General features: G+C 65.1%; 56 protein-coding genes and 1 pseudogene (1 of these 57 cut by a window edge). 24 read left to right on the top strand and 33 right to left on the bottom strand.

Annotation, left to right across the window (positions count from 1 at the left end; all coding sequences use genetic code 11):
• Nucleotides 1-38: 38 nt before the first annotated feature.
• A pseudogene (locus tag BSY239_RS16345) lies at nucleotides 39-959 on the top strand (IS3 family transposase); the annotation flags it as partial.
• A gap of 103 nt (nucleotides 960-1062) precedes the next feature.
• Nucleotides 1063-1320, top strand: a complete 258-nt coding sequence (locus BSY239_RS16340) for a hypothetical protein (protein ID WP_069047723.1) — start codon at nucleotides 1063-1065, stop codon at nucleotides 1318-1320.
• 151 nt (nucleotides 1321-1471) lie between these two features.
• Here the strand turns inward: BSY239_RS16340 and BSY239_RS22515 are convergent, their stop codons facing one another.
• The 8 genes from BSY239_RS22515 to BSY239_RS16305 form a co-directional block, all read right to left on the bottom strand.
• On the bottom strand, nucleotides 1472-1621 hold the full coding sequence (locus tag BSY239_RS22515; protein ID WP_156775514.1) for a hypothetical protein: 150 nt from the start codon (nucleotides 1619-1621) through the stop codon (nucleotides 1472-1474).
• Nucleotides 1622-1633: 12 nt separating this feature from the next.
• Nucleotides 1634-2266: a CDP-alcohol phosphatidyltransferase family protein gene (locus tag BSY239_RS16335; RefSeq protein WP_069047722.1), complete on the bottom strand. Its 633-nt coding sequence runs from the start codon at nucleotides 2264-2266 to the stop codon at nucleotides 1634-1636.
• A gap of 156 nt (nucleotides 2267-2422) precedes the next feature.
• Nucleotides 2423-3244, bottom strand: coding sequence for an alpha/beta fold hydrolase (locus tag BSY239_RS16330; RefSeq protein WP_069047721.1), 822 nt, complete (start codon nucleotides 3242-3244; stop codon nucleotides 2423-2425).
• Nucleotides 3245-3796: 552 nt separating this feature from the next.
• Entirely contained in the window at nucleotides 3797-4243 is a 447-nt protein-coding gene (locus BSY239_RS16325) for a DUF302 domain-containing protein (RefSeq protein ID WP_083240208.1), read from the bottom strand.
• Between the two features lie 11 nt (nucleotides 4244-4254).
• Entirely contained in the window at nucleotides 4255-4692 is a 438-nt protein-coding gene (locus BSY239_RS16320; protein WP_069047720.1) for a hypothetical protein, read from the bottom strand.
• Nucleotides 4693-4814: 122 nt separating this feature from the next.
• Entirely contained in the window at nucleotides 4815-5006 is a 192-nt protein-coding gene (locus tag BSY239_RS16315; RefSeq protein WP_069047719.1) for a hypothetical protein, read from the bottom strand.
• An 821-nt stretch (nucleotides 5007-5827) separates the two neighbouring features.
• On the bottom strand, nucleotides 5828-6187 hold the full coding sequence (locus BSY239_RS16310) for a 3'-5' exoribonuclease (RefSeq protein WP_236944089.1): 360 nt from the start codon (nucleotides 6185-6187) through the stop codon (nucleotides 5828-5830).
• 122 nt (nucleotides 6188-6309) lie between these two features.
• On the bottom strand, nucleotides 6310-8061 hold the full coding sequence (locus BSY239_RS16305; protein WP_156775512.1) for an AAA family ATPase: 1752 nt from the start codon (nucleotides 8059-8061) through the stop codon (nucleotides 6310-6312).
• A 1250-nt stretch (nucleotides 8062-9311) separates the two neighbouring features.
• On the opposite strand from BSY239_RS16305, the gene BSY239_RS16300 reads away from it, so the two are divergent.
• The 5 genes from BSY239_RS16300 to BSY239_RS16280 all read left to right on the top strand — a co-directional run bounded on the left by BSY239_RS16300 (nucleotide 9312) and on the right by BSY239_RS16280 (nucleotide 17363).
• Nucleotides 9312-10055 carry a Crp/Fnr family transcriptional regulator gene (locus BSY239_RS16300; RefSeq protein WP_069047717.1) on the top strand — a complete coding sequence of 248 codons (744 nt, stop codon included), beginning with the start codon at nucleotides 9312-9314 and terminating at the stop codon, nucleotides 10053-10055.
• Between the two features lie 235 nt (nucleotides 10056-10290).
• Nucleotides 10291-11163, top strand: a complete 873-nt coding sequence (locus tag BSY239_RS16295) for a Crp/Fnr family transcriptional regulator (RefSeq protein ID WP_236944088.1) — start codon at nucleotides 10291-10293, stop codon at nucleotides 11161-11163.
• Nucleotides 11164-11382: 219 nt separating this feature from the next.
• Complete coding sequence (locus tag BSY239_RS16290) at nucleotides 11383-15753, top strand: ATP-binding protein (RefSeq protein ID WP_156775511.1); 4371 nt, start codon at nucleotides 11383-11385, stop codon at nucleotides 15751-15753.
• A gap of 14 nt (nucleotides 15754-15767) precedes the next feature.
• Nucleotides 15768-16592 carry a response regulator gene (locus BSY239_RS16285; protein ID WP_069047715.1) on the top strand — a complete coding sequence of 275 codons (825 nt, stop codon included), beginning with the start codon at nucleotides 15768-15770 and terminating at the stop codon, nucleotides 16590-16592.
• Nucleotides 16593-17363, top strand: a complete 771-nt coding sequence (locus BSY239_RS16280) for a Crp/Fnr family transcriptional regulator (protein ID WP_083240020.1) — start codon at nucleotides 16593-16595, stop codon at nucleotides 17361-17363.
• Nucleotides 17364-18145: 782 nt separating this feature from the next.
• Here the strand turns inward: BSY239_RS16280 and BSY239_RS16275 are convergent.
• Entirely contained in the window at nucleotides 18146-18403 is a 258-nt protein-coding gene (locus BSY239_RS16275) for a hypothetical protein (RefSeq protein ID WP_069047714.1), read from the bottom strand.
• Entirely contained in the window at nucleotides 18403-19665 is a 1263-nt protein-coding gene (gene serA, locus BSY239_RS16270; protein WP_069047713.1) for a phosphoglycerate dehydrogenase, read from the bottom strand. Before serA ends, BSY239_RS16275 begins: the two co-directional genes overlap by 1 nt.
• A gap of 139 nt (nucleotides 19666-19804) precedes the next feature.
• On the opposite strand from serA, the gene BSY239_RS16265 reads away from it, so the two are divergent.
• Nucleotides 19805-20233 carry an FKBP-type peptidyl-prolyl cis-trans isomerase gene (locus BSY239_RS16265; RefSeq protein ID WP_069047712.1) on the top strand — a complete coding sequence of 143 codons (429 nt, stop codon included), beginning with the start codon at nucleotides 19805-19807 and terminating at the stop codon, nucleotides 20231-20233.
• A gap of 24 nt (nucleotides 20234-20257) precedes the next feature.
• Here the strand turns inward: BSY239_RS16265 and BSY239_RS16260 are convergent, their stop codons facing one another.
• The 4 genes from BSY239_RS16260 to BSY239_RS22510 form a co-directional block, all read right to left on the bottom strand.
• Nucleotides 20258-21082: a DUF4198 domain-containing protein gene (locus BSY239_RS16260; RefSeq protein WP_069047711.1), complete on the bottom strand. Its 825-nt coding sequence runs from the start codon at nucleotides 21080-21082 to the stop codon at nucleotides 20258-20260.
• 64 nt (nucleotides 21083-21146) lie between these two features.
• Nucleotides 21147-21389, bottom strand: coding sequence for a hypothetical protein (locus tag BSY239_RS16255; protein WP_069047710.1), 243 nt, complete (start codon nucleotides 21387-21389; stop codon nucleotides 21147-21149).
• A 28-nt stretch (nucleotides 21390-21417) separates the two neighbouring features.
• On the bottom strand, nucleotides 21418-23013 hold the full coding sequence (locus tag BSY239_RS16250) for a DUF4331 domain-containing protein (RefSeq protein WP_069047709.1): 1596 nt from the start codon (nucleotides 23011-23013) through the stop codon (nucleotides 21418-21420).
• 158 nt (nucleotides 23014-23171) lie between these two features.
• Nucleotides 23172-23324 carry a hypothetical protein gene (locus BSY239_RS22510; RefSeq protein WP_156775510.1) on the bottom strand — a complete coding sequence of 51 codons (153 nt, stop codon included), beginning with the start codon at nucleotides 23322-23324 and terminating at the stop codon, nucleotides 23172-23174.
• Nucleotides 23325-23547: 223 nt separating this feature from the next.
• On the opposite strand from BSY239_RS22510, the gene BSY239_RS16245 reads away from it, so the two are divergent.
• The 5 genes from BSY239_RS16245 (at nucleotide 23548) to BSY239_RS16225 (ending at nucleotide 28689) form a co-directional block, all read left to right on the top strand.
• A complete protein-coding gene (locus BSY239_RS16245) occupies nucleotides 23548-24663 on the top strand; it encodes a tetratricopeptide repeat protein (RefSeq protein ID WP_069047708.1) in 1116 nt (371 codons plus the stop codon).
• Nucleotides 24663-25814, top strand: coding sequence for a HupE/UreJ family protein (locus BSY239_RS16240; protein ID WP_069047707.1), 1152 nt, complete (start codon nucleotides 24663-24665; stop codon nucleotides 25812-25814). Before BSY239_RS16245 ends, BSY239_RS16240 begins: the two co-directional genes overlap by 1 nt.
• Before the next feature lie 95 nt (nucleotides 25815-25909).
• The gene (locus BSY239_RS16235) at nucleotides 25910-27283 is read left to right on the top strand and encodes an acyclic terpene utilization AtuA family protein (protein WP_069047706.1); all 1374 of its coding nucleotides are present in this window, start codon (nucleotides 25910-25912) and stop codon (nucleotides 27281-27283) included.
• Nucleotides 27280-27645 carry an AtuA-related protein gene (locus BSY239_RS16230; RefSeq protein WP_069047705.1) on the top strand — a complete coding sequence of 122 codons (366 nt, stop codon included), beginning with the start codon at nucleotides 27280-27282 and terminating at the stop codon, nucleotides 27643-27645. The genes BSY239_RS16235 and BSY239_RS16230 overlap by 4 nt, the downstream gene beginning before the upstream one ends.
• A gap of 54 nt (nucleotides 27646-27699) precedes the next feature.
• A complete protein-coding gene (locus tag BSY239_RS16225; RefSeq protein ID WP_069047704.1) occupies nucleotides 27700-28689 on the top strand; it encodes a Bug family tripartite tricarboxylate transporter substrate binding protein in 990 nt (329 codons plus the stop codon).
• Here BSY239_RS16225 and BSY239_RS16220 read toward each other — a convergent pair.
• On the bottom strand, nucleotides 28661-30400 hold the full coding sequence (locus tag BSY239_RS16220; RefSeq protein WP_083240207.1) for an FAD-dependent monooxygenase: 1740 nt from the start codon (nucleotides 30398-30400) through the stop codon (nucleotides 28661-28663). The genes BSY239_RS16225 and BSY239_RS16220 overlap by 29 nt on opposite strands.
• Before the next feature lie 47 nt (nucleotides 30401-30447).
• Between BSY239_RS16220 and BSY239_RS16215 the strand changes: the two genes are divergently transcribed.
• The gene (locus BSY239_RS16215) at nucleotides 30448-30978 is read left to right on the top strand and encodes a MarR family winged helix-turn-helix transcriptional regulator (protein ID WP_069047703.1); all 531 of its coding nucleotides are present in this window, start codon (nucleotides 30448-30450) and stop codon (nucleotides 30976-30978) included.
• Here BSY239_RS16215 and BSY239_RS16210 read toward each other — a convergent pair.
• The 3 genes from BSY239_RS16210 to BSY239_RS16200 form a co-directional block, all read right to left on the bottom strand.
• Complete coding sequence (locus BSY239_RS16210) at nucleotides 30956-31405, bottom strand: OsmC family protein (protein ID WP_069047702.1); 450 nt, start codon at nucleotides 31403-31405, stop codon at nucleotides 30956-30958. The two genes, BSY239_RS16215 and BSY239_RS16210, sit on opposite strands and share 23 nt — an antisense overlap.
• Nucleotides 31406-31436: 31 nt before the next feature.
• On the bottom strand, nucleotides 31437-32312 hold the full coding sequence (locus tag BSY239_RS16205; RefSeq protein ID WP_069047701.1) for an MBL fold metallo-hydrolase: 876 nt from the start codon (nucleotides 32310-32312) through the stop codon (nucleotides 31437-31439).
• 100 nt (nucleotides 32313-32412) lie between these two features.
• Nucleotides 32413-32826 carry a DsrE family protein gene (locus BSY239_RS16200; RefSeq protein ID WP_069047700.1) on the bottom strand — a complete coding sequence of 138 codons (414 nt, stop codon included), beginning with the start codon at nucleotides 32824-32826 and terminating at the stop codon, nucleotides 32413-32415.
• Nucleotides 32827-33050: 224 nt separating this feature from the next.
• Between BSY239_RS16200 and BSY239_RS16195 the strand changes: the two genes are divergently transcribed.
• Nucleotides 33051-33914: a hypothetical protein gene (locus tag BSY239_RS16195; protein ID WP_069047699.1), complete on the top strand. Its 864-nt coding sequence runs from the start codon at nucleotides 33051-33053 to the stop codon at nucleotides 33912-33914.
• 7 nt (nucleotides 33915-33921) lie between these two features.
• Here BSY239_RS16195 and BSY239_RS16190 read toward each other — a convergent pair whose 3' ends face one another.
• Nucleotides 33922-34908, bottom strand: a complete 987-nt coding sequence (locus BSY239_RS16190; RefSeq protein ID WP_069047698.1) for a Bug family tripartite tricarboxylate transporter substrate binding protein — start codon at nucleotides 34906-34908, stop codon at nucleotides 33922-33924.
• A gap of 399 nt (nucleotides 34909-35307) precedes the next feature.
• Between BSY239_RS16190 and BSY239_RS16185 the strand changes: the two genes are divergently transcribed.
• The 7 genes from BSY239_RS16185 to BSY239_RS16155 are packed head-to-tail and all read left to right on the top strand — an operon-like array spanning nucleotide 35308 to nucleotide 42464.
• Entirely contained in the window at nucleotides 35308-36414 is a 1107-nt protein-coding gene (locus BSY239_RS16185) for a BMP family ABC transporter substrate-binding protein (protein WP_069049041.1), read from the top strand.
• A gap of 25 nt (nucleotides 36415-36439) precedes the next feature.
• Complete coding sequence (locus BSY239_RS16180) at nucleotides 36440-37522, top strand: ABC transporter permease (protein WP_069047697.1); 1083 nt, start codon at nucleotides 36440-36442, stop codon at nucleotides 37520-37522.
• Nucleotides 37522-38442: an ABC transporter permease gene (locus BSY239_RS16175; RefSeq protein ID WP_069047696.1), complete on the top strand. Its 921-nt coding sequence runs from the start codon at nucleotides 37522-37524 to the stop codon at nucleotides 38440-38442. Before BSY239_RS16180 ends, BSY239_RS16175 begins: the two co-directional genes overlap by 1 nt.
• Nucleotides 38443-38469: 27 nt before the next feature.
• A complete protein-coding gene (locus BSY239_RS16170; protein ID WP_069049040.1) occupies nucleotides 38470-39489 on the top strand; it encodes a formamidase in 1020 nt (339 codons plus the stop codon).
• On the top strand, nucleotides 39486-40238 hold the full coding sequence (biuH, locus tag BSY239_RS16165; RefSeq protein WP_083240018.1) for a biuret amidohydrolase: 753 nt from the start codon (nucleotides 39486-39488) through the stop codon (nucleotides 40236-40238). The genes BSY239_RS16170 and biuH overlap by 4 nt, the downstream gene beginning before the upstream one ends.
• A gap of 10 nt (nucleotides 40239-40248) precedes the next feature.
• Nucleotides 40249-41808, top strand: a complete 1560-nt coding sequence (locus BSY239_RS16160) for an ABC transporter ATP-binding protein (protein WP_069047695.1) — start codon at nucleotides 40249-40251, stop codon at nucleotides 41806-41808.
• Nucleotides 41805-42464 carry a cysteine hydrolase family protein gene (locus BSY239_RS16155; RefSeq protein ID WP_069047694.1) on the top strand — a complete coding sequence of 220 codons (660 nt, stop codon included), beginning with the start codon at nucleotides 41805-41807 and terminating at the stop codon, nucleotides 42462-42464. The genes BSY239_RS16160 and BSY239_RS16155 overlap by 4 nt, the downstream gene beginning before the upstream one ends.
• A 25-nt stretch (nucleotides 42465-42489) precedes the next feature.
• Here the strand turns inward: BSY239_RS16155 and BSY239_RS16150 are convergent, their stop codons facing one another.
• The 11 genes from BSY239_RS16150 to BSY239_RS16105 form a co-directional block, all read right to left on the bottom strand.
• Nucleotides 42490-43251: a GntR family transcriptional regulator gene (locus BSY239_RS16150; protein WP_083240017.1), complete on the bottom strand. Its 762-nt coding sequence runs from the start codon at nucleotides 43249-43251 to the stop codon at nucleotides 42490-42492.
• Entirely contained in the window at nucleotides 43251-43625 is a 375-nt protein-coding gene (hpxZ, locus tag BSY239_RS16145; RefSeq protein ID WP_069047693.1) for an oxalurate catabolism protein HpxZ, read from the bottom strand. Before hpxZ ends, BSY239_RS16150 begins: the two co-directional genes overlap by 1 nt.
• Nucleotides 43626-45020: an AtzE family amidohydrolase gene (locus BSY239_RS16140; protein ID WP_069047692.1), complete on the bottom strand. Its 1395-nt coding sequence runs from the start codon at nucleotides 45018-45020 to the stop codon at nucleotides 43626-43628.
• A 9-nt stretch (nucleotides 45021-45029) separates the two neighbouring features.
• Nucleotides 45030-45236, bottom strand: a complete 207-nt coding sequence (locus BSY239_RS16135) for a DUF4089 domain-containing protein (protein WP_069047691.1) — start codon at nucleotides 45234-45236, stop codon at nucleotides 45030-45032.
• Complete coding sequence (locus BSY239_RS16130; RefSeq protein WP_069047690.1) at nucleotides 45233-46054, bottom strand: ABC transporter ATP-binding protein; 822 nt, start codon at nucleotides 46052-46054, stop codon at nucleotides 45233-45235. The genes BSY239_RS16135 and BSY239_RS16130 overlap by 4 nt, the downstream gene beginning before the upstream one ends.
• Nucleotides 46051-46866: an ABC transporter permease gene (locus BSY239_RS16125; RefSeq protein WP_069047689.1), complete on the bottom strand. Its 816-nt coding sequence runs from the start codon at nucleotides 46864-46866 to the stop codon at nucleotides 46051-46053. The genes BSY239_RS16130 and BSY239_RS16125 overlap by 4 nt, the downstream gene beginning before the upstream one ends.
• 5 nt (nucleotides 46867-46871) lie before the next feature.
• Nucleotides 46872-47888: an ABC transporter substrate-binding protein gene (locus BSY239_RS16120; protein ID WP_069047688.1), complete on the bottom strand. Its 1017-nt coding sequence runs from the start codon at nucleotides 47886-47888 to the stop codon at nucleotides 46872-46874.
• A gap of 191 nt (nucleotides 47889-48079) precedes the next feature.
• Nucleotides 48080-48229: a DUF3096 domain-containing protein gene (locus BSY239_RS22170; protein WP_083240016.1), complete on the bottom strand. Its 150-nt coding sequence runs from the start codon at nucleotides 48227-48229 to the stop codon at nucleotides 48080-48082.
• A gap of 131 nt (nucleotides 48230-48360) precedes the next feature.
• Nucleotides 48361-48996 (bottom strand): histidine phosphatase family protein, encoded by a 636-nt coding sequence (locus tag BSY239_RS16115; protein WP_069047687.1) that lies wholly within the window; start codon nucleotides 48994-48996, stop codon nucleotides 48361-48363.
• A 110-nt stretch (nucleotides 48997-49106) separates the two neighbouring features.
• Complete coding sequence (locus BSY239_RS16110) at nucleotides 49107-50078, bottom strand: PDR/VanB family oxidoreductase (RefSeq protein ID WP_069047686.1); 972 nt, start codon at nucleotides 50076-50078, stop codon at nucleotides 49107-49109.
• Nucleotides 50079-50081: 3 nt separating this feature from the next.
• A complete protein-coding gene (locus BSY239_RS16105; RefSeq protein WP_069047685.1) occupies nucleotides 50082-51641 on the bottom strand; it encodes a Rieske 2Fe-2S domain-containing protein in 1560 nt (519 codons plus the stop codon).
• A gap of 159 nt (nucleotides 51642-51800) precedes the next feature.
• On the opposite strand from BSY239_RS16105, the gene BSY239_RS16100 reads away from it, so the two are divergent.
• Complete coding sequence (locus tag BSY239_RS16100; protein WP_069047684.1) at nucleotides 51801-52466, top strand: GntR family transcriptional regulator; 666 nt, start codon at nucleotides 51801-51803, stop codon at nucleotides 52464-52466.
• A 21-nt stretch (nucleotides 52467-52487) separates the two neighbouring features.
• Here BSY239_RS16100 and BSY239_RS16095 read toward each other — a convergent pair whose 3' ends face one another.
• On the bottom strand, nucleotides 52488-52802 hold the full coding sequence (locus BSY239_RS16095; protein ID WP_156775508.1) for a hypothetical protein: 315 nt from the start codon (nucleotides 52800-52802) through the stop codon (nucleotides 52488-52490).
• A gap of 165 nt (nucleotides 52803-52967) precedes the next feature.
• Between BSY239_RS16095 and BSY239_RS16090 the strand changes: the two genes are divergently transcribed.
• Nucleotides 52968-53420 carry a hypothetical protein gene (locus BSY239_RS16090; protein WP_156775507.1) on the top strand — a complete coding sequence of 151 codons (453 nt, stop codon included), beginning with the start codon at nucleotides 52968-52970 and terminating at the stop codon, nucleotides 53418-53420.
• Between the two features lie 56 nt (nucleotides 53421-53476).
• Here the strand turns inward: BSY239_RS16090 and BSY239_RS16085 are convergent, their stop codons facing one another.
• Both BSY239_RS16085 and BSY239_RS16080 read right to left on the bottom strand, forming a co-directional pair.
• Nucleotides 53477-54322, bottom strand: coding sequence for a S1 family peptidase (locus BSY239_RS16085; protein ID WP_083240015.1), 846 nt, complete (start codon nucleotides 54320-54322; stop codon nucleotides 53477-53479).
• Nucleotides 54319-55078 carry the 3' portion of an extracellular catalytic domain type 1 short-chain-length polyhydroxyalkanoate depolymerase gene (locus BSY239_RS16080; RefSeq protein WP_069047681.1) on the bottom strand. 365 nt of this gene lie beyond the right edge of the window, so the window shows 760 of its 1125 coding nt (coding positions 366-1125); its start codon lies beyond the right edge, outside the window; its stop codon occupies nucleotides 54319-54321. Before BSY239_RS16080 ends, BSY239_RS16085 begins: the two co-directional genes overlap by 4 nt.

Below are 55078 nucleotides of genomic sequence, written 5' to 3'. Positions count from 1 at the left end.
TCCAACTTCTGGGGGTCAGTTCAAACCCGGGGCGGTTCAATGAACTGTTAAAAAAAGGCCTGGGCGTCAACCCTCAGATCCTGAGCAATCGGGAGAAGACCCTGCTGGTTGACGCCCTGAAGCCCATCTACTCGCTCACAGAGCTACTCGGCGAACTTGGCCTGGCTCGCAGTTCCTACTTCTACCACTGCGCCCGCCAGCAAAGGCCTGACAAGTACGCTGACGCCCGCGTTGCCGCTGCCGATGTGTTTCAGAGCAACCACCGCAGCTATGGTTACCGGCGCATGCGTGCGGCGCTGGGCAGACGCCAGTTGCACTTGTCGGAGAAAGTTGTGCAGCGCCTGATGAAGCAGGAGGGCTTGAGTGTTCCCGCGCGCAAAAAGCGTCGATACGGGTCCTACCTCGGAGAGATCAGCCCTGCGCCAGACAACCTCCTCAATCGTGACTTCCAGGCGACGACACCGAATGAGAAGTGGCTCACCGACATTACGGAGTTCCAGATCCCGGCGGGAAAGGTTTACCTCTCGCCTGTGATCGACTGCTTCGACGGCATGGTGGTGAGCTGGACGCTTGGGACCCGACCGGACTCCGAGTTGGTGAACACGATGCTCGATGCGGCCATTGACACGGTGCAATCGTGTGACAGCAAGCCGATCATTCACTCCGACCGTGGCGCCCATTACCGCTGGCCAGGCTGGCTTGATCGGATGCACAGTGCGAACCTGACGCGGTCGATGTCGCGTAAGGGGTGCTCACCGGACAACGCGGCCTGCGAAGGTTTCTTTGGGCGCCTGAAGAATGAGATGTTCTACCCGCGGGATTGGAAGTCGACCACCATCGAGGTGTTCATCCAAGCGGTGCACGAGTACATCCTCTGGTACAACGAAAAACGGATCAAGATCTCGTTGGGTTCCCTCAGCCCCATCGAGTACCGCGAAAGTCTGGGCCTAATCAACTGAAACCAGTCCAAGAATTACGCTGCACCCCCAATGGCCCAGCTTTGGAAATGAATCAACAGCAAATCTGCTCAACAGTGTCGGTGATCGCACGCTTGAGGGGTGGTTGAACGATCCCGATCGACACTACCTTCGGCTGGCCGAGGGCTGTCTCAAGCTGATCGGCCAAGCACGCCTTTCGGCCGCGGGGGCCGATCTCGACAAGATCAACTTTTTCTATTCTTCTGCAATCGGCTTGAAGGACAACGAACTTATGCCGGCTGATCACGAAGTCGATACAAAGAAGCTGGCCAAGGCCATCATCGACGCCTACAACGACAAGAACGGAACCACGGTAAGCGCGCTCGCACAGGTGGTGCGATAGCAAGATTTCGTCGAAGATGAGCTGACGCTGTCTGGCCATTGTTGATCGACTATGCCAACTTGATGGCTTAATACTCAAGGACTCAAAAGCTAAACTTCGGGAATCGGCCAGTTGCTGCCGGTGGCAACCGGCAGCTTTCCGGCATCGCGTCTCATCGACGTCGTGCTGGATGCAACCTCAAACTGGTCACCAGAACGGTTCCTCTCAGGAGCGCCACCACTTCGGTCTTGCCGTGGTGGTCGATGGCATGCCGTATCGCCGTCGAGATCATCGGTGCCATGTCCATGATCGAACGTTGCATGGCCTGCCTCCTTCAGAACTTGGGGATTCGCAGGGTCTTGCTGATCATGGCCGTGCCCGACAGCGCGAACAGCAGGCTCATGGGATGCAGCTGCCAGGGCCCGAGTTGCCAAACTCCGCCCCACAGTTGCGCACCCAGCGCACCCTGCCAGGCGGCCCATGACAGCACGGCAGTGAGGATCACACTGGTGGGGATCGGCGTGCCTTCAAAGTAGGCCACTTTGCCCGAGTCGGTGGTCAGTTGTTCGGCCGTGACGTTGAAGCGCGCCAAGCGGCTGACGCCGCAGCAGACGAAGTAGCACAGGATGACGATGTCCCAACCGCTCTGCAGCCCCGCGGCAAAGCCCAGCGCTGCCGGGCCGACGCCGAAGGAAATGACGTCGGCCAGCGAATCGAGTTCGCGGCCCAGCGACGAGTGCTGGTGGCGCCAGCGCGCCACCTTGCCGTCGAAGACATCGAAGACGAAGGCCAGCGGTGTCATTGCGGCCGACAGCAGAAAGTGCATGAGCGAGCCGCTGGCCATGTACATCATCGCCAGGAACACCGACAACACGCCGCAGGCGGCATTGCCCAGTGTGATGAAGTCGGCCAGATGAAAGCCGCGGATCATCGCGAAGCGGCGTGGCGGGGGGGTAGAGGGCGTCATGTCAAAGTCTCTGTCGTTGGCTGTGATTAAACAGGGAACGCGACGTCGAGCAGCGCTGCGGCGGCAGCAACGCTCATGGTGTGACGACCGCCAGGCGCGCAACGGATGCGCTGCTCGTTCGTACCTGCCTTTGTCGGCGACGGCAATGCGGAGGGCCTAACCCGACGTCACAGCCGTTGACGAAGGCACGCGCCGTGAGAACGTGTTGAGAATGAGCTGCGTGGTTTCATGCGGAGCATCCCAATGCGGGAAGTGGCCGCATCGTTCGAACCAGTGCATTTGCGCGTCTGGAAACAGGGACAGTGCCCGCTTCGCCTGGCGTGGGAGACAGACCTTGTCCTGGCGGCCCCAGCCGATCACGAGTGGTGCATCGATGCTGCCGCGGGGAGCGCCTTCTTGTTCTTCGCCATAAGCCAGTCGATGCAGCAACTCGTCAAAGGAGAGTGCGAGTGCATAGCTGCGCATTTCGTCAAGGACGACGGCGGGATCGAGCGCCCAAGGCCTTCTGGAAAACTGCGCCAGCAGCATGGTGCGTGCAACCTTGTTGCCGGCGATGGCCGGCATGAGCGGCTGCAACATGCGCACGGCGCGAATCGAGAGCCAGATTGAGGAGAAGAAAGCGTGGCGCTCCCAGCCGCGCCAGAAGCCTCCGGGATCAAGGGAAACGACAGACCCCAATACGCCGCCGCGGCGCGCCAACTCGAGCACGAGCCGGGCACCCATCGAGCTGCCAACCGCGTCCACGCCGCGCAGGCCCTGCGTGTCGATGAACGAAGTGACTGCATCGCACAGCGAGCGAATTGAAGTTTCACCGCGCAGGGGCGGCGTGGCGCCGAAGCCAGGCAAGTCGACGGCAATGACGTCGTGGCGTGCAGCCAGTGGTTTCCAGATGGTGGACCAGGATCGGGCGCTGCCGCCCAGCCCGTGGATGAGCAACAGCGGCTTGCCTGTGCCCGATCGCAGATGATTCATATTCATGGGGTTGACCTCTTGTTGGAACGAAATCGCGGACTTGTCCGGATGCACGGTGTTGACCTGTCACGCGCCTGGCTCCTCTTGATCACCATCAAGAGCCATGGCACGGCTCCAGCATCGAGGCGTTGTCCCGAAGTGCAGAAGAGTGGCAAGCGGCGTGCCTGGCCGTCACCAGCAAGGCCGCGGCTGGCGCGCCACCCGCCTCAATCGCCCTCAGTGCCGGCTGCCAATGTGTGCCCTGCGGTGCGGGGCCCCCCGGGGGCTACCTGCGAGCCGGTCCGAACGGCCGCTTCAGGGCGACGTAACAAGGGCAGCAAATGTCTCTTCAGGGCCCAAAGGAACCCATCGTGGTTTTCTCAGCGTGCGACCGATCTACTTTTAAACTTGACCTCCGCTCACGTCGCCGAGAGAGCTAGCGAAAGTAACAGCAGTCGTTCGCATGTGGTCAACATAGACGCTGACCTCACCATGCACCTCGTCGATACCCAGGCGCTGCCCGACGGCCCGCGCCGTCGCCAGGCCTTCGGATCCCATCACGACATCGTGGGCCGCCGCTTAGGCCGGACCCGCAATCATCAGCGTCGATCGCACACGTTCGAGTCGGGCGCGAACCTCTTTCGCCACGGCAGCGACTTCCGGGTTGCTGGTCATCTGCAACACCGCAACCGGGTCCATGAAGGCGACAACGAGTTGGCCGTCCACCTCCTCGCGAACGACCACGTTGCAGGGCAGCAGCAAACCGATGTCCGGCTCCGCCGTGAGCGCGCGGTGCGCCAGGGGCGGATTGCAGGCGCCCAGGATGCGGTACGGGCGGCCATCGATGCCGAGTTTGACCTTCATCGTCGCCTGGACGTCGATCTCGGTGAGGATGCCGAAGCCTTCGGTCTTGAGCGCCTCGGTCACCTGAGTCACTGCCTGGGTGAAGTCCTGCCGGGGCAAGACACACTGAAAGCCGTAGCTCGAAGTCGCGGCAACGTCGGGGGTGACGGACATGCTGCTCATGGCGCCGGCCCTCACTGGGTGGCCGGCGAAGCCGGCATGCGCTGAACCATCATGTCCATCATCATCTGCATCATGGCCATGTGCTCCGTCATCATCTGATGGCGCTGGGCCATGGCAGCGGGCATGCCTTTGCTGTGATCCATTCCGCCCATGCCCTGCATGCCACCGTGCTTCTCCTTCATCATCGCCATGCCGTCCTGCATGGACTTCATGTGGTCAGCCATCAAGGCCTGACGTTCTGCCGGGCTCTTGGCGGCCATCATCTTCTGGTGCATGTCCTTCATTGCCTTCATCCGCGGCTCCATGGCGGCCATGGGCTTGGGTGCGCCCCCATGGGACATGCCGGGCGCCATGCCTGTCGCGGGCGCGGCATCAGTGGCACCCAGGCTGGCACAGGCGGTGGCAAGGGCAGCGAGGGACAGCGCAGCAAAGGTACGGATTGCATTCATGGTGAACTCCTGGTGGGGTGAAGGTCCGGGGCGGACCAATGAAAATCTGGAAGTGGAGGGGGTTGCGCGCCAGCCATCGGATGGCGGTGCCGGCGGAGCATCGGCATCTAAAAAGGCCCTTGTCACTTGCGTCCCCGCATGACGATCCAGGCCACGAGGCCGACCACGACGATCAGCAAAACAGGTCCCCAGTAGCCACCCATCCAGCCAGCGCCGCCCATGCCGCCGTTCATCATGTGACCGCTCTGCGCAGAGGCCAGGCCGCTCGGTCCCAGGAGCAGGGTCCCAGCAACCCTGGTCAGCAAGTTCTTCATGACAACTCCTCGTGAAAGCGTTTGACACTGCACGCCCGCCGGCGCGAACACCGTCGTTGCGCCCTGCACCCGCTGGACGCCACGCCTCCGGGGCAACAGTGGAGCGCTTGAATTTCAGCCATAGGCGAACGGTGGTCTGTGCGCCAACGAACATGAGCGCGCTGTGGGGCCGCGTTGCCTATCGGCGACGTCGGCCAGGGCGGATGCTTCGGCGGGGTCGACACCGCCAACGTAACGGCAGAGGGGATGCGCATCGAGTTCGCCAACCTTCCGATCTGGATGGTTGACCCGAATATGTCTCGGTGCCGGCCAGCAGCTAGGTCGCACTACGCGCGACCTGATCATGCTCCGTACGCAGCCGGACCCGCCCCGGTATCCGATGGCCCCGACCTCATCTCAGGTGGTCGACCCGCCGTGGGGGACGCGCCAGGCGGTGGACGGCCGGGTGCTGAGCCAAGAAATCGGCACCACGCGCTTGTCGGTCGTCGACAAGTTGCGGACCCAAGCACCGCAAAGCTGCGAGCGACCGATTTTGAGACTGACAGCTTCAAAGGGCCGTCGGCCGATGACCGCTGCTCTTAAGGATCTGTCCTGAGCGTAGCGATTCAAAGGACGATCGGACGACTGGAAGTGGCCGGTTGGGGAAGTCTAGCCATCGTCATCGTAGGTCGCTACCCATCTAGGGGGTACCCACCCCATGCGTTGACTGCCAACCATCCGTCGCGAAGAGCATGTGCATCGTGAAGTGCGTGATGGCGCGGGCGACCGGGTTGTCCGTGATATCGGCATACGGCCTCGCTGAAGGCGCGCTCCTCAGATTGTCAGGCCATTTTGAGCACTTTGGGATCCAGGTTGGTTGGGAGCCCATTTTCAAGCGCATCCCACAGCAAGTCTCGATCATGTGTCGAGTCACAAGCGATTTGCACCGTACCCGGGAACCCATGTAGCCACTCGTATAGACGGCGTGTCAGCTCCTCGCGTGAGCAGGAGTTTTCTGGCTGCTGCCCCAGATGAGGCAGCACGGCTTCTCGAACAAAATCACTTGCTGCCTCTCGCCGATAGTCGTTTCTCTCAGCGTAGAAGGTTGCTCCGCCGTCCTCACTCACCAGCCCGATCGAGATCAAGTCGATGTCGATGAAGTCGGTGAATTCGGTATCTAGAAAGATCAGCATGTCAGCCATCGGTGCAGGAGCTGTTTTGAATCCTGCCGGAAAAGCGATGGCGCCGTTGGAGTTTCTTCCTGCTGCTTTTCTCAGCGAACCGTGATTCCCTGTGGCAGTCTGAACGCATGGTCTGCATCGCATCAGTGTTGCCGCCCAGCGCGCAAGTGCTCTTCTGCCCACTGCGCTAGGTACCACGTCAGCCACACCTTGAGGTCGCGCATGTTGGGCACATCGATGTCCGCGGGTGGAACCACTGCATCGAACACGTCCTTCGGCAGCTCCCAATCCTTAGCGATGTCCTGCAACGCGAACGGAACGACGCCACGGATGTCCTCAGGTGTCGGTCGCCCGAAATCCAGCACCGTGACCCGGGAAAGCAGCGGCGCAGACAGACCAGCTAGCGAGTTGGCCGTGGCAATGAACACCAGACGCGAAAGGTCGCATTCCGTCTGCAGGAACGAATCGAACCAGCTGCGCGCGTTCTCTGGCTCGAGCAAGCCCAACAGGAAGTCGGCGGCGGATGGGGTCTTGCTTCCACCGTCGACTGCCTTTTCGATCTCATCAAGCAGCACCAAGCTCGATGCCGATTTGTTGTTCAGCAGCGGCTCCAGCAAGACAGAGGGTTGGCCAGTGGACCACCCCCGCGCGGTACCGGTGAGTGAGCGGACGTCGGACATGCCGGCAAGGCCGATCGCCCGAAAGCCCAGGGCCATCTCTTCGGCAAACCGCCTGGCGAACCGCGTCTTGCCGATGCCGGGAGGTCCGAGCAGGAGCACAGGGCGCAAGTGAAACACCAGCGAGCCAAAGCTTCTCCGCGTGATGAGCTCGCTGAAGATGATGTGGATGGCAATTCTTGCCCATGGGAATTCGCGCACCAGCCTTGATCGGCTTTCCTCGAGCTGAGCGACCGAGGGCATGAGGGCCACCGGCAGAGGCGACTCCAGCGGCTTGAAGCGCTCCAACGTCTGGCGGTCACCGGGATCGGCGGCAGGGGGAACCTGACCGCGGACCACGGTCAAGACTGGTGCCTTGGGGTCCGAGCTGTCTGCTGCATGCTTGAAGCACAGGTCGGAGCCTTCCGGGTCCCGCACGAGCTCCCCGCACTTTGGTGCAGCAGGGGCAGGTGTGAAAGCATTTTCAATTTGACCAAGCACCACATCGTGCATGCCGCGTTCTAGCGATTCTCGGCGAGAGGGCAACTGCTCGGCCCGGTCTGTGCGGGTCAGCGCCAAGGAGAGTGCGGTCCAGACGGTGTAGCCCTCCGTCTGCATGAACCTCTTGCGGCCCATCAGAGACCACTCCCCGTTGGGGTGAAGTCCATGCTGCACGTACATGAACAGCATATCGGCTGCCTTGAAACAGGCCGAGGTCCCCAGCGTCACTCCTTCTGTCCAAGGGTACGTCTCGGCGAAGTCCGAGAACCGCTTCATGCACCAGGCGAAGGGGTCACCCAATGTTTCGCCAATGGCAAGCGTTCGTTGACCCTGCACCAGCTTGAACGCTCGCTGCTCCGAACCTGTTTCCCGCCTTCTTTCGATGCGAATGCCGTTTGCCGTGAGGTAGGCGGTGGCGAAAGCGTGCATCTTGTCGACTGACCAGGGTGTGCGTTCATGAAGCAGGAAGAAATCCGTCAGGAGGGTCTCCCTTCCCACATCAAAAGAGTTGTCGTGGAGCCATCGGCCCACATAGCGAATCGATGCGTGACGCAGCGTCTCGCTGGTGTCCGGGTCCAAGGACTTCAAGACAAACTTTTCCAGTTCCAGCAGGCGCAGGTCCGCACCTAGCGGGTACGGCATGGCCTGGAAGAGGGGGTGCCGGAGCTTGAACTCGGCTTCGGGGAACAGGGCTTGGGCCCTGGAGGGAATGTCGGATTCCGGACGTGCTGTTTCCATGCTGCTCTCCACAAGAACGTTGCGGTTCAAGCTGCGCAGCAGCCTTCGGAGAGCAACCAACAGGGCGGGAATCGAGGTGATGTCCGCCCACTTGTGACATACGTTACTGCGGGTTTTGAGCGCTTGCAAGCCCCGCGCAGCATACGAATATGCCGTAAAGGAAGAGGCGGTTACATTTCTCGACAGCTCTATTCTTCAGCGAACTTCCGGCGTGCTTTTCGGTGGTTAGCCCGACAGGTTTTTCCGCATTTTTCTTTGACTCTCTCCCCTCGGGGCAATCCGACAGACCTCATTTTTCGGGTTCAACTGTGAACCCGAAAAATGAGGTCTGTCGGAAAAAAATAGGTCTGTCGAGAAACGGGCCGTAGAAAGTAACAGAACGTCACTGGCTTGTTACTATTTTCTTGAGGTCCGTCGGGGCAAAAAAGACAGATCGCTCTCAATTCATTGGTTTGCCTTGAGTGATGAAATACGACAGGTCCGCAGCGGTTGCAGACGATGGAGCTGCAGCGGTGGGCGCGTGGTCGTTGGCACGCTGCAGTCATTCAAGCCCCTGCAGTGAGAAGTCTTGAGAGTCAGCAATCGGGGGTGCTGCAGACGTTGCATCCCTCTGCGTGAAGCGGACCCGGCGCTTGGATGCGCCTACCTCAGATGTTCTTACTTCGGCAAGCGCACCCCGCTAGCATTTCTGTAGTCGGCCATAAGCCACCGCTCCACAAGCTGCGGATTCAAGCATTGCCGCAGCTCGTGGAGGGCGCCCCATCGGCGTAGTGAGCCGCGTGTGGTCCGGCCAGATCCGTCACGACGGAGCTTCGAATTCCCTTGTGCTGCTGCTCAGGGCCGTCCAGCACCGCCCAGGCGACGTGGCCGTCGGCACTACCTATAGCGAACCGTTTCGGAGCTGGAGCGTGCTTGGCACACGTACTACGGGAACGGACGACCTGCAACGCCGGTTGCTGTCGGTCTGCCGCCAAACGTGTGGCAGGTTCGCGACGCCGGCCCGAACCGCACCGCACCGCACGCTAACGCACGCTACCGCACAGACGGCGTCGCATGCAGCAAAGAACATTGTGATCACGATGATCGAATGCGTACTTTTGATCGACGCGGTACCTCCTCAATTGCGGGATTGCCGCGTGTCGGTGCGATCGCAACATGGAGCAGACGGAGGGGCGGCAACGTCACTGGCGGCCCCTAGACGAAGGAAGCCCCGGCATCCATGACAACCCATCCCGTTAGGCCGGTCAAACATGAAGCACAAAGAAAATCAACTGCTCGGGGCACTAGACAATGACGTGAGGCAACGGCTCGCACGTGCGATGAGTCCCGTCGACCTGAAACTCGGCCATGTCGTATGTGAAGCGGGCGGCACGCTGGAGCATGCGTACTTCCCGCAAGGGGCCGTGTTGTCATTGCTCACGGTCATGGAGGATGGTTCGGCGATCGAGACCGCCAATATCGGACGTGAGGGTGCGTTTGGCATCTTTGCGGCCATGTACACCCGTATCTCCTTCAATCGATCCGTTGTGCAACTGGCGGGGCCGATCATCCGATGCTCGATCTCTGCTCTTGAACAGGAGTTCTCGAATAGCAGCAAGGTGCAGAATCTCTTCGTTAGTTATTCCGAGACGCTGTTGTCCCAGACCCAGCAGACGGTCGGCTGCAATACGCTGCATACCGTCGAGGAAAGGATGTGTCGCTGGCTGCTCATGATGGACGACCGGGTCGAAGGGGAGGTGATGGCCTATACACAGCAGTTCCTCTCCGAGCTCATGGGGGCCAACCGCACGACGGTTTCACTGGCCGCCCAGGGGATGCAGGACAAGGGGCTGATCGCCTACCGCCGTGGAAACATGCAGGTGAAAGATCGCGCAGGAATGGAGAAGGCGTCCTGCGAGTGCTATGCCATCGTCAGACGGCGCTTCGATTCCTTTCTGAATCCCCCAGCTCACGCGGCCAAGAAGCTGGACAACGGCCGCAATACGACCCTCTAAAAGTTCCCCCCACAGGGCTTTTCTGGTGCCGCGTTAACCGGCGTTGCAGATCTCTCTCTCTCGCCGGAAACTGCGCGCTATGTAGCGTACACAACAGACATCGACCGAGACAGAGATCACGATATCGTCGTTTCTTGGAGGAACGAGTGCGCGCTAAATAAAACCACCCGAGCTGGCCGAACGCGAGGTCACGAATTTCGAGAGGACCGGGGCTGGGTCGACGCTGCGACGGATAGTGAAAACCATCACATCGTCGCGATATGGGAAAAATGAATTGATCGAAAAGAATCACCTGCATTTGTCATCGGCCATTTCATCCCACCGTGCGCAAAACCAACTACTTGCTGCCATACCTTTCGAGGATTGGCGTTTCATCGAGTCCCACTTGGAGTGGGTTGAACTCCTGGCGGGCAGCACGCTACATGTATCAGGCGGAAGCTTGCGTCATGTCTATTTTCCGACCACGGCCGTTGTATCGCTGATTTCGACCATGTTGGATGGCTCGACCGTCGAGGTGGCAGCGGTAGGTCCAGAAGGCGTGGTGGGCGTAGATGCATTCATGGGCAGCAGCAACTCCAACGACGGCACGTCTGCCAGCGGCACCTTTTCTGTTCAAAACACGTCACTTGTGATGCGCAGCGGGCACGGCTACCGCATGAGCGCTCAAGCAATCGCAAACCATGCCAAGCGATCAGCGCAAGTAATGCACCACCTGCTCAACTACACCCGCACCTTGTTTTCACAAATGTCGCAGACCTCGGCATGCAACCGCCATCACTCGCTCGACCAACAACTCGCTCGCTGGTTGTTGGTGCACTTGGAGCGTCAAGGTGACGATGAACTGAACATTACACAAGAGCGCATTGCCAGCATGCTCGGTGTGCGTCGTGAGGGCGTGACCGCCGGCGCGATGCGCCTGCAAAAAGCGGGCGTGATTCGATACGGCCGTGGACAGATATCTGTGTTGGACAAGGACGGTCTGAGGCTCCACAGCTGTGAATGTCACGCGGTGATTCGTGGTGCGTATGAACGGTTGTCCCGCGATGCAGCGCCGCAAGCACCGATTTCGGGTGACGTCTCTCCCATGCGGGGTCACTCCCAAGATTGAGTTGGGCGGCTTTCCATCTGTTGATCTGGCCTCTTTCTGAGGAACTCCCCCGCATCCGCCGGTTGGTCTGTTTGAGCTGCCAAGTTGGCCTCTAGAGTCGTACTCTCGCTACTCCACTGATCGATCAAAGTGGGCACCCAAATGCCCCGAGCCAAAGTCCTTGTCATTGAATTGAATCGTCGTATCGCAATGACGTAATCCCGCACCTACAAGGCGCCTTTGAAACACAATGACCAACTAGCTGCAGAACGAAACCCTCTCGCCTTTCTATTGGGTGGCGGCGAGATGGGCAACTTGATACGGTCGATGGACTGGTCAGCGACCGCGCTGGGACCGGTTGAGGGGTGGCCGCAGAGCCTGCGCACGACCGTCAGCATCTGCCTGGCCTCGGACCTGCCCATTTGCGTCATCTGGGGGCCGGGCCTGGTCCAGCTCTACAACGATGCCTACCGGGTCATTTGCGGCAACAAGCATCCTCGCTCCATGGGGCAAAACTTCTCGGAGTGCTGGAAAGAGGCGTGGCCGGTGATTGGCGAGGCGCACGACTCGGCCCTGGCCGGCGACACGGCCTTCCTCGAAGGCCAGCAAATTTTCCTTGAGCGGCACGGGTACGTGGAGGAGTGCTTCTTCACGTTCTCATTCAGCCCCATCCGGGACGAGGCCGGGCGGGTCGGCGGCCTGTTCCACCCCGTCATCGAGATGACGACCCAGATGCTCGGCGAGCGGCGCACACGGGCGCTGCGTGACCTGACCGCTCACACAAACCAAGCCAAGTCAGTCAGCGAAGCGCTCTGCTTGTCCGCTCAGGCCCTCGCTCAATACGACCTTGACGTGCCTTTTGTCCTGCTCTACGAATGGGACCCCGACAGCGATCAAGCCCGGCTGGTCGGGGCGACCGCCCTCCAGGCCGATCCTGCCGTCAGCCCGAACACGGCAGTTTCGGGAATGAAGGAACAGACTCCTTGGCCACTGGAAGAAGTTGTACGTTCGGGGTCGGCAGTGCAGATGAACGACATGCGCCAAAGGACCAGCCAGCCTTTGCCTGGCCCCTATCCCGAACCACCGAATGCGGCACTGGCGCTGCCGATCATCCTTCCAGGAGCCGACCGCCCCGCCGCCATCCTCATTGCGGGGGTCAGCTCTCGCCTGAGGATGAACGAGGCCTACCGGAGCTTCTACGATTTGCTCGCTGCCGCCGTCACAACCGCCGTCGCGCATGCCCGGGCCTATGACGACGAGCGGCGACGTGCCAAGGCGCTCGCCGAACTCGACCAGGCCAAGATCGCCTTCTTTTCCAATGTCAGCCATGAGTTCCGCACGCCACTGACCTTGATGCTGGGGCCAGTCGAAGATGCACTGGCCGCACCAGATGGGCATTTGCCACCGTTGGAACGGGAGCGGTTGGAAGTCGTTCACCGCAACGGGCTGCGACTTCAACGTCTCGTGAACAGCCTGCTGGATTTCTCAAGAATCGAGGCTGGTCGGGTTCGCGCGGCCTACGAGCCGACAGCGCTGGCGGAGTTCACCGCCGACCTCGCCAGCAACTTTCGCTCGGCCTGCGAGAAGGCCGGATTGGAACTTCGCGTCGATTGCCCACCGCTCAGCGAGCGGGTGTTTGTGGATAACCCCATGTGGGAGAAGATCGTTCTCAACCTGCTGTCGAACGCCTTCAAGTTCACCTTTGAAGGGGAAATCGCCGTCTCTATGCGACAGGTCGACCGCGCCGTCGAACTGCGCGTCCGCGACACGGGCACGGGCGTCCCCGCCGAGGAAATCCCGCGGCTTTTTGAACGCTTCCACCGGGTCGAAAACGCGCGCGGACGCACGCACGAGGGGAGCGGCATCGGGTTGGCCCTGGTGCAAGAGCTGGTCAATTTGCACGGTGGCTCGATCAGCGCCGACAGCGAGGTCGGACGCGGTACGACGTTCACCATCTCGATTCCGATGGGATCGCAGCATCTGCCCCAGGATCAGGTCGGTAACAGGCCTGCTGCCCCGCAGCCCACGACAGGGGCGAATCCGTTCGTCGAGGAAGCTCTCCGCTGGCTTCCCGACTCCGAACAGCGCTCTGATCTCGGAACGGAGTTGCCGTCGATTCAGGACGATCCGACAGACACCGCCACCTCGCCAGATGAGCACGATGACAAACGTCCCCTGGTGCTGGTCGCCGACGACAACGCGGACATGCGGCAGTACGTCGTCCGTCTGCTCGGCTCGCATTACCGCACAGAGGCCGTGCAGGACGGGGCGGCTGCGCTGGTGGCGGCACGCGAGCGGATACCGGATCTGATCCTGACCGACGTGATGATGCCCGGGCTCGACGGCTTCGGGCTGTTGCAGGCCTTGCGCGCCGACCCTCAGATGAGCGGCGTGCCGGTCATCATGCTTTCTGCCCGTGCCGGGGAGGAAAGCCGTATTGAGGGCTTGCAGGAAGGGGCCAACGACTATCTGGTTAAACCGTTCAGTGCCAGAGAGTTGCTGGCCCGTGTGGCGGCTCAACTTCAAATGACCCGCATGCGGCGAGAGAGCATTGTGGCGATCCAGGCCAGCGAAATGCGCTATCGCGCCTTGGTCACGGCCAGTGCCGATGTGGTTTACCGCATGAGCCCCGACTGGCGCGAGATGCGCCCACTCGACGGCCGCAATTTCGTGGCCGATGCCCCCGAACCAACGACCAGCTGGCTGCAGGACTACATCCACCCGCAAGACCATGCGCGCTTGTTGGCCGCGATCGAAACAGCCATCGAGGCCAAGGGCGTCTTCGAGCTGGAACACCGCGTGCTGCGCGTGGATGGCGAACTGGGCTGGGCACACGCGCGCGCGGTGCCCGTGCTGGACGAAGACGGGGCTATCGTGGAATGGTTCGGCACCGCCAGCGACGTCACCGGAATGCGTCGTGCGCAGCAGACGTTGATTGAATCGGAAGAGCGCTACCGCAATCTCTTCAATTCCATGGACCAAGGCTATTGCAGCCTCGAGATGATCTTCGATGACGCCAACAAGGCCGTGGATTACTGCTTCCTGGAGGTGAACCCGGCCTTCGCCGAGCTCACGGGGGTAAAAGACGCCGTAGGCCGGCGCATGCGCGAGATCGCGCCTGAGCATGAAGAACACTGGTTCACCACCTTTGGCAAGGTGGCAAGCACGGGGGAGTCGGTGCACTTTGTGAACGAGGCTCAGTCGCTGGGCAACCGCTGTTTCGAAGTCAGTGCTATGAAAATGGGCGGACTGGACAGCCCCAACGTCGCGGTGCTGTTCACCAACATCACCGAACGACGGCGCACCGAAGCAGCGCTGCTGGCCAGGGAGGCCGACCTCATCGATGCTCTGGCTGCCGCCGAACACGCGAACCAGGCAAAGTCGGACTTCCTGTCAAACATGAGCCATGAACTGCGTTCGCCGTTGAATGCCGTGCTGGGCTTTGCCCAGTTGCTGCAGTCCGGCACGCCGCCGCCCACGCCTCGGCAGGAAGAAAGCGTGGACGAGATCCTCAAAGCGGGTTGGTACCTGCTGGGCTTGATCGAAGAAGTCCTGGACCTGTCGCTGATCGAATCAGGCCGCCTGTCCTGCGTGCTGGAGCCGGTGCCGTTGGCCGAGGTGCTGCACGACTGCCTGGCGCTGGTGGAAGGGCAGGCCGCAGCACATGGCATACGCCTGAGCGTTGCGCAGCCGGGCGACGCGTGCCTCGTCATCGTGGACCGCACCCGTCTCAAGCAGGTCTTGGTCAACCTTCTCAGCAATGCCATCAAGTACAACCGCGAAGGAGGCACGGTGCGGGTGCACTGTGAGGCCGCGTGGAGGGGCCGCATCTGCATCCGCGTTGAAGACAGCGGCAATGGCCTGAGCCCCGAGCAGCTCACCCATATCTTCCAGCCCTTTGAGCGCCTGGGGCGGGAGGCTGGGGCGATCGAGGGCACTGGCATCGGCCTGGCGCTGAGCAAGCGCCTGGTGGAACTGATGGGTGGGCAGATTGGCGTGCACAGCGTCGTCGGTCAGGGCAGCGTGTTCTGGGTGGAACTGGATACGCCTGGCGCCCAGACATCGGCGCCAGCGAACTCTGCCGCGACCAACGCTGCCCGGGTGCAAGTTGCAGCAGCACCCGGGCCCACTGCGGCCGGCCGAAGCCCCTGCACCGTGCTGTGCGTGGAAGACAATCGCGCCAACCAGCTGCTGGTGCAGCGCCTGTTGGCGCAGCGCACCGACGTGCGCCTGCTGCTGGCTGGCGACGCAGAGCACGGCCTGCAACTGGCACGCACAATGCAGCCCGACGTGGTGCTGATGGACATCAACCTGCCAGGCATGAGCGGGCTGGAAGCAATGGAGCACCTGGCTGCAGACGCCGCCACTGCGCACATCCCGGTCATTGCGCTCAGCGCGCTGGCGATGCGGCACGACATCGACAAAGGCCTTCAGGCGGGGTTCTTCCGCTACTTGAGCAAACCCATCAAGATCGAAGCCTTCGCCGAAGCGCTGCAAGCGGCCCTGGGCCGTGCCGGTCGGCCGAAGGAAGCGCCAGCCAGGACGCTTGTTGCGCAGCCAGCACACACGGTCAGCGCGGCAACCCCGAGATCCGTGGGAAACAACCCATAGAAAGTACACAAGCCATGATCACTGCCAGTGAAATCCTGGGCGCCCGCGTCCTCATCGTTGACGACCAGGAAGTCAACGTGCGCATGCTTCAGCGCCTGCTGTCAGACGCGGGCTACAGCCATGTCATGGCGACCATGCAGCCTGCTGAAGTGTGCGCAATGCACCGCCAGCATGACTACGACCTGATCCTGCTGGATCTGCAGATGCCCGGTATGGACGGCTTTCAAGTCATGGAGGCCCTCAAGACCATCGAGCGCGACCCTTACCTTCCGGTGATCGTGCTGACGGCGCAGCCAGGGCACAAACTGCCTGCGCTGAATGCCGGGGCCAAGGATTTCATCAGCAAGCCGCTGGACCTGACCGAGGTCCACACCCGCATCCGCAACATGCTCGAAGTGCGATTGCTGTACCGCCAGTTGGCACTGCACAACAGCCAGCTCGAAGCCACCGTCCTGGAGCGCACGCAGGAACTGCGGATCAGCGAAGCGCGTTTTCGAAGCCTGACCGAACTGGCGTCCGACTGGTATTGGGAGCAGGACGAATCCGGAGCCTTCACGAAAGTGTCGGGGCCGGTGCTTGAAATGTTGGGCATCCAGGTGGATGCATTGATCGATACGCCGCAAGACGCCCAGCAGGCCGTCTGGAACGAATCAGAGCGCGCGGCCTTGCTCAAACGCATCGCCGCGCGCGAACCCTTTCTGGACTTTCACCTGAGTCGCCAGCAAGCGAACGGGGCACGCCAGCAGTTCCGCGTGAGCGGGCAGCCGATGTTTGACCGTACCTGCCGCTTCATCGGTTACCGAGGTGTGGGTGTTGAAGTGTTGACGGACAGCCATTGAATGACTGCCTTGATGCCTCGGCAGCCCCTGCTGAATTCGTTGCCACAGACTGAACTGAACGGCGCGCGGCTCAACCACCTGTTGGGCGCGTTGCCGGTCGTGGACTTTGACCTCATAGCGAGGCACCTGGAGCCGATCACGTTGCGCTTGGGCGAGTCCATCTATGAACCTGACAGCCCTTTGCGTCACGCCATCTTCCCGACCACTTCCATCGTATCGTTGCACTATGTAACCGCGACCGGCGCATCGGCAGAGACAGCCGCTGTCGGCAGGGAAGGCATGGTGGGTCTAGCGCTTTTCATGGGCGGCCACACCACCGCCAGTTCAGCCCGCGTGCTCGTTGCTGGCGGTGCTTTCCGACTGCCGACGGGCCAGTTGCAGCGGGCCTTCGATCGCGCCGGCTCGCTGCGAGGGTTGCTTTTGCGAGACGCCCTCTCGCTCATCGCCCAGATCACACAGTTCGCTGCCTGTAACCGGCATCACCCCATCGAACAGCAGTTCTGCCGCTGGTTGCTGTGTGCCCTGGACCGACTGCAATCGGGCGAACTGGTGATGACCCACGAACTCGTAGCCAACACATTGGGTGTGCGTAGAGAAAGCATCACCGAAGTGGCGGGGCGCTTGCAGCAGGCCGGCGTGATCCGCTACCGCCGCGGCCACATCTCGGTGCTGGACCGTGCCAGGCTCGAATATCAAGCCTGCGAATGCTATGCCGTGGTCAAGGGCGAGCAGCTCAGGCTGCAGGCACCGACGCTGGCAAGCCACGGCTGAAACGCCGTATGGACTTGTGTTGCTGCCGACGACAGCACCGACTCGGTGCTTCCTCCAGGGTACCTGCAACACCGCGATGTCCCAGGCCGCCGGCACCTTGGTGATCGATGTCCGATAGCGGTGGATCGCCTTCAACTGCCTGACGCTGACGAAGCGCTTGGCGACGCCATCAGGCCGATGGTTTTCAAGATGGGCTCCCGAGGCGTTATTCCTGCAGGGTCTCAAGCAGCACGCAGCGCCTCAATCGCCCAGACTGTTGCCCACCAGTGAGCGCCTGCTGGTGCGGGGAATCCTTCGGTTACCTCGGCTCATCTACAACCGGCGGCTCTCGGGGCGATGAGTTCGGGGGCGGCCTATGTCGCCAACAAGTCGGTAGTTCCAGTTCGCCTCGCACTCAACCGGTCATATGCGGGAATGCTGCGGTCTCAACCCTTGGAGTGCCTGGTCTCGGAGGTGCAGCAGTCAGATAAAGGCTGGCCGTTGACTGGCCGGTGATGACCGCACCTGTCTTTCGAGACGTCAAGCACGAATGTCTCAGTTCAGTCTTGAGCTGACTCTCCCTTCATCAAAAGCCGCCCTGCACGTCGCAATGACCCTGGCCCAGGCGTCATTGAGAAGCCACCAGACCCGCGCATTCCGCGTGGACGCTGCATCTCCTGAGGCGATCGAGATGCGGGTGGCAGTTGTCGGGCTGCTCTGGATCCTCCACGACCTTCACCAGTTCACCGGACCGTTCGGTGCCACAGCGCCGCTGCCGGTGTTGTGCCCGAGCACGCGCAGGGTCAGCGCCCGGTGTGCGCGTCACCACCATCGCCGAGCAGGCGGTGGGTGATCTCGGTGGTGTCCAGCCGGTCAAAGCCCATGTTGTGGCGATCGGTCAGCGGCCCGCCGCCGGGGATGACCTGGCCCTGGTCGTCATGGCCCACCGCCTTGAACTTCCAGCGCCCGCCGATGAGTTTCAGGTTGCCGACCTGGCAGCCTTGCGCGTCGAGCACCGCGCACACGCCGCCCTGATCCGGGCCGATGGTCAGGCCTGGCATCAGAACAGCACGCGGGTGCGCAAGGTACCGGTCACGCCGGCCAATCCGGTCAGTGCGATGTCGGCGTGCACGACGTCAACGTCGATGACCACGTAACCCACGTCCTCGCGCGTCTGCAGGTACTGCGCGGCGATGTTGATGCCGTTGTCGGCGAACACCCGGTTGATGGCGGACAGCACGCCGGGCACGTTGCGGTGCACGTGCAGCAGGCGGCGCTTGCCGGGGTGGGAGGGCAGCGCCACCTCGGGAAAGTTGACCGACGAGGTGGTGGTGCCGTTGTCGCTGTACCGGACCAGCTTTTCCGCCACCTCGTGGCCGATGTTGGTTTGCGCCTCCAGCGTGGAGCCGCCGATGTGCGGCGTCAGGATCACGTTGTCCAGGCCGCGCAACGGCGACTCGAAGCGATCGGCGTTGCTCTGCGGCTCTTCTGGAAAAACGTCGATGGCAGCCCCGACCAGGCGGTGTTCGCGCAGCGCGGCGGCCAGCGGCTCGATCTGCACGACGCGGCCGCGTGAGGCGTTGATGAGCGCCGCGCCGGGCTTCATCTGCGCGATCTCGCGCTCGCCGATCAGCCATTCGGTGCTGGCGTTCTCGGGCACGTGCAGGCTCACCACGTCGGCGGTGCCGAGCAACTCGGGCAGGGTGGCCAGCTGGCGGGCATTGCCCAGCGGCAGCTTGCTGAGCACGTCGACAAAAACCACCTGCATGCCCAGCGCTTCGGCCAGCACCGAGAGTTGCGATCCGATGGCGCCATAGCCCACGATGCCCAGCGTCTTGCCGCGGATTTCGTGGGCGTTGCGGGCCGTCTTGAGCCAGCCGCCGCGGTGCGCCACCGTGCTCTTTTCGGGCACGCCGCGCAGCAGCAGGATGGCTTCGCCCAGCACCAGCTCGGCCACCGACCGGGTGTTGGAAAACGGCGCGTTGAACACGGCGATGCCGCGCTGGCGCGCCGCCACCAGGTCGACCTGGTTGGTGCCGATGCAGAAGCAGCCGATGGCGATCAGCTTGGGCGCATGGGCCAGCACCTCGGCCGTGAGCTGGGTGCGCGAGCGGATGCCGACGAAGTGCACATCGGCGATCTTCCGGCGCAGTTCTTCTTCGGACGGTGAGCCTGCGAGGTTTTCGATCTGGCTGTAGCCGGCCGCTTGCAGCGTGGCGGTGGCCGAGGGGTCGATGCCTTCGAGCAGCAGGAAGCGGATCTTGCGCTTGTCGATCGAGGTGGTCGGGGCTTCGGGACGGGTGAGAGGAGAGGTGGCGCTCATATCCGACTAATGTAGTCGGGATTGGGTGCCGGGCGTGGGGCCCCAGTGGTCATGAGGGCCAGGCCGGCAGTGCTGCGGATACAGTCGGACGCAGTCCACCCACCCATGCGCTGTGTCTGTTCATCCCCACCTTCACCCCATGAAAAAAATCCTCCAACTCGCCGCCGTCCTGGCCACCCTGTCGTTCACCGCATCCGCTCATGCCCAAGCCGCGGGCGCACTGCCCGCCGACAAGGTTCTTCCATCGGGCGTGGCACTCAAGTGGACCGCGGCCGGCACCGGTGAGAAGCCACTGGCCACCGACACCGTGCAGGTGCACTACCGCGGCAAGCTGACCGACGGCAAAGAGTTCGACAGCTCGTTCAAACGCGGTGAGCCCGCCACCTTTCCGCTCAACCGTGTGGTGCCCTGCTGGACACAAGCCTTGCAGGAAATGAAGGTGGGCGACACGGCCGACGTGACCTGCCCCCCGGCCACGGCCTATGGCGAGCGTGGCATTCCCGGCGTGATCCCGGCCAACAGCGTGCTGGAGTTTCAGGTGCAGCTGCTGGCGGTGAGAAAGCGCTGACCGGATTCGACGCTCTTCGCGCCTTCAAGGCGCCTTGCGCATCAAACCTCGCTCGGGCATGTTGAACGTGAGGTTGCCCCAGTGGCTGTCCCAGTCCCAGCCCTGGTTGTCGGTGGTGGGCACCATGTGCACCACGCTGGCCATCCACACGCCGGACCAAGGCAGTGTGGTGGTGCTGCGTCCTGCGGCATCGGTGCGCGTGCGCAGCACATTGAGTTGAGCGCCGCGCTGGTTCCACACCTTCACCAGCGCGCCCTGCAGCGGCTGGCCTTTGAACAGTACCTGCAGCGCCAGTGCGCCGCCGGGCTGCAGGCGCTGCGGGTCGGTCAGCGGCACGATCTCCAGCGTCTGGCCGGCGCGCACGCCAAAACTGGCGTCGCTCTGGCCGCCCACGCTCAGCAGGGTCTTCACATGGCGGCGGTAGCGCTCGCGCCCGGGCTGGGCGTCTTGCCCGGCGGCCTGGCGCTGCGCCATCACACGCTCCAGGCCCTCTTCGCGCAGGTAGGCATTGAAGGTGTCGGCCGAGAGCGTGATGGTGAAGGGGCGGGTGTCGAGCACGACCAGCTGGGCACCCGGTCGCTCGAAGGCCAGCGCCACGCTGTCCTGGTTGAGGTTGTCGGGCAGTTGCGCGGTGAGGGCCACCTCGCCGGACTGGCTGAACCAGCGCAGCGATTCGGCCATGGGTCGACCGAAGCCGACCGGGTCGCCGGTGAAGTTTTCGCCCACACGCAAAGCGAGTTCCACCTCACCACGCACCGGCAGTGAAAAGCGGTCGGGCTGCATCCAGAATTCGTGCGCCTGCGCGGCCGTGGCCAGCCACAGGGCGGCAAAAGATATCCATGTTTTCATATGGAAAGCGGGTCGGCACACACCGTGTGACGACCCGCCCTGTTGGTGGGTGAACGAAGCCGGATCAGACCGTGTCGTCCACCGGCAGCGGCGTGTTGTCCACCGGTTCGGGTTCGGTGGTCTCGCTGGTCTGTGCAATCAGCTGGTTCATGTAGTCCAGCAAGGACTGCACCGTGGAGCCCATGAAGGGCTTGGCGGCTTCGGGTTGGGCTGGTGCAGGGGCGTCGCCGCCACCGCCACCACAACCGGCGAGTGCCGCAGCGGCCACAGCCACCGCCAGCACCGATTTCGCGAGATGGTGTCTCATGGTGTTTCCTTGGTGTGGGTGGACGGCATCACAGGTTCAACGAACCGGGGTTGGGCGTGTTCAGGTACGGGAACGCGGGCAGGAAAGGCACGACACCCTGGTCCACGGCGTCGTGGATGTCGGCCGATTTGGCACCCAGCGGCACGCTGGAGGGCTTGCAGGCCGACGTGAGGGACGGCACGCCCGGCACGCTGTTGAGCTTGAGCGCGTCGTTGTCACCGTTGATCACACACAGGCCACCGAGCACGGCGACGAGCGCAATGTCGACCACGTCGTCTTTGGGACGGCGACCGTTGGGGAAGCCCGCGTTGTCATCGACCTTGTTGACATCGGGGTTGAGCGCGTTGCCTGCCACGCCCAGGCGGTTCTGGCTGGCTTCCGGTACCGGCGGCACAGCGGTGTTGAGACGCAACATTTCCGAGGGCGTCGGGTTGGCCGGTTTGTTCACGCCAGTGATGCCGGTGAGGAAGGTCGTGAGCAGGTCGGTGCGCGGCAGGTTGGTGGGTGCCACGGCCGCGGCGTTGCCCTCAAGCACCAGGCCCAGCAAGGCGGGCAGGGTCGGGTTGCTCACATAGGTCAGGAACTGACCATCGTCCTTGGGCTGCGACGCGTTGAACTTGTCCTTGTCGCCCAGACCGATCACCACCTCGTTGACCAGCGGGTTGCCCAGGCGCGATACCTGCGTCCACGCACCCCCCGACTTTTCGCTGGCCTGGTGGCCAGCCTGAGGCGCGCCGTTCAGCAAACGTGCCTGGCGCAGGCTGGCTGTGGTCCAGCCACCAATCACCGTCTCGCTGCCTGCGGTCAGGCAGCTCTTGTGCACTTCAAGCGCCAGCGATGTGATGTTCTGCTTCTGGATGTAGTGGTTGCCACCCATGCCCTCGGCGTCTTTCGCCATGGGGTTGAGCAAGGTGGCGGTCGGTGCGTTGACCAAGTCAAAAATGCGACCCAGGTTGACCGCGAATCCCTCCTGGCGCTGGCCCACGAACACCTTGACGGGCATGCTGCATTCTGGGATGTTGACTTCCTTGATGTGCTTGTCCGCGTACGTTTTGTACGCGGCAGCGTTACCCAGCGTTTTCTGGCCGATGTAATCGACCGGCTTTGGCAGCGAGGCCGCCAGGAGCGTCGAGCTGCCTTTGCGGCGATCGCCGCGCACCACGGTCAGGCTGTAGCTCTCGTTGAGGTTGAGGTTGGGGTCGTTGACGGCGGATACCGCACCGGCCTGGATCAAGGGGATCTGAACGTTCTGGGTGCCGATGGGCAGTGCAACGTTGTTGAGCTTGTTCGTGAAGCGGAACTGGAAGGTGATGTCTTCCCTCGCGTCGCCGTTGTTGTCCACATGGATTTCATACAGCGCGTTGGGGTCCATCGAGAAATAGTTGGGGCCACCGTAGGGACCTTGCAGCGGCTGGTAGTTGGCGATCAGCGTGACGTAGTCCGATCGTCCGCCGGTGCCGTTGGCGGTCACGCCTTCGTAGCTGCGAAACATGTAAAAGTCGGTGCCGTCCACCTTCGGCACGGTGGTGATGAACGGGCCTTCGCGGTGGCTTGAAGCGATCGCCGCGCTGGCGACGGCCATCAACAAACATCCTCTGGCGATGGATGCGGTTTTCAGTTTCATGGGGGTGCTCCTGGGTTGTAGTTGCAGTGGTCTGCCTACCCAGTACGTGCCCCGCAGCGTGATGGATTCAACAGTTTGAATAGCCACCTTGTGCCCATGGACATGACCGCAAAAAAAAGAGGCCCGCTGATGCGGGCCTCTTCTCGCGTGCAGGCGAATCACTTCTTCTTGCACTCGTCCTTGGCTTTGTTTTCGTCCTTCATGCAATCCACTTTCTTGTCGTCCATTTTGCCGCCGGCATGGCTGGCGGCAAACGCTGGAACAGACGCCATCATGAATGCAGCGACCATTGCAGAGATGAGAGTTTTCATAGATTACCTTTGAGATTGAAATGTCTTGTGACACCGGCTCACAATGGAAAAATGCCCATCGCAGCCAACGCAGAGGATATCGATTTCAATGCCACCACACCTGACAAACCGTGTTCCCATGCGCGCCCATTGGGTATTGATTGGATTCAGGTGGAAACCCTGTTGCAAAGCCCTGCTGACCCTTGTAATCGGTGTTTCAACGGGTGCCTGGGCGCAACCCCGATTGACGCCCGCGCCCGAACAGATCGTGTTGCCTGCCTCGGTGCATGCGCAGAGCAACCAGGCCGGCGCATTGCGAGAGGTGGAGCGCGAATGGCGCAAGAACCGCAACCACCTGCCCGCCGCCCTGAACTACGCCCGCGCCGTGTTCCTGCTCGGTTTGACCGAAGGCGATCTGCGTTGGTACGGCTCGGCCAAGGCGGCGCTGCAGCCCTGGTGGACGGCCACATCGCTGCCGGCCGAGGGCCATTTCTTGCGAGCGCTGGTGAAGCAGGGCTTTCACGATTTCGAAGGCGGCATTGATGACCTGAGTGCGGCCATCACACTCGACCCTGCGCAGCCCGAGTACTGGTCGTGGCGCTTTTCGCTGCACCTGCTCACCGCCAACATGGCGGCCGCGCGCACCGACTGCGATGCGATCGCGCAGCGCTTCGGCCGCGACGAAGGCCAGGCCTGCGCCGCCACGCTGCTCTACCGCAGCGGCCAGGCGCAGCAAGCCATTCCCATGCTCAACCGCCTGGTGGATCTGCCCGACTACCAGGGCCCGTTCACGCAGGACTGGTTGCGTTACCACCAGGGTGAGGCGTACCGCGCGGCAGGCCAATATGCGCAAGCCATCGCCGTGTGGGAGAAGCACCTGCGTTCCAGGCCCGAGTCGCATCTGGTGCGGCTCACGCTCACCGAGCTGCTGAACCAGCAAGGCCAGTTCGCCCAGGCGAAACGTTACGCCGATTCGCCCTCGCCAACCGACGCGCTGCTGGTGCAGGCGCTGCTGGCCAGCCGGGGCCTGAAAGACGGCGACACGCAGCGCCTGGCCGACCAGTTCGAGAACCGCATGAACAACCAGGCCCTGCGCGGCGAGAGCCTGATCGAGCGGCCCACCATGGTCTACCTCATCACCTTTGGGCGCGACAACGCGCAAGGCCTCAAGCTCGCGGCCGAGAACTGGCGCACGCAGAACGAACCCGCCGATGCGGTGCTGCTGGTGCAGGCGGCGCTCAAGGCCAACCAGCCCAGACTCGCCGAGCCCGTGCTGGGCTGGATGGCGGCCACCGGCTACACCGACCCGTTGCTCAAGGCGCTGGCTGACGAACTGCAAACCCGGTTGGGCAAATCCTGATGACCTTCCTGTACAGACACCTGGCCACGCGCCTGGCCTTGCTGGCCCTGTTCGTTTCCTTCACCGGCTCCGCACTCGCCCACTCCAGCAGCAACGCCTACCTGTCGTTGTCGCAGCGCGGCTCCGATCTCGTGCTGCGCACCGACATCAACCTGCGCGATGTGGACCTGATCTTCGACCTGGACGACGACCGCGATGGCCGGGTGAGCTGGGGCGAAACCGCAGGCCGCATCAACGAGCTCAAGGCGTGGATGCAGCAGGGCATCACCGTGCGCGGCAGCTCGGCGCCCTGTGAGTTGCAGCCCCTGGATGTGATGGCCAGTCCCCATTCGGACGGCTTCTACCTCAGCGCCGAATGGCGCCTGGCCTGCGCCGACCCGCAAGACGTTGCGTCCCAACGGCTCTCGCTCAAGTACGGCCTGATCTTCGACCAGGACAACCTGCACCGCGGTCTGCTCAAGGTGGATGTGCCGGGTGCGCAGAGCAGTGCCATCCTGAGTCCGGACCGGCCCGAAGCCGAACTGCTGGCGGGCGAAGTCTCGGGCTGGTCGGTGTTCGCGCGTTATGTGGTCGAAGGCGTGTGGCACATCTGGATCGGCATCGACCACATCCTGTTTCTGCTCAGCCTGCTGGTGCTCGCACCGCTGGTGCCTTCGCGCTCACGGGTGACGAGCTGGCCTGCGGTGGAGAGTTTTCGCACCTCGTTCATGGACGTGCTGGCGGTGGTCACTGCCTTCACCGTGGCGCACTCCATCACGCTGGTGGCGTCCATTGTGGGCTGGGTCAACCCGCCAGTGACCATCATCGAATCGGTGATCGCGCTCTCGGTGATCCTGGCCGCGCTCAACAACCTGCTGGGCTGGTTCTCGCTCAAGCGCTGGCGCCTGGCCTTTGTCTTCGGCCTCATCCACGGGTTCGGCTTTGCCAACGTGCTGCTCGACCTGGCCTTGCCCGCGCAGCAGCTCGCGCTGGCGCTGGGGGGTTTCAACGTCGGCGTGGAGCTCGGCCAGCTCGCCATCGTGCTGGCGTTTCTGCCGGTGGCCTGGCTGCTGCGCCACACCGCGTTTTACCGCTGGGTGGTGGTGGCCGGCGGGTCGCTGGCCATCGCGGTGATCGGCTCGGTGTGGCTGGTGGAGCGTCTGGGGTTCTGAAAGATTCATTCGCTTTCCCGATGAGTCGATCTGAAGAATCGATTTCTACGTGAAGCACGCATCGCCTAGAGTCGTCGGCAGGAGACACGAAGGCGATGAAGCTTCCCCATTTGTTGATCGGCTGCGCAGCCGGTTTTTCAGGCGATCGAACCGACGCGGCCCTGCCTGTGGTGCGCGAACTCATCCGGCGTGGGCAGCCGGCCGTGTTGATGTTCGAGACCTTGGCCGAGCGCACGCTGGCGCTGGCCCACCTGGCGCGCCGCAACCAACCCGATGCGGGCTACGAGCCGCTGCTGGACGACCTGTTGCGCCCGGCGCTGGGCTTGTGCATGGAGCACGGCATCCGCATCGTCAGCAACTTCGGTGCGGCCAACCCGCTGGGCGCCGCGCGCCGCATCCAGGCGCTGGCGAAGGAGCTGGGTGTGCGGCCGCCACGGGTGGCGGTGGTGCATGGCGACGACGTGTCGGGCGCCCGACACCGCGCCCTGCTGGAGACGTCCCTGGGCACGGCCATGCCCGGCGAACCCATCGTGAGCGCCAATGCCTACATTGGTGCCGAGCCCATTGCCGATGCCTTGCGCGCGGGCGCGGACATCGTGGTCTGCGGCCGGGTGGCCGATCCCTCGTTGGTGCTGGGCCCTGCGCTCGCACATTTCGGCTGGCGCCTGGACGATTGGGACCGGCTGGCACGCGCCACCATGGCGGGGCATTTGCTGGAATGCGGTTCGCAGGTGTCGGGCGGGTACTTCGCCGACCCCGGCTACAAGGACGTGCCCGGCCTGGCCTCGTTGGGTTATCCGATCGCGGAGATCGAAGACAGTGGCGACTGCACCATCACAAAACCCGCGGGCACGGGCGGGCGCATCGACGAACGCACGGTGAAGGAGCAACTGCTCTACGAACTGCACGATCCGGCTTCTTATCTGACGCCCGATGTGGTGGCCGACATCACGGCAGCGCGCGTGCGGCAGGTCGGTCCCGACTGCGTGCGGCTTGAGGGGGTGAGAGGCCACCCGCGACCTACAACGCTCAAGGTGAACGCCTGCTTCGAGGCCGGGTGGTTTGCCGAGGGTGAAATCTCCTACGCGGGACCCCGGGCCGAAGCGCGCGCGCGCCTGGCTGCGCAGGTGTTGCGCGAGCGCCTGGCCGACACGGCGCCGCTGCGCGTTGACTTGATCGGTGTGACCAGTGTGCTGGGCGACGACGCCAGTCACTGGCTCGACGACCCGGCGCTGGGCGAGTCGCGCGACGTTCGTTTGCGCGTGGCCATGCAGCACCACGATCGCAGCCAGGCCGAGCGCCTCGTGCGCGAGGTGACGGCTTTGTATTGCTGTGGTCCCGCGGGCGGCGGCGGAGTCCGCACGGGTGTGCGTCCGCGTCTGGGCATGGTGTCCTGCCTGGTGCCCCGGGAAGCCATTTCGGTGGGCCATGCCATGGTCGGCGCAGCGTCGCTGGAGGTGGCCGAATGAGCGCCGACCACCGTGTGACCGTTCCGCTGTACAGGCTGGCCCACAGCCGCACCGGCGACAAGGGCAACCGCTCGAACATCAGCGTGATCGCGTGGGATCCCGCGCTGTGGCCGGTGCTTGTCGAGCAGGTGACCGACCAGGCCGTGGCCCGCCAGTTCGCGCCCAGGCGGCCCCGCGCGGTCACTCGTTACCTGCTGCCCCAGCTGCACGCCATGAACTTCGTGATCGACGACGTGCTCGACGGTGGCGTGAACGATTCGCTCAACCTCGACAGCCACGGCAAGGCCTTGTCGTACCTGCTGCTCGAACTGCCCGTGGAGGTGCCGGCGTCCCTGCAGGGCCACTTCGCCGGCCTGTCCTGAACGCGCTTCCCGCGCCCCTTTTTTCACTGACCGTTCCAACAAGGAGACAACACCATGAAGATTCCATTCAACAAACGCCGCCAGCTGCTGGCCACCTCGGCCATCGCCATCCTGGGTCTGGGCCCTGTGCTCGCTCTGGCCCAGACGCAGGCTTTCCCTTCGCGCCCCATCACGTTTGTGGTGCCGTTCGCAGCCGGCAGCGCCACCGACCAGTTGGCGCGCGCCCTGGGCCAATCGGTCACCAACGACACGGGTCAGCCTGTGGTGGTGGAGAACAAGGCGGGTGCCAGCGGCATGATCGCGGCGGCTGCGGTGGCCAAGGCGCCCGCGGACGGCTACACGGTGCTCATCACCACCAACACCACGCACGCCGCCAACGAGCACCTGTACAAAAAACTCAGCTACGACCCGGTGAAGGATTTCGCACCCATCGCGGCTTTGGGCAAGGGCGGCCAGGTGATGGTGGTCAACCCCGCGTCGGGCTTCAAGACGGTCGCCGACGTGATTGCCGAGGCCAAAAAATCGCCCGGCAAACTCAACTTCGGCAGTGGCAGTTCGTCGAGTCGCATCGCGGGTGAACTCTTCCAGCAGATGGCCGGTGTGCAGATTCTGCACGTGCCTTACAAGAGCAATCCCAACGCCATCACCGACCTGCTGGGTGGGCAGATCAACATGATGTTCGCCGACATGTCCACCGGCGTTCCGCAGGTGAAGGCCGACAAGCTGCGCGCCCTGGGCGTGACGGCTTCCAAGCGGGCGCCCATGTTGCCCAACGTGCCCACCATCGCCGAGGCGGGTGTGGCGGGCTACGAGATGGGGTACTGGTTCGCGGCGTATGCACCCGTCGGCACGCCACCGGCCGCGGTTCAGCGGCTCAACGAACTGATGGTGCGTGCCACCGCGAGCGCGCAGGCCAAGGGCTTCTTCGAGAGCAGTGGTTCGGAGGCGTTCACCAGCACGCCCGATGGCCTGGCGAAATTCCAAGCGGCCGAAACACGCAAGTGGGGCGAGATCATCAAGGCGGCGGGCATCCAGGCCGAGTGACCGCGGCCGCCACACGGGTCCAGATGGCGGTGGGTTCCGGCGCGGTGCTGCCGCGCCAGGCAACCACCTGGTCGGGCCGAACGACCAGCATGCCGTCGTCCAGCAGACCACCCACCGTGTCGGCTGGCAGCACCAGCGCCTGCACGCTGAGTCCGAAGGACGTGCCAGCGTTCACCAGCGCCTGTGCCGCATCGCGCAGGTGCTCGGGCGCCAGCACGGTCCACTCGAAACCCAGCAGGTCGTAGAGCGAGCGTTCGCCCTCCAGCCAGCGGTGCGGCAGGCGCCCACCAGGGACGGTGGAGGGGATGTATTCGTTGGCCTGGTCGGGCGGCACGCTGGCGGGTTCGCCGAACACCCGTGGCGAGGCGTCGCAGCGCTCGCCAAACGTCACGCCGGGAATGTTGAACTCGCGCCGCACATGTGCGTTCAACGCGGTGCCGGCCAGCGCACGATGCCGGTCGCCCTCGGCGCCCTCGGTCTCCAGCTCGGGCGTGGCTTCCAGCAAGCCCACCGAATCGGCGAATTCGCGCGCGTAGGCCGTGTTGCGCAGGCCGATCGGGCGGCGTTCGAGCTCATAGCTGTTCAGCAGCGAGGTGTGGGCCTGCCCTTTGACCACCGCGGACAGCTTCCAGCCCAGGTTGACGGCATCGCCCACCGCGGTGTTGTAGCCCAGGCCACCCGTGGGGGTGAACAGGTGGGCGGCATCGCCGGCGATGAACACACGCCCCTGCTGGTAGCGCTCGGCCACCAGCGAGTGCCCGGCGATCCAGATGCCGGTGGAGAGGATGTCCATGTCGAGATCGACCATGCCGCTGGCCTCGGCAACGATACGGCGCGCGTCTTCGTGCGTCCAGTTCTCCGGCGTTTCGTGCGGATGCACCGCCGCGTGAAACGCGAACTCGCCGCGCCCGTCCACCGAGGCCATGAACACGCGCCGTTCGTGGTTGACCGACACGTACATCCACGCAATCTGGTGCGGGAAGCGCTGGTAGAACGAGGGCGCGCGCAGGTAGATGGCAAACATCTTGCCGCCCATGAACTGGCGCTGCAGACCGGTGGCGCCGCCGAGGCGGATGCCCAGCGCGCTGCGCACGGCGCTGCGCGCACCGTCGGCCCCCACGAGATAGCGCGCGTGCACGGTGACGGCGCTGCCCTGCGTGGTGGAGGGCGCGACCTGCGCCCGCACGCCGTCAGGCTGGTCTTCAAACGACTGCAGCTGCCAACCGAATTCGATGCGACGGCCGGTGCGTTGTTCTGCGTGTTCGCGCAGCACCGCTTCCACGAACTTCTGGGACACGCGGTGTGGCAGCTCGGCCGCGCTCCAGGAGCCTGCCATGTGCTTGATGTTCTGCGTGGCCTGTGCGGCGGTCGGCAGGCGCAGGCGTGCCAGCTCGTGTGTGGCGAAGCGGGTGAAGTAGGCGATGTCGGTTGGGTGGTCCGGCGGCAGGCCGAGCGCGCGCACGGCCTGTGAAATGCCGATGCGCCGGAAATGCTCCATGGTGCGTGCCTGCGTGGCGTTGGCCTGCGGATTGAAGGCGGTGCCCGACTTCGGGTCCAGCACGAGGCACGCTACATTGCGCAGACCGAGTTCGTTGGCCAGCATCAAGCCACAGGGGCCCGCGCCGGCGATCAGCACATCCACCTCCAGAACACCGCCACGGGCGGCTTGCAGTTCAAGCAGACTTTCCCGGGGAGGGGCGGTGGCTGGCATGTCGCTGTCCATATGGTTAGGTTACCTAAGCAAATTGCATTCTACGCATGACCACCCCTTCGTCACAATCCCGCGACTCCAAAGACGCCTGGCGCCTGGGCAATGCGGGCCGGATTCTGGGCAACGCCGTGACCCGCTTCGAAGCGCGCGTGCTCGAACTCATGTCCGACGCCGGCCATGCCGACACCCGGCTGCCCCATGTGAACCTCACCCGCCATCTGGACCTGGACGGCACCCGCATCACCGAGCTGGCGCGGCGCGCCCACATGACGAACGCCGCCATGACCGAACTGATCGACCAGTGCGAGTCCTTGGGTCTGGTGGTGCGCGAGGTGGATGCGAGCGACAAGCGCGCCCGCACGGTGCAGTTCACCGACGCTGGCCGCGAATGGCTGGCCGCCTTCGGCAAGGCGGTGAAGAAAGCCGAGCGTGAATTGCTCACCGAGATCGGTCCCGAGGCCGCCGCGGTGTTGCTGCAGGGCCTGGGCCGTTATGCCGGCACGGTGGAGTCGATCCGGGTGAAGGACCAGGGAAGGGAGAAACCCGCTGCGCGACTCAGGTCTGATCGCGCAGAGTGAGACCGTCGGCGTCGACTACGGTCACGCGCACCGGAAAGGACTGGCGCACGCTCTGTGTGACGGTGCAGAACTCTTCGAACTGTCCGAGTGCACGGTCCAGGTGTTCCAACGTGCCGGCCGCCACACCCAGGGTGATGGTGGCGTGCATGCCCAGGATGCGGAGCCGGTTCTCTGCGTTGCGGCCCACCTCGGCCTGCACTTCACAGCGCAAGGGCTCGGGCACCTGCTTGAACTTGCGCAGTGCAAACAGCAGCGAGTCGCTCAGGCAGTTGCCCACCGAGGCACACAGCAGCTGTGCGGGCGAGGGGCCCGCACCCTGACCCAGCGGTGCGGGTTCGTCGGCGACCAGTGTCGCAATGCCGTCGCCGAAGCGAATCTCGAAGCGGTAGTCGGCCTGCTGCTGGAGCGAAACGGAGACGGTCGTCATGGTGCTGGTCCGGAGAGGTGCGGTGGATGGATCAGAGCGCGTTGAGCGGGATCTTCAGGTAGGCCACGCCGTTGTCTTCTTTCGGTGGCAGTTCACCGGCGCGGATGTTGACCTGCACCGAAGGCAGGATCAGCGTGGGCATCTCCAGCGTGGCGTCGCGCTTCGTGCGCATGGCTACGAACTCCTCTTCGCTCACGCCGTCGTGCACGTGGATGTTGTTCGCGCGCTGTTCGGCCACCGTGGTCTCGAACGCCACCGGCCGGTCGTTGGGCGGGTAGTCGTGGCACATGAACAGCCGCGTTTCGGGCGGCAGGCTCAGCAGCTTGCGGGTGGAGGCGTAGAGCGCGTGGGCGTCACCGCCGGGGAAGTCGCAGCGCGCGGTGCCCACATCGGGCATGAACAGCGTGTCGCCCACAAACACCGCGTCGCCAAAGCGGTAGGCCGCGCAGGCCGGCGTGTGGCCGGGCACGAACAGCACGTCACCCGACAGCGCGCCCAGCGGGATGGACTCACCTTCCTGAAACAGGTGGTCGAACTGGGAGCCGTCCTGCTTGAAGCCTGGCTCCAGATTGAACACACCCTTGAACACCTTCTGAACCTGGGTGATGTTGCCGCCGATGCCGATCTGCCCACCCAGCTGGGCGCGCAAGTACGGCGCAGCCGAGAGGTGGTCGGCGTGGGCGTGGGTTTCGAGAATCCAGCGCACCTTGAGGTCGTTGGCGCGCACGTACTCGACCACCTGGTCGGCGGATGTGTGCTGCGTGCGGCCCGATTTGGGGTCGTAGTCGAGCACCGAATCGATGATCGCGGCGTCGCTGCCCGGACCGTTGTGCACCACGTAGGTGACGGTCCAGGTGGCGGGGTCGAACAGGCCGTGAACCTGGGGGTTGGCAGAGGTGGTCGTCATGGGGCGCTCCTTCGAATATGTGCAGATAGTCTATTAACAAATAGATTGTTAGTCAATAGATTGTTTGGCACCGAAAGAACGACCTGCCGGTCGCGAAGGCTCAGGGCTTGATGTAGGCGAAGCCCTGCTTCTGCAACTTGGCAATCCGGACCACGCCCGATGGCGTGAAGTCGGCCTCCTGAATGAACTGCTCCTTCTTGAGGTCGCGGTTCTTCAGCGTGATCTCGCAGATCTCGAACGCCACACCCCGGCTCTTGAGGGCCGAAACCAGGGTCGCAAACTCGGTGCCGTTGGCCGCCTTGGCGCCCTCCATCAGCATGTCCACACCATCGGCGTGGGTGACGATGGTGATCCTGGCCTTGGGGTCGGTGTCGAGGTGGTTGCGCACATTGCGCAGACCCTTGAGGCCTTGGGCCACGGTGTTGTCGAAGTGGTAGACCACGGTGTCCTGGGCGGACACGGCGGCGGCGGCGAGAGCCAGCGTGAGGCCGGCGAGCAAGGATTTGAGGTGCATGTGTGTCTCCTGGAGGGGGGATGGGCGGCCTGTGTGGCCGGGTTGACCGGTAGGCGGGTCGAGGATGCCAAAACCGTCACGAACGACCGCCGCGAAGCTCCGGGCGTGACGCATTCAAGCTGAGAGGAACGCCGGTTCGGAACTATGCTTGCCACTGTAGCGGGTATTGCAGGCCAGTCTGGCTGGCCACCCATTTGCGCGAACGCGTCTGCCTGGAGGGATTTATGGCGAGTGATCTGGACACCGTGCGGGTGCTTCGGGCTTTGTTCAACGACATGCCGCGTGCCCCGCAAGGTCTTTCGGGCCTGGAGCTGATGGCCTGGATCAAGTCGTCGATGACCGACTACGAGGGCGGCGAGATGGCCTACATGATCGAGCACATCACCCGCAACTCCATGCTCGACATCGTGCTGCACATGCGCGAGTCGGGGCATCTGCAGGACGACGCCGCGTTCGACGAGACCGTGGCCCTGATCTCCACCGAAGAGGGGCGCCGAACCTTCCGCGACCGCTGCATCAATGCCCAGAAAACCGTGGACGCGACCGAGCGGTTGCTCAAGCGGGCGCGCAAGTCGGCCCCTACCCAGCAAGCCCTGTTCGTGCCCGAGTCGCAGGAGATCGAACGCTTTGTGCAGGGCCAGGCCAGCGGCCCCGGGCCTTTGTTCTCCGAGTACGCCGCGCGCGAAGAAGTGCAGGAGATCGGCGTGTTTGCGCGGGCCCCCGAGCAGGTGCACGAATTCGCCTGGGGTTTTGTGGTGGAGCACCCAGGCGGCTGGAACGTGTACGTGGCCCAGGTCTGGCGCCAGGGCACGGTGGGCTACTTCGATCGTTTCCTCAGCGCCTGGAAACTCGAAGCCGTCACGCCGCTGGACGACACCGGCGCAGCGCCCGCGCTGCCGTCCGGGCTGCTGGTGGACGACGGCATCGGCAGCTTCAGCAGCCTGAGCTTCGAGATCGAACCCGGCGCCCCGGTACCGCAGCTGCGCCGCTGGCTGGGCGAAACCTTCATCGGCCGCATGCTGCCGCGCATGGCCGCCAAGGTGCTGGACGACAGCTACGACTTTCCGGGCAGCGGCCTGGCGAACTGAGCCTGCTTCACTGCGCCCGGGCACCGGTGGACGCGGCCACCGTTTTCCAGCGTTGCCAGTCACGTTGCACCATGCTGGCAAAGGCCGGGCCTGCCAGGTAGTTCACCTCGGCGCCGCGCTGCCACATCAGGCCGCGCAGACGGGTCGATTCGGTCACCACCTTCACGTCCTGTGCCACCTGCTGCACGATCTCGGGCGGTGTGCCCACGGGAGCGAAGAAGCCGTACCACTGGTCCACCGCAAAGCCGGGAAACCCGCTCTGGGCGACCGTGGGCACGTCGGGCAACAGCGTGGTGCGCTGCGGCGCCGTGACGGCCAGTGCGCGCAGCTTGCCGCCTTCCACCAGGGGCAGGCCCGAGACGATGATGTCGATCATGAAGCTGGTCCGGCCCGCCACCAGGTCGGGCAATGCCTGTGCGCTGCCGCGGTAGGGCACGTGCATCACCTGCGCCCTGGCTTGCGAGAGCAGCCACTCGGTGGTGAGGTGCGGCAGCGAACCCGCGCCGTTGGACGCATAGGACAGCTTGCCCGGGTTGGCGCGTGCGAACGCCAGCAGCTCGCCCAGCGTCTTGAAAGGTGAGTCGGTGGGCACCAGCACCACCAGCGGTGAACTCGCAAAGCCGGTGATGGGCGCCAGGTCGGTCAGGGGGTCGTAGCCCAGGTTGGGGTAGATGTGTGGCGCAATGCTCACGCCCGCCGGGATGCCCATCACGATGGTGTAGCCGTCGGGCGCGCTTTTGGCCCCGATCTGCGTGCCGATGGTGGAGCCCGCGCCGGACCGGTTGTCGAACACCACCGGCTGGTTCCAGCGTTCGGCGAGTGCCTGACCGACTGCGCGTGCCGCGTAGTCGGTGGCGCCGCCGGCGGGGAAGGGAATCACCAGCCGGACCGGCTTGACGGGGTAGCTCGTGGCGCGTGCCGCCAGGGCGGGTGTGAGCGCGGTGAACGCGGCGGCCTGCAGGAGTTGGCGGCGGCGGAGGTGGGTGGTGTGCATGGTGTTTCCTGGTGGGCGGCGCAGGGATGTGCACCGCCACCGGGTGACAGCAAGGCGTGTGCCATGGCGCGCGGGGCCTGGTGAGAGCCGCCGCGCCTCGCTGGTGCGACCCGGGGTGCCCGGCGTGCACCGCGCGTGGGCATGCGGGTGCCTCACGCACTGCGCACGTGCCCGACGGGCGGCTGGGCACACGCCGCAACGTGCGTGTGCGGCCCACGGGTATCCCGCTCCACGCCCTTGAAACGCAGGTTGCAGCGGCTGCGGCGCGGCGTTTGGCACGCCCATTGCTAGCAGTGCATCGTCTTGAATACAAGATGGTGTTACGTCAGGACCCATCCGACGCAAGACACCGATCACCCCACCAACGGATTTGAAAAGAGGTCACTCATGGACAAGGCAATGTGGAACCGTCGCGACTGGATTCTGGGCTCGGGCGCCATGGGTGCCGGGCTGGCATTGAGCGGCCTGCCGCTGGTGGCACACGCGCAGGCGCCCATCACCGTGGGCTTTCTGTATGTGGGCCCGCGCGACGACTACGGCTACAACCAGGCGCACGCCGAATCGGCCGCCGTGCTCAAGAAGATGCCGGGCGTGAAGGTGGTTGAAGAGGAGAGCGTGCCCGAGACGCAGGCCGTGCAGCGCAGCATGCAGGGCATGATTTCGCAGGACGGCGCCACGCTGCTGTTTCCCACCTCGTTCGGTTACTTTGATCCCCACATCCTCGCCGTGGCACCCAAGAACGCGGGCGTGCGTTTCGCGCATTGCGGCGGCCTGTGGACGGCTGGCAAACACCCGACCAACGCAGCAAGCTATTTCGGCTACATCGAGGAAGCCCAGTACCTCAACGGCGTGGTGGCCGGCCACATGAGCAAGAGCAAGAAGCTCGGTTTCATCGCCGCCAAGCCGATCCCGCAGGTGCTGCGCAACATCAACGCCTTCACCATGGGCGCGCGCTCGGTGGACCCGGGCATCACCACCACCGTGATCTTCACGGGCGACTGGTCGTTGCCGGTGAAAGAGGCCGAAGCCACCAGCAGCCTGGCCGACCAGGGTGTGGACGTGTTCACCATGCACGTGGACTCGCCCAAGGTGATCGTGGAGACCGCTGCGCGCCGCGGCAAGATGGTGTGTGGCTACCACGCCGACCAGTCCAAGCTCGCGCCCCAGGCCTACCTGACCGGGGCCGAGTGGAACTGGGTCACGCCCGTGACCACCATGATCGACGCCGCCCGCACCGGCAAGCCGCACCCCAACTTCGTGCGCGGTGGCCTGCGCGACGGCTTCGTGAAGACCTCGGCCTACGGCCCCGCCGTGAGCGAGCCGGCGCGCAAGCAGGCCGACGCGATCAAGGCGCGCATGCTCAAGGGCGACTTCGACATCTTTGCCGGCGAGGTGAAGGACAACACCGGCAAGGTGGTGGTGCCCAAGGGCAAGGTCTTCAAGCAGACCGCGATCGAGCTCGAATCGATGAACTACCTGGTCGAAGGCGTGGTCGGCAAGGTCTGAGCGACTGCGGCACGCAGGCCACGCCATGACGAGCCGTTTCACCGACACCGCCGAGGCCGTGCTGCTGCCGGTGCTCGCCATCGCGGGTGCCTTGCTGCTGTTCGGCCTGTTTGTGGCGCTTGCGGGTTTTGATCCGCTGGAGGTCTGGCGGCTGCTGTTCTTCGGCGCGTTTGGTGATGCGTTCTCGCTGCAGAACACCTTGCAGCGCGCCGCGCCCTTGATGCTCACCGCGCTGTGTGTGGCCTTGCCGGCCCGCGCGGGCCTCACCATCATTGGTGGCGAAGGCGCGCTCATCGTGGGCGCTCTGGCCTGCGCCGGCTTGCCCTATGTGTGGGCCGTGCCCGAAGGCGTGTTCGGCACCACCAGCCTCATGCTCGCCGCCGCGCTCGGCGGCGCCGCCTGGATTGCGCTGGCGGGCTGGTTGCGCCAGTACCGGGGCGTGAACGAAACCATCAGCAGCCTGTTGCTGGCCTACGTGGCGGTCAATGTGTTCAAGCACCTGGTCGAAGGCCCGATGCGCGACCCGGCGAGTCTGAACAAACCGTCGACCTTCGCGCTCCAGGAGGGTCTGCTGATCGGACCGATCGGCAGCTTTGATGTGCACTGGGGCCTGGTGTGGGGTGTGGTGTGCTGCGTGCTCGCCGCCGTGTGGCTCGGCCAGACCACGCACGGTTTTGCCACGCGCGTGGTGGGTGGCAACGTGCGCGCCGCCGGCCTGGTCGGTTTGCCCGCCGGCAGGCTCGTCATCACGGCCTGCGCGCTCGGCGGCGCAGCGGCGGGCCTGGCCGGCGGCATCGAGATCGCCGCGGTGCACACGGCGGCCAACGCATCGGTGATCGCCGGGCTGGGCTACACCGGCATCCTGGTGAGCTTCGCGGCTCGTCACAACCCGCTGGCCATCATTCCGGTGGCCGTCGTGCTTGGTGGCTTTGGCGCGGCGGGCAGCCTGCTGCAGCGCCGCCTGGGCCTGCCCGATGCCTCGGTGCAGGTGCTGCTGGGTTTTGTGTTCGTGCTCATCCTCTCGGCCGAGGCCGCGCGTGGGCGCATCCGCTGGAGTGCCTTCAAGCCGGCGCCGGTACAACCCGCCGCACCCAAGGGAGCCGCCTGATGGACATGGACGCGATCGGTGCTGTGTTGCTGGCCATCCTGGGCGGCGCCATCCGGGTGGGTACGCCATTTCTGTTTGTGAGTCTGGGCGAGTGCCTCACCGAAAAGTCGGGCCGCATCAACCTCGGGCTGGAAGGTGTGCTCGTGTTCTCTGCCATGAGCGCCTTCGGCGTGGCGTACTGGAGCGGTTCGGCCTGGTTGGGCGTGCTGGCCGGCTCGGCGAGTGGTGCCTTGCTGGCGCTGCTGCACGGCCTGGCGTGCTCGATGAAGCGCGTCAACGACATCGCCATGGGCATCGGCGTGATGATGCTGGGCATCGGCCTGGCCTTCTACCTCGGCAAGCCGCTGATCCAGCCGCAGGCGCCCACCCTGGGTTCGCTCCCGCTGGGCAACTGGAGCGATTCGCCGCAGGTGCGCGCCGCGCTCGACATCAACGCGCTGTTTCCCATCGGCGTGGTGTTGGCACTGCTCATGGCCTGGGCCTTTGCCAACACGCGTTGGGGTTTGCTGGTGCGCATGGTGGGCGATTCGTCGGACGCCGCGCGGGCGCTGGGCACCTCGGTCACCTGGGTGCGCACGCTGGCCACCACCGTGGGCGGCGCCATCGCCGGCCTGGGGGGCGCATCGCTTTCGCTGTACTACCCCGGCAGCTGGAACGAGGGCCTCTCCAGCGGCCAGGGCCTGATTGCCGTGGCGCTCGTCATCTTTGCGCGCTGGCGGCCCATGGCCTGCCTGTGGGCGGCGCTGCTGTTTGGCGGCGCGGGCGCGCTGGGCCCGGCGCTGCAGTCGGTGGGCGTCACCGGCTACTACTACCTCTTCAACGCCGTGCCCTATGTGATGACGCTGGTCATCCTCGTGGTCACCTGTGCGCCGCAGCGCGTGCTGCGGGGCGCACCGAGCGAGCTGGGCATGCAGCGTTGACCGATTCTTGAAACGGGAGCAATGACGATGAATGGATTGAGTGGACTGAACAAGTCACCGGGTGGCGTGGTGGTGGGTCTGGCCCAGCTGCAGCTGCCGGTGGTGGAGACGCCGGCGCAGCTGGCCGCGCAAACGCAGAAGATCGTGGACATGGTGGGGAAGGCCCGGCGCGGCTACGCCCAGATGGACCTGATCGTGTTCCCCGAGTACGCGCTGCACGGCCTGTCGATGAGCACCGCGCCCGAGCTCATGGTGAGCATGGACGGCCCGGAGGTCGAGGCCATGCGCCAGGCCTGCATCACCCACCGCATCTGGGGCTGTTTCTCCATCATGGAAGCCAACCCCGGCGGCAATCCGTACAACACCGGCATCATCTTTGACGACCAGGGCGTGCTCAAGCTCTACTACCGCAAGTTCCACCCCTGGGTGCCGGTGGAGCCCTGGGAGCCCGGCAACATGGGCATTCCGGTGATCGAGGGGCCGCGCGGCATCAAGCTCGCGCTCATCATCTGCCACGACGGCATGTTCCCTGAGATGGCGCGCGAGTGCGCCTACAAGGGCGCCGAGCTCATGCTGCGCACCGCCGGCTACACCGCGCCCATCCGCCACGCCTGGCAGATCACCAACCAGGCCAACGCCTTCCAGAACCTCATGGCCACCGCCAGTGTGTGCCTGTGCGGCAGCGACGGCAGTTTCGATTCCATGGGCGAGGCCATGGTCTGCGACCACGAAGGCACGGTGGTCACGCAAGGCGGTGGCCGGGCCGACGAGATCATCTGCGCCGAGATCCGCCCCGACCTGATCCGCGAAGCGCGCCTGCACTGGGGCGTGGAGAACAACCCCTACCAGTTCAGCCACCGCGGTTATGTGGCGGTGAAGGGCGGCGCGCAGGACTGCCCCTACACCTTCATGCAGGACATGGTGGCCGGTCGTTTCAAGTTGCCGTGGGAAGCCGACGTGGTGCACACCGACGGCCGCTCCTGCGGCTTCGAGCCGCCCACGCGCACCTTCGTGGGCAATGTGCCCAACCTGCTCGAGAAGCCATGAGCGCAGCGCCGGGCCGTTCCCAAGCAAGCTCGCACCGCAGCCTGCAAGGCGAAGGTACCCCAGTGCCCCTGTTTGCCCAGGCCCACCCCTACGCCTGGCCGTTCGACGGCGACCTGCGCGCGGCCAACACCGCGCTGGTCATCATCGACATGCAGATCGATTTCTGCGGCGTGGGCGGTTACGTGGACAGCATGGGCTACGACCTCTCGCTCACGCGTGCACCCATCGGGCCCATTGGCCGTGTGCTGGCGGCCGCACGTGCCGCCGGCCTGCACGTGATCCACACCCGCGAAGGTCACCGCCCCGACCTGTCGGACCTGCCGGCCAACAAGCGCTGGCGCTCTCGGCAGATGGGTGCCGGCATCGGCGACGCCGGCCCGTGTGGCCGCATCCTGGTGCGTGGTGAACCGGGCTGGGAGATCATTCCCGAGCTCGCCCCGCTGCCCGGCGAGCCGGTCATTGACAAACCGGGCAAGGGATCGTTTTACGCCACCGATCTCGAGCTGATCCTGCACACGCGCGGCATCCGCAACCTGATCCTCACCGGTATCACCACCGACGTGTGTGTGCACACCACCATGCGCGAGGCGAACGACCGCGGCTTTGAATGCGTGCTGCTGTCCGACGGCACGGGAGCCACCGATTCTGGCAACCACCAGGCCGCGCTCAACATGATCCCCATGCAGGGCGGTGTGTTCGGCGCGGTGAGCGACACGGCGGCGATCGTCCAGGCCCTGCGGTCGTTGTGAAGGACTCCCCATGCACGCGCTTCAACTCGACACCTACCAGCTGACCAAACGCTTCGGCGCCTTCACCGCGCTCGATGGTGTGTCGCTCACCGTGCGGCCCGGCACCGTGCACGCGCTGCTCGGTGAAAACGGCGCGGGCAAGAGCACCTTTGTGAAGGCCGTGGTGGGCTACCACCGGGGCGACGAAGGCTCGGTGCTGATCGACGGCCGCGAGCAGGACATCCATTCGCCCAGCGTGGCACGCGAGCTCGGCATCGGCATGGTCTACCAGCACTTCACCGTGGTGCCCGGCATGACCGTGGCCGAGAACCTGCTGCTCGCGCGCGGCGCGCTGCCTGCCGTCATCGACTGGAAGGCCGCGCGCGCCGAGCTCGGCGCCTTCATGGCCAGCGCGCCTTTCTCGCTCGACCTCGACGCCTACCCCATCGACCTCTCGGCCGGGCAAAAGCAGAAGCTGGAGATCCTCAAGCAGATGCTGCTGCGCCCGCGGCTGTTGATCCTGGACGAGCCCACCTCGGTGCTCACGCCGCAGGAAGCCGACGAGGTGCTGGGCGCGCTGAAAGAGCGTGCGCACGCCGGCATTTGTTCCATCGTCATGATCACGCACAAGTTCCGCGAGGTCACGGCCTATGCGGACGACGTGTCGGTGCTGCGGCGCGGCCAGCTGGTGCTGAGCAAGGCCGTGGCGCAGACCGACCCCGACGAGCTTGCGCACGCCATGGTGGGCCAGGCCGCCGAGAAAGCCCTGCTGGAGAAGACCGCGCAGCCGTTCGACGCCGAGGTGACGCTGGTGGTGGACGAGCTCACCGTGATGGGCGACCGCGGTGACCTCGCGCTCAACGGCCTCACGCTGCAGGTGCGCGCGGGCGAGATCCTGGGCATTGCGGGCGTGTCGGGCAATGGCCAGAAAGAGCTGATGCAGGCCCTCACCGGTCAGCGTGCGCGCCTGGGAGGTGACGTGACGGTGCGCGGTGAAGCCTACGCTGGCAAGCGCCAGCAGAACCGCGTGCTGCAGGTGCGCAGCCTCCCCGAGGAGCCGCTCATCAACGCCTGCGTGCCCGACATGAGCGTGGCGGAAAACATGGCGCTGCGTCTGTTCGACGAAGCGCCGCAGGCACAGGCCGGTTTTGTGAGGTGGCCCCGGCTGCGCACCATGGCGCAGCGCTGGGTGGACGAGTACCGCGTGAAGACCCCTGGCATCGCCGCACCCATTCGGGCGCTTTCGGGCGGCAACGTGCAGCGCGCCGTGCTGGCGCGCGAACTCGCGGGCGAGGCGCGGCTGCTGCTGGTGAGCAACCCGACCTTCGGCCTGGACTTCGCCGCCACCGCCGAGATCCACGCGCGGCTGGTGGCCGCACGCAACCGGGGTGCGGCCGTGCTGCTGATCAGCGAAGACCTCGACGAACTGATGCAGCTGGCCGACCGCGTGGCCGTGATCAGCGGTGGGCAACTCGTGTTCGAGACACCCGCCGAGGGTGCCGACCGCAAGCTGCTGGGCGCCCACATGGCCGGTGGCCATGGCGAAGAAGCGGCGCAGGGCGCACCGCAGACGGAGGAGGCGCTGACATGAGCACGGTGACCGCCCGCCCGTTCAACTTCGAATTCGACCCGGCCCACGCGGCCTTGGTCATCATCGACATGCAACGCGATTTCGTGGAGCCCGGCGGATTTGGTGAATCGCTGGGCAACACGGTGGAGCCGCTGCAGGCCATCGTGCCGGCAATAGCGAACGTGCTCGCCGCGTGGCGCGCCATGGGTGGTCTCGTGGTGCACACACGCGAATCGCACGCGCCCGATCTGAGCGACTGCCCGCCGGCCAAGCGCCTGCGCGGATCGCCCAGCCTGCGCATCGGCGACGTGGGGCCGATGGGGCGCGTGCTGGTGCGCGGTGAGCCGGGCAACCAGATCGTGCCCGAGCTGGCACCGGTTGCCGGTGAACTGGTCATCGACAAGCCGGGCAAAGGTGCGTTCTACGCCACCGACCTGCAGCAGCAGCTGCAGTTGCGGGGCATCACCCAGCTGGTGGTGGCGGGCGTGACCACCGAGGTGTGTGTGCAGTCCACACTGCGCGAGGCCAACGACCGGGGCTACGACTGCCTGGTGCTGGAAGACGGCACCGCCAGCTACTTCCCCGAATTCCACGCGGCGGCGCTGGCCATGATCACCGCACAAGGCGCGATCGTGGGCTGGTCGGCGACGTCGAAGGAACTGCTCGCCGGGGTGTGATCGGTTGGCCGCAGGGTCTGCGGCCTCAGGCCGCCGGCGCCACCTGCTGCGCCAGGTACACCTGGTGCAGGGTGATCTTGCGCACTTCGCTCTGGCTGGCCTGGATGTGCGAGCGCAGCAGCAGGTCGGCGCGGTCGGCCTTGCGCGCCAGGATGGCGCGCAGGATCTTGGCGTGTTCCTCAAAGGTGGCGTCGATGCGCACCTGTTGCAGAAAGTCGAGCCGGCGGATGATGCGGATGCGCTCGGTCACTTCGTGGTGCACGCGCGCCAGCTCGGCGTTGCCGGCCGCGCTCACCAGCGTCTCGTGAAAGGCCTCGTCCCAGGCCGCCACCTCGGCCGGGTCGGTGCTGCGCTCGGCCACCGGCACCAGCCAGCGTTCCTTGAGCGCCTGCAACTGCGGCGATGAGGCCGCCACGTCGTGCAGACACAAGCGTTGCACCGCAGCCGTCTCGAGCACCATGCGCAGGTCGTAGAGCTGGTCGAACTTGTCGAAGTCGAACGGCAGCACGCGCCAGCCGCTGCGAAACATCACCTCGACCAGGCCATCTTGCTGCAGGCGGAACAGCGCCTGGCGCACCGGCGTGCGCGAGACGTCCAGCCGGGCACAGAGTTCGTGTTCGGTGAAGCGGTCGCCGGGCACCAGGCGGAAGTCGGCGATGTCCTGCTTGACCTGGCGGTAGACCTCTTCGGCGCGCGACTGGAAGGGTTCCACGACGACGGCCTTGGCGGAGCGGGCGCGCACCGGGCGCAGGGTCCGCGTGGGGGCTGTGGCGGGATGCTTGGCCATCAGGCCATCCAGCTCACGTGGGCCGAGACCACGCGCCAGCCCTCGGCCATGCGCACCCAGGTCTGGCTCTGGCGGCCGATGCGTGGGTTGCCCTCGCGCTGGAACTCGATGTTGGTGGTGGCGGTATCCCGGCCGTGCGTGGTGATGGCCGTTCGCAGCACCGTGCGCTGCAGGCCGGCCGCAGGTCGGCCATTGCGAAACGCGCGGATTTCGTCGATGCCGTAGAGGTTTTCGGTGGCGCCATAACGCAGCGTGTGGGGGCTGTCCCAGAACAGCTCGTCGAGCACAGCCACGTCGTTGCCGACCAGGGCTTGCTCATAGCGCTCAAAGGCGGCCGTCACCTCGGCCAGCACGTCGGGCAGGTTGATATCCATTCAGAACTCCACGGGTTTGCAGTGGGCAAGGCCCGCATTGTGCAGCGCCATGCCGGCGCGCAAGGCCAGGTCTTCGCGCCAGGGGGCGGCGATCAGCTGCACGCCGATGGGCAGGCCTTCCGTACCCGAGGGCCACAGCGGCGCCGCGACCACCGGGCAGCCCGCGAACGAAATAGGTTGCGTGAGCAGGCCGATGGAGGGGCGGCAGGGCAGGCGCTGGCCGTTGATCTCGACCCACTCGGTGCCCAGGGGCTGCGCCGGCACGGGCGTGGCGGGCGCGATCAGCACGTCCCAGTCGCGAAACAGGGCGTTGACCTTGTCGCGGTAGACACGGCGAAAGCGCTGCGCGCGCACGTACCACGCGGCGGGTTGCAGCGCGCCCGAGATGAAGCGGTCCACCGACAGCGGCTCGAAGTCGGCGGCTTGCGTGCGCAGGCGGTGCAGGTGCTGGGCGCCGCCTTCGCTGGCGCTCACGATGAAGGCCGCCGCGCGCGCCTGCACGGCGTCGGGCCATTCCATGGTGACCGTGGCGCCCAGGGCCTGCGCAGCGAGCGCTGCCACCTCCCGCGCGGGTGCGGTGGCATGTTCGGCGAAGTAACCACCCAGCACACCCACGCGCAGGCCTTTGATGCCCAGGCCCAGCGAACGCACGGTGGGCTGCACGGTCGTGGCGTGGCACCCAGGATCCAGCGGATCGGCGCCTTGCAGCGCGTCGTAGGCCAGGGCCAGGCCGGGCAGGTCGTCGGCAAACGGGCCGAGGTGGTCCAGGCTGTGCACAAACGGGTAGCTGCCGCGTCGCGAGAGCCGGCCGAAGGTCGGCTTGAGGCCCCACACGCCGCACAGCGAGGAGGGCACGCGGATCGAGCCGTTGGTGTCCGACCCCAGTGTCAGCGGCACCTGTCCTGCGGCCACCGCCGCGCCGGATCCGCCCGACGATCCACCGGCCGAGCAGTCCAGGTTGTGCGGGTTCCGCGTGGGGCCGTAGTGGGTGTTTTCGGTGGTGAATCCGTAGGCGTACTCGTCCATGTTGAGCGAGCCCACCAGCACCGCACCAGCGGCCTGCAGGCGTTCCACCAGCACCGCGTCGGTGCTGGCGGGTGGGTCGGTGCGGTTGACCCGCGAGCCGGCCAGGGTCACCTCACCGGCAATGTCGAACAGGTTCTTCACCGCGAACGGCACACCGGCCAGCGGACCCAGCGGTTCGCCGCGCGCGCGTTGTGCGTCCACCCGCGCGGCTTGTACCCGGGCGGCTTCAAAGCGGGTGCCGGTGAAGGCGTTCACGCGGCCGTCGGTGGTTTCGATGCGCGCGATGCAGGCTTCGAGCAACCCGGCGGCGCTCTGGCTGCCACTGGCCACCGCCTGCGCAGCCTGACTCAGGGACAAGGGAGCGTTCATGGCGCGCCCTCAGTGTTGTGAAGCTTGAAACGGCGCCGGGCAGTAGATCTCGGCGGGCTCGTCGTGCGGTGCCAGTTCGAAGCCGTCGAGCAGCGCAGCCAGTACCGCGGTGCGTTGCAGGTGGGTGGCCACGCGCTGCGCTTGCGCTTCGCTCAGCGGCAGGTCCACGGCCAGGGCCGCGGCCTGCACATAGGCCAGGGTCTGCGGCTCGTTCATCGGCGCACCTCACGCTGGAAGATTTCCAGGCTGCGCTTTTTCGCGGCGATGAAGCTGGCCTCGGACAGCGTGGCGGTGGTGCGCGGACGCGGGTCGTCGTAAGGCAGGATCTCGGCCACCTTGGTGGGCCGCTTGGTGAGCAGCAGCACCTGGTCGGCCAGGTACACGGCTTCTTCCAGGTCGTGCGAGACCAGCACCATGGTGGTGCCGGTCTGCATGAAAACCTCCTGCAGCTTCTCGCGGATGAACAGCGTCATCTCGAAGTCCAGCGCAGAGAAGGGTTCGTCGAGGAACAGCACCTCGGGGTTGGGCGCCAGCGCCCGCATGATCGACGCGGTCTGCTGCTGCCCGCCCGAGAGTTCGTAGGGGTAGCGGTTGAGGTCGAACTTCACGTCGAACGAGGCCACCAGCTCGGCCATGCGGCGGTCCACCTCGGCCTTGCTCCTGCCTTCGAGCTTGAGCGGGTAGGCGATGTTGTCGATGGTGCGCATCCACGGGAACATGGCCTCGCGGTAGTTCTGGAACACGTAGCCGATCTTGGTGTCCTTCAGGCTCTTGCCGTCGAACAGGATCTCGCCGCTGTCGATCGGCACCAGGCCCGCGATCATGTTGATCAGCGTGCTCTTGCCGCAGCCGTTGGGCCCGAACACCGAGACGATCTTGTGTTTGGGGATGTCGAGGTCGAAGTTCTCGTACAGCGGCCAGCCGGCAAAGTACTTGGTGAGGCCGCGGATGGTGATGTGCGTGCCGGCCGGACCGGGCTGGAAGGCAGGCGCGGGCACGTCGGCAAACACGGGGGCATTCAACACAGTGCTCATCTTCCGCTCCAGTGGACGATCTTGCGTTCGATCAAGAGAAACAGCACGTTGAGCGCATAGCCCAGCGCACCCGCGGCCAGGATGGACGCGTACATGTCCTTCACGTTCATCACCTGCTGCGAGTTGATGATGCGGTTGCCCAGGCCGCTGTCGGCGCCGATGAACATCTCGGCCACGATCACGATCACCAGCGCCATGGAAACGGCCGAGCGCAGGCCCACAAAGCTGGGTTGCAGGCTCTCCCAGATCAACACGTCCTTGAACACCTGCCAGCGCGTGGCGCCCATCACCTTGGCCGCCATCACGCGCTGCTTGCGCGCGTTGATCACGCCGTAGGCGCTGTTGAAGATCACGATCAGCAGCGCACCGAACGCAGCGATGGCGACCTTGTTGATGTCGGACACGCCGAACACCATGAGGAACAGCGGGATGAGGGCCGACGAGGGCGTGGAGCGGAAGAAGTCGATCAGGAACTCCACGCTGCGGTAGGCCTTCTCGTTGCTGCCGAGCAGCACACCCAGGGGCATGCCGACCACAGCCGCGATCAGGAAGGCCTGCACCGTGCGCCAGACGGTCACGGCAAAGTCGGTCAGCAGCGGGCCACCGGCCAGGCCGCTGAGCAGGGCGCCGATGGCATCCACCGGTGCGGGCAGCAGGATGGGTTTGATGAAGCCGGTGCGCACCACCAGGTCCCAGATGATGAAGAGCACGACCGGGCCCACGAAGGGCAGGGCGCGGCCCCAATCGGTCTTGCGCGCCGTGGCCACGGGGGCGTTGGCTGCGGGCGGGGTCCAGGGCTTGGCGGCTTCCATCGCGTTCAGCCTTTGTAGATCATGGTGTCGACCATGAGACGCGAACTGAAGATGCCCTTTTCGGAGAACAGGTCGAAGAACTTCTGGAAGTGGCCGATGTCGGCGGGCGTGAACTCGCTGTACATGGTGTAGGCGGCCAGCGGCACCTCGCCCGCGAGGGCGCCTTCGATGGGGGTGTAGCCCGTGAGGTACTTGCGTGCCTCCACCGGCTTGCTGCGCACGTAGGCCACACCCTTGGCGTAGGCTGCGACAAACTTCTTCGCCGCCTCGGGGTTCTTCTTGATGAACTCGGACGACAGCGACGCCGAGCCGCCGAACCACGGCGCCATGTTGTCGCCCAGCACATAGCGCGCAATGACACCGGCCTCCAGCACGCGGCTGGTGCCGTTCATGCGGCCAATGGTGCCCGTGGGTTCCAGCGTGTAGGCGCCGTCGATCTGGCCGGCGGCGAGCGCGGCCACGTGCTGGCCGATCGGCAACTCGACCACGGTGGCGCCGGTGGCACCACCACGCTCCAGGATGGTCTTGGCCAGCGTCACGTTCTGGATGCCGGGGCCCGAAGCCACGCGCTTGCCCTTGAGGTCGGCCATCACCTTGGCGGGGCTCGCCACGGGCACGATGACCTCGTCGAGCACGTTCTTCACGTTGCTCGGGTTGGAGCAGAAGATCTTGAAGGTGCCGGGCTGGGCCAGTTCGCCGATGGCGATGTTGGCCGAACCGGTGCCGTTGGCCGTGCCATCGGAGCGGCCCGAGAGCACCGCTTCCATGACCTGCTGCGCACCGGCGAATTTGAGCGGCTCGACGTCCAGACCGGCTTCCTTGAAATAGCCCAGCTCGATGGCCGAGTAGAACGGCAGGCCTGCGGCAATGGGCCAGTAACCCAGGCGGACCTTGGTGGCGGCCTGCGCGCGCACGATGCCGGGCGCGCCCAGCAGGCCGATGGCCGCACCCGCAGCGCCAAGCTGCAGCACGGTGCGTCGGTTGGTCGAGGTGGACAGGGCGGTGGCGGTGAAGGTCTTCATGGATGGGCTCCAGCGGGTTGAACAAACAATGACGCACCAGGATGGAAGCGGCCCGCACCAAGCGTGAGCATTCCGTCTTGTATTCAAGATGGCTTGCAAGCTTGATGCCAACCTGCGGACGTGAAAAAGCCCACCGCACTTGGCGTGCGGCGGGCTTGCGTGGTCGGGTGGTGCGGCTCAGGCCGCGTGCATCACAAACCGAGGTTGCGGCCGAACAGGCCGATCACGCCCACGATGATCAGGTAGACGGCAACGATGTAGTTCAGCATGCGCGGCATCACGAGGATGAGGATGCCGGCGATGAGGGCCACCAGGGGGCCAATGCTCAGGTTCAGGTTCATGGTGGTATTTCTCGAAGAGGGTCGTGCTGGCGCCGCAGAGGTTGTGGCGCACCAGCCCGATCATTGGATCATGTTGGCCCACCCCCCGCGGCGTCTGTGCGACGCCATACACATCCAACCCAAGGCTCCATTCATGGCGTGGAGCCCAGCGCCGCCCAGTCGGCGACCATGAGGCGGGCCAGCACCGTCCAGCCCGTGGTGCCGGGGCGGATCACGGCGGCTTCGCCCTCGCTCAGGTGGGGCGCGCCGGCCACCGCACGAAACGGCGTGCCGTGGCCCACGATCCAGCGGTTGGTGCCGACGGGGACCGGCGTGGCCAGCAGCTGTTTGAGCCCAGCGTAGTCGTTGCCCTGCGCTTCGCGGATCTCGTTGCGTGGCGTCACCGTGGTCAGCATCAAGCGCGCGTGGTCCATGGTGCGGCAGTAGGGACTGGCCAGGGCCTCGCCCACCGGCAGCTGCAGCGCGCGGATGCGTTGGCCGATGGCGGTGGCGTCGCGCTGGCCTTGCGGCGAGAGCAGGCGCTGGTTGTCGCAGTCGGTGTACGAGCTCATGGCCGAATCACCGCGCGAGAAGTCGGTGGCGGTGTGGCGGAAATAGACCACGTAGCCGCCGCTGCGCAAGGCACTGAGCAGGGCAGGGCCTTGCAGCGCAGCGCCGGCCGCGGGCGCGGACGACGCGGCATTGGCGATGGTGGGCTGGGCGTGGGCGGTGAGCGCGGCGCAGATGAGCAGCAGCGCGGGCAGGGCAAAGAGGCGGTGGGTGAACATGGGTGGCTCCAGCTGCCCGCGCAGGGGCGGGACGGGAAGGCGTGCGGGATGGCGCATGAATGACTTCACGACGGCTGGCGAAGTTCCAGTCCGCAGCAGGGGCCGGGATGTCACAGGTGCAGCGTGATGCTGCGGCTCAAGATGCGGGACACGCAGGGCGTGAGGCAATGGTTCTTCTCGGCGTCGTCCAGGATGAAGTCGTTGTGCTCGACCTCGCCGTCGGCATAACCGGTCTTGCAGGTGCCGCACAGGCCGCTCACACACGAGGTGGGCACATGAATGCCGTGCTGGTCCAGAAAGTCCAGCAGGTTGCTGCCTTCGGGCAGGACGAGTTCCCGCTCCGACTTCGACAACTTCAGGGTGGCGCCGGTGGTGGGAGCCAGCGGCTCGGCCCGGGTGGGTGCCTGGAAGTGTTCCGAATGCACGGTGCCCGGCTGCCAGTGCGCCGCGGCTTGCGCGCAGGCTTTCATGAAACCGGGCGGTCCGCAGAAATACAGGTGCGTGCCCGCAGGCTGCACCGCGAGCAGCGCCGCCAGATCCAGCCCCGCGCCCACCACACCGTTGTCGAAATGCCAGCGTGCCGAGCCCGGCACCCGGCGGTTGAGTTCAACCAGCTCTTCGGTGAACGCCGCCACCTCGCAGGAGCGTGCGCAGTAGTGCAGTTCGAACGGTGTGCCGGCCTGCAGCAGGCTGTGCGCCATGGACTTCAGCGGCGTGATGCCGATACCACCGGCGATCAGCAGGGCCGATGTCTGCTGCGGCTGCAACTCGAACTGGTTGCGCGGGCGGCTCACCTTCACCGTGTCACCGACCTTCAACGCCTCGTGCACGCGCAGCGAACCACCGCGTCCGTTGAGGTCCTTCAACACCCCGATGACATACCTGTGCGACTCCGCCGGGTCGTTGCACAGCGAGTACTGGCGCACCAGGCCGCCAGGCAGGTGCACATCGATGTGCGCCCCGGCGGTGAAGGCGGGCAGGTGCTCGTGGTCGGGCGCGCGAAGTTCAAACGAGTGGATGCCGGTGGCTTCCAGGCGGATCTGGCGGATCTGCAGCGCCAGCGAAGCGTCGAGTTCGTCCATGGGTCAGGCCGTCGCGGCGCTGGCCTTCATCTCGGCCTCCAGCGCGAGCATGCGGGTCTTGACGAACTGCTCGCGCTCCGCGCCCTTGAGGTGTTCGCTCTCGGCCAGCATGGTCACCACCGCCTTGGTCACGTGGCGGCGGCGCACGATCTCGTCTTCCACCCGCGCACCCACCGGGATCTCCAGCACATTGCCCGAACAGAAACTGCGTGGTGCGCCGGCGGCGTCGCGCAGCCAGTCGGCAAAACCCTCGGCGCTGGCGGCCTTGTTGGTGCCGCGCACGGCATCGCGCAGCAGCTTGCGGAACATGTAGACGCCGGCGTCGAGCTTGGTCGGGTTCTCCAGCGCGTGCACCGCGATCGGCCGCTGGCTGATGATGGCTTCGTAGTCGCCCGGGGCGTACTGCGCCTGTTTGTAGTTGGCGCGCGCGCGGTGATCGCCCGGGATCTGCGGCCGGTCGTTGATGGTGAGTCCGCCAAAACGTTCGGGCCGGCGCAGCGCCACCTGGCCTTCCAGGAAGTCGATCGACTCGTAGCCCACGAGCTCCCTGATGCCCACGCCGCGCGTGTCGATGCCCGGGCCCATCACGCGCCAGCCGATCATCTTGCTGTTCACGTCGTCCACCGGCACCGTCCAGCGCACGATGTGGAAGCGGCTGAAGTGCTTTTGCGCCGAGCCGTCTTCGGAGGTGTAGGCGTGCAGGCTCAGGTTGGGCAGCACCTGGTGCTGCACGCGGATGAACAGGCGGTCGTCGCTCACGCGGCGCGCACCCGCGCAGGCCAGCGAGCGGCCGCCCTGCACCGGCACGAACTGCATGTCGGGCGCCACTTCCATGGAAGGCGCGCCGACCTCGTCGAACGTCGTGCCCTGGAACTGCCCGTTCACCACGTTCTTGGCCGAGTGCAGCGTGGCGGTGTGGAAGTTGTCGGCCGCGTTGTCCTGCACCTGCAGCCAGTTGCAGTGCTGGAAGTTGCTGTAGGGCACGAGTTCGTCACCGGGCAGCACGGTGAAGTTGCCTTCCCACTCGGGGAAGGGCGGTTCTTTCTCGGGCGGGCCCATGTAGGCGAACACCAGGCCGTTGCGCTCGAAGGCCTTGTAGGCACCCTGGCGGATCGAGCAGGCGTAGCGCTCGGCGTCCGCTTCTTCGCCCTTCGGAAAGGGCACCTTCAGGCAGGTGCCGTCGATGTCGAACACCATGCCGTGGTAGCAGCACATGATCCCGCGCTCCTGGATGGAGCCGTATTCGAGCGACGCACCTCGGTGCACGCAGTGCGCGTGCAGCAGGCCGACGCGGCCGCTCTTGTCCCGAAAGGCCACCAGCTCCTCGCCGAGGATCTTCAGAAAGTGCGGCGTGTCGGTGAGCTCCATGGACATGCAGACCGGTTGCCAGAAGCTGCGCATGTACTCGCCCGTGGGCGTGCCCGGGCCGACCTCGGTCAGCTCCGGGTCGTGGCTCGGGATCTTGTTGGTGTGGTACCCGCCGTAGGGAATCAGCTTTTTCTCCACCGGTGGTGCGGTGCCGGTCGAACGTTGGCTGTCGTGTTTGTCCATGGGCTGGGTCATGCGGTGTCTCCGTCGGGTAGGGGTTTTGTGGGTTCTGAACTCTGTATACAGAGTTCAAAGATAGGTGGAATGCCCCGGCCTGTCAACCCGAATGACCCTGCCCTTGGTTTACCCTTCGGGCTGTCGCTGTACTTTGTATCCAAAAACCAGAAGGTTTCCATGTCGTTCACGGCCAAGCTCCCCTCCCGCACCAACTACGTGGACGAGGTCTACAAGGTGCTGCTGGACGCCATCAGCGACGGCTCGCTCGCCCCGGGCACCCGCATCACGCAGGAAGAGGTGGCCGAGCAGCTCGATGTGTCGCGCTCGCCCGTGATCCAGGCCCTGCGCCAGCTCAAGACCGACGGTCTGGTCCAGGACGCGCCCGGGCGCGGCGTGCTCATCGCCCCGCTCGACCCGCAGACCATCGGCCACGTGTACAAGATCCGCGGCGTGCTGGACGAACTCGCCGCGGGCCTCGCGGCCGAGCGTTGGGCGCGTATCGACCCCGAACTCATCCGCAAGGGGCGAGAGATCAGCCTGGGCGACGACGTGCGCGCCATGATCGACGCCGACATGGCCTTCCACCGCGCCGTCTACCAGGCCAGCGGCAACCCGCTGATTGAAGACAGTTCACGCATGCACTGGGTGCACCTGCGGCGGGTGATGGGCGGCGTGATCCAGCTGCACGGCATGCGCCGCCCCATCTGGGACGAGCATCAGGCCATTGCCGATGCCATTGAAGCGGGTGACGTGGCCCAGGCGCGCCAACTGGCGCTGCAGCACACGCTCAATGCCAGCGAGAACCTGCTGGCCCGACTGGGACTGGAAACCGCTGCCCCCTGAGCGGCAGGCGGCCACAAACGGCTATTGGTCCGGCAAAGCGGTCGACTTCAGTTCCGGCAACCCACCCGCCAGCGCCCGTTGGAAGTGGGATTCGCGCACGCTGGACTTGCGCCGCCATTGCCGGATCACCGCCAGCGTGGTGAGGCGTTGAACCAGGTCCAGGCCGGGGTAGACCACCGACAACACCTCCAGCGCGGCCTCTTTGGGTGAGAGGTACTCGCGCAGCCCCATCACCACCGCCTCGTCGCACAACGCCGGGTTCAAACTGCCCGGCTGCAAACCCAGCTCGCGCAAAGCGGCCGTCAGTGCGCGTCGGTATCGAAATCTTCTGAACATGGGACCTTGGAGGATGGCGGCCTGTCGGCGTTCCTGCGCGGAGAGACAACTGTGATCTCCCGCGCAGGGGTGCGCTGGAGCACAGACCTTAAACGCTGCCGCAGGTAGCGTGGGCCCTGAACGTCGGGCGCACACAGTCGCTCGTCGCTCCAACAGGAGTCCCCCATGAAATCAATGTCTTCCCTTTTGCTTCGCACCAGTGTGGTGGCGGCCTGCGCCTTGTCCGGCGTCAGCGCCTGGGCCCAGACCACCTACGAGCAAGACCGCGCCGCCTGCATGCGCAGCGACTCGCAACACGAGCGCACCAGTTGCCTGCGCGAAGCCGGGGCGGTGCGCGCCCAGGGCCAGAACCGCGCGCCGGGGGCCACGCCCGAAGCCCGCATGGAGAACGCGATGAAGCGCTGTGCCGACCTGCCGCCGGAGAACAAATCGACCTGCGAGCGCATGGTGCATGGCGAAGGCACCGTGAGTGGCTCGGTGGCCGGCGGCGGTCAGATCCGCGAACTGGTCACCACGGTCCCGGCCGTGCCGCCCATGCAACCCATGCCGCCAGGGCAACCTTCACCGCAACCCATGCCGCCCCTGCAGCCCATGCCGGGCGCGCCGGCCATGCGCTGAGCGTCCAGACCGGAGGCGCGCACCAGGGCGCAGTCCCGCTCGGCGGTCGCTGAAGTTCACGCCGCCGAATCGCCCTCCCGCGGTGTGGTGAGCGTGAGCAGAATATCGGCGTACCAGGCGCAGTTCAGGCCCAGCGACTCGTCCAGCACCAGATCGCGGTCGCCCATGTCCATGCGGGCCGAGTGCACGCCCATCAGTTTCCAGGGCAGGGCAGCGCTCTGCGCTTCGGGAGAGCTGTCGCGCATCACCACCGCCGCGCCGCTGGTGCCGCGGTGGGTGCGGGCGTCGGTGAGGAAGTAGCCGTTGCCCTGGAAGCGGATCCCGTAAGGCGAGGCAATGATGGCGTGGCGCAGCACCGGCAGGTGGTGCAGCGCGTCGTGGAACCCGAGCGGAAAGCCCACCACCAGCAACGACTCGCCGGGGTGCACTTCGTCAAAGCTGGTCGGCAGGTGGGCCGGGCTGAAGGCTCGGATCACCGACTCGTCGGGCAGCGCCGCGCGGTCGAGTTCGATCACGGCCACATCGATCTCGCCACCGCTGTCCTTGCCCTGGCGCCACACGGCCGCACCCTCGTTGTAGAGCAGCATCGAAAAGCCGGTGGAGCGCGTGAGGTTGGAGGCGTCCAGGTGCAGTTCGATCTCCAGCCGGTCGGGGAAATGCTGGGTGGCTTCGTCAATCACCACGTGCCGGCTGGTCACCAGATACAGGCGGTCGTCCCGCTCGAAAAAGAAACCGCTGGCGTTGGTCAGGGGTTGCTTGCCATGGAATGTGGACACGCGCGGTGCGGCCAGAAACAGCGGGTCGACCGGGGCCGTGATGGGTGCCACCTCGTCGCCTTCGGCGTTGCCGGTGGTGGGCGCAATGATTTGCGGTGGGTCGGGATAGATCGGGGGTCGGTTCATGGTTTGAGTGTCGCACCCTTCATCGCGAAGAGCGCGAAGGGGTTGAAGAGCAAAGGAATGTTGACGGCGGGCGGTGCGGCCAGGCGCGCCGGCACCTGGGCTGCCACGGTTGCCCGGGCGGAGGGAAACTGTTTCGAGACAAAGGCCCAGACCAGTCGCGAGGCGTCGGGCCCTTGCGCGTCGCTGTAAGGCTGGTTGGCTGCGCCACCGCTCCAGGCGTGGCCGAGCTGGTCCACGTTGATCAGGGTGGCGGCGGTGCGCCCGCGGTGTTTGAAGTCGGTCACCTGCATGGGGTGGCGCTGGCCGCGTTGCTGGCTGCGCGGTGCGCCCGCGGCAGCGCCACCGGCAAGTGCCCACACGCCGGCCGCAGCGGCGCCGTTGCTGGAGGCCACCACGGCATCGCGTCTGCCTTGAATCACCAGCAGCGGCGGCAGCGGCAACAGTTGACCCGGTGGGGGCGACCAGGGCGCGGGCATGCGGTGCCCACGCATGGCGGCGAGCGCGGTGGCGGTGGAGTCGGCCGCGCCGGGGGCAATGCCCGAGTGCATCACCACCGCCTTGAAGCGCGCCGGGTGGCGCGAGGCGATGAGCGCGGCCATGCTGGCGCCGGCCGACAGGCCCGCGAGGGCCACGCAGGCCCGGTCCACCGGCTGCAGCAGGCACACCTGGTCGATGGCGGCCAGGATCAGCGACACCTCGCCGTGGGCGCGCCCGCTGCGCGTGTCAAACCAGTTCCAGCAACGCTGGGCGCTGGCC

Source organism: Hydrogenophaga sp. RAC07, from assembly GCF_001713375.1.
Lineage (GTDB): Bacteria > Pseudomonadota > Gammaproteobacteria > Burkholderiales > Burkholderiaceae_C > Hydrogenophaga.
Note: the sequence above shows the minus strand (reverse complement) of the source record. Positions and strands in the feature narration are given on the sequence as shown.

Bases quoted from the DNA above. Each gene is read 5' to 3' on its own strand.
- BSY239_RS22515 (WP_156775514.1), bottom strand. From the start codon at position 1,621: ATGCAACGTTCGATCATGGACATGGCACCGATGATCTCGACGGCGATA.
- BSY239_RS16335 (WP_069047722.1), bottom strand. From the start codon at position 2,266: ATGACGCCCTCTACCCCCCCGCCACGCCGCTTCGCGATGATCCGCGGC.
- BSY239_RS16330 (WP_069047721.1), bottom strand. From the start codon at position 3,244: ATGAATATGAATCATCTGCGATCGGGCACAGGCAAGCCGCTGTTGCTC.
- BSY239_RS16325 (WP_083240208.1), bottom strand. From the start codon at position 4,243: ATGAGCAGCATGTCCGTCACCCCCGACGTTGCCGCGACTTCGAGCTAC.
- BSY239_RS16320 (WP_069047720.1), bottom strand. From the start codon at position 4,692: ATGAATGCAATCCGTACCTTTGCTGCGCTGTCCCTCGCTGCCCTTGCC.
- BSY239_RS16315 (WP_069047719.1), bottom strand. From the start codon at position 5,006: ATGAAGAACTTGCTGACCAGGGTTGCTGGGACCCTGCTCCTGGGACCG.
- BSY239_RS16310 (WP_236944089.1), bottom strand. From the start codon at position 6,187: ATGGCTGACATGCTGATCTTTCTAGATACCGAATTCACCGACTTCATC.
- BSY239_RS16305 (WP_156775512.1), bottom strand. From the start codon at position 8,061: ATGGAAACAGCACGTCCGGAATCCGACATTCCCTCCAGGGCCCAAGCC.
- BSY239_RS16300 (WP_069047717.1), top strand. From the start codon at position 9,312: ATGAAGCACAAAGAAAATCAACTGCTCGGGGCACTAGACAATGACGTG.
- BSY239_RS16285 (WP_069047715.1), top strand. From the start codon at position 15,768: ATGATCACTGCCAGTGAAATCCTGGGCGCCCGCGTCCTCATCGTTGAC.
- BSY239_RS16280 (WP_083240020.1), top strand. From the start codon at position 16,593: ATGACTGCCTTGATGCCTCGGCAGCCCCTGCTGAATTCGTTGCCACAG.
- BSY239_RS16275 (WP_069047714.1), bottom strand. From the start codon at position 18,403: ATGCCAGGCCTGACCATCGGCCCGGATCAGGGCGGCGTGTGCGCGGTG.
- serA (WP_069047713.1), bottom strand. From the start codon at position 19,665: ATGAGCGCCACCTCTCCTCTCACCCGTCCCGAAGCCCCGACCACCTCG.
- BSY239_RS16265 (WP_069047712.1), top strand. From the start codon at position 19,805: ATGAAAAAAATCCTCCAACTCGCCGCCGTCCTGGCCACCCTGTCGTTC.
- BSY239_RS16260 (WP_069047711.1), bottom strand. From the start codon at position 21,082: ATGAAAACATGGATATCTTTTGCCGCCCTGTGGCTGGCCACGGCCGCG.
- BSY239_RS16255 (WP_069047710.1), bottom strand. From the start codon at position 21,389: ATGAGACACCATCTCGCGAAATCGGTGCTGGCGGTGGCTGTGGCCGCT.
- BSY239_RS16250 (WP_069047709.1), bottom strand. From the start codon at position 23,013: ATGAAACTGAAAACCGCATCCATCGCCAGAGGATGTTTGTTGATGGCC.
- BSY239_RS22510 (WP_156775510.1), bottom strand. From the start codon at position 23,324: ATGAAAACTCTCATCTCTGCAATGGTCGCTGCATTCATGATGGCGTCT.
- BSY239_RS16240 (WP_069047707.1), top strand. From the start codon at position 24,663: ATGACCTTCCTGTACAGACACCTGGCCACGCGCCTGGCCTTGCTGGCC.
- BSY239_RS16235 (WP_069047706.1), top strand. From the start codon at position 25,910: ATGAAGCTTCCCCATTTGTTGATCGGCTGCGCAGCCGGTTTTTCAGGC.
- BSY239_RS16230 (WP_069047705.1), top strand. From the start codon at position 27,280: ATGAGCGCCGACCACCGTGTGACCGTTCCGCTGTACAGGCTGGCCCAC.
- BSY239_RS16225 (WP_069047704.1), top strand. From the start codon at position 27,700: ATGAAGATTCCATTCAACAAACGCCGCCAGCTGCTGGCCACCTCGGCC.
- BSY239_RS16220 (WP_083240207.1), bottom strand. From the start codon at position 30,400: ATGCCAGCCACCGCCCCTCCCCGGGAAAGTCTGCTTGAACTGCAAGCC.
- BSY239_RS16215 (WP_069047703.1), top strand. From the start codon at position 30,448: ATGACCACCCCTTCGTCACAATCCCGCGACTCCAAAGACGCCTGGCGC.
- BSY239_RS16210 (WP_069047702.1), bottom strand. From the start codon at position 31,405: ATGACGACCGTCTCCGTTTCGCTCCAGCAGCAGGCCGACTACCGCTTC.
- BSY239_RS16205 (WP_069047701.1), bottom strand. From the start codon at position 32,312: ATGACGACCACCTCTGCCAACCCCCAGGTTCACGGCCTGTTCGACCCC.
- BSY239_RS16200 (WP_069047700.1), bottom strand. From the start codon at position 32,826: ATGCACCTCAAATCCTTGCTCGCCGGCCTCACGCTGGCTCTCGCCGCC.
- BSY239_RS16195 (WP_069047699.1), top strand. From the start codon at position 33,051: ATGGCGAGTGATCTGGACACCGTGCGGGTGCTTCGGGCTTTGTTCAAC.
- BSY239_RS16190 (WP_069047698.1), bottom strand. From the start codon at position 34,908: ATGCACACCACCCACCTCCGCCGCCGCCAACTCCTGCAGGCCGCCGCG.
- BSY239_RS16185 (WP_069049041.1), top strand. From the start codon at position 35,308: ATGTGGAACCGTCGCGACTGGATTCTGGGCTCGGGCGCCATGGGTGCC.
- BSY239_RS16180 (WP_069047697.1), top strand. From the start codon at position 36,440: ATGACGAGCCGTTTCACCGACACCGCCGAGGCCGTGCTGCTGCCGGTG.
- BSY239_RS16175 (WP_069047696.1), top strand. From the start codon at position 37,522: ATGGACATGGACGCGATCGGTGCTGTGTTGCTGGCCATCCTGGGCGGC.
- BSY239_RS16170 (WP_069049040.1), top strand. From the start codon at position 38,470: ATGAATGGATTGAGTGGACTGAACAAGTCACCGGGTGGCGTGGTGGTG.
- biuH (WP_083240018.1), top strand. From the start codon at position 39,486: ATGAGCGCAGCGCCGGGCCGTTCCCAAGCAAGCTCGCACCGCAGCCTG.
- BSY239_RS16160 (WP_069047695.1), top strand. From the start codon at position 40,249: ATGCACGCGCTTCAACTCGACACCTACCAGCTGACCAAACGCTTCGGC.
- BSY239_RS16155 (WP_069047694.1), top strand. From the start codon at position 41,805: ATGAGCACGGTGACCGCCCGCCCGTTCAACTTCGAATTCGACCCGGCC.
- BSY239_RS16150 (WP_083240017.1), bottom strand. From the start codon at position 43,251: ATGGCCAAGCATCCCGCCACAGCCCCCACGCGGACCCTGCGCCCGGTG.
- hpxZ (WP_069047693.1), bottom strand. From the start codon at position 43,625: ATGGATATCAACCTGCCCGACGTGCTGGCCGAGGTGACGGCCGCCTTT.
- BSY239_RS16140 (WP_069047692.1), bottom strand. From the start codon at position 45,020: ATGAACGCTCCCTTGTCCCTGAGTCAGGCTGCGCAGGCGGTGGCCAGT.
- BSY239_RS16135 (WP_069047691.1), bottom strand. From the start codon at position 45,236: ATGAACGAGCCGCAGACCCTGGCCTATGTGCAGGCCGCGGCCCTGGCC.
- BSY239_RS16130 (WP_069047690.1), bottom strand. From the start codon at position 46,054: ATGAGCACTGTGTTGAATGCCCCCGTGTTTGCCGACGTGCCCGCGCCT.
- BSY239_RS16125 (WP_069047689.1), bottom strand. From the start codon at position 46,866: ATGGAAGCCGCCAAGCCCTGGACCCCGCCCGCAGCCAACGCCCCCGTG.
- BSY239_RS16120 (WP_069047688.1), bottom strand. From the start codon at position 47,888: ATGAAGACCTTCACCGCCACCGCCCTGTCCACCTCGACCAACCGACGC.
- BSY239_RS22170 (WP_083240016.1), bottom strand. From the start codon at position 48,229: ATGAACCTGAACCTGAGCATTGGCCCCCTGGTGGCCCTCATCGCCGGC.
- BSY239_RS16115 (WP_069047687.1), bottom strand. From the start codon at position 48,996: ATGTTCACCCACCGCCTCTTTGCCCTGCCCGCGCTGCTGCTCATCTGC.
- BSY239_RS16110 (WP_069047686.1), bottom strand. From the start codon at position 50,078: ATGGACGAACTCGACGCTTCGCTGGCGCTGCAGATCCGCCAGATCCGC.
- BSY239_RS16105 (WP_069047685.1), bottom strand. From the start codon at position 51,641: ATGACCCAGCCCATGGACAAACACGACAGCCAACGTTCGACCGGCACC.
- BSY239_RS16100 (WP_069047684.1), top strand. From the start codon at position 51,801: ATGTCGTTCACGGCCAAGCTCCCCTCCCGCACCAACTACGTGGACGAG.
- BSY239_RS16095 (WP_156775508.1), bottom strand. From the start codon at position 52,802: ATGTTCAGAAGATTTCGATACCGACGCGCACTGACGGCCGCTTTGCGC.
- BSY239_RS16090 (WP_156775507.1), top strand. From the start codon at position 52,968: ATGAAATCAATGTCTTCCCTTTTGCTTCGCACCAGTGTGGTGGCGGCC.
- BSY239_RS16085 (WP_083240015.1), bottom strand. From the start codon at position 54,322: ATGAACCGACCCCCGATCTATCCCGACCCACCGCAAATCATTGCGCCC.